The organism is Borreliella carolinensis, from assembly GCF_032595855.2.
GTDB lineage: Bacteria > Spirochaetota > Spirochaetia > Borreliales > Borreliaceae > Borreliella > Borreliella carolinensis.
This window is the reverse complement of record NZ_CP179457.1, coordinates 1-57,671: the sequence shown is the minus strand read 5'-3', so window position 1 is coordinate 57,671 and position 57,671 is coordinate 1. Positions and strand designations below refer to the sequence as shown.

General features: G+C 26.9%; 52 protein-coding genes and 18 pseudogenes. 18 read left to right on the top strand and 52 right to left on the bottom strand.

Annotated features, from left to right (window positions below; translation table 11 throughout):
• Nucleotides 1-271 precede the first annotated feature (271 nt).
• Nucleotides 272-1,406, bottom strand: a pseudogene (locus QIA46_RS05435) (RNA-guided endonuclease TnpB family protein).
• Between the two features lie 24 nt (nt 1,407-1,430).
• Between QIA46_RS05435 and QIA46_RS06790 the strand changes: the two are divergent.
• A complete protein-coding gene (locus tag QIA46_RS06790; protein ID WP_472843363.1) occupies nt 1,431-1,589 on the top strand; it encodes a hypothetical protein in 159 nt (52 codons plus the stop codon).
• Nucleotides 1,590-1,999: 410 nt separating this feature from the next.
• On the opposite strand, the gene QIA46_RS05430 is transcribed toward QIA46_RS06790, so the two are convergent.
• The 4 genes and pseudogenes from QIA46_RS05430 to QIA46_RS05415 all read right to left on the bottom strand — a co-directional run bounded on the left by QIA46_RS05430 (nt 2,000) and on the right by QIA46_RS05415 (nt 7,698).
• Complete coding sequence (locus tag QIA46_RS05430; RefSeq protein WP_418905943.1) at nt 2,000-2,143, bottom strand: hypothetical protein; 144 nt, start codon at nt 2,141-2,143, stop codon at nt 2,000-2,002.
• Between the two features lie 175 nt (nt 2,144-2,318).
• Nucleotides 2,319-6,133: pseudogene (locus QIA46_RS05425) on the bottom strand (Eco57I restriction-modification methylase domain-containing protein).
• A gap of 290 nt (nt 6,134-6,423) precedes the next feature.
• Nucleotides 6,424-6,627, bottom strand: a complete 204-nt coding sequence (locus tag QIA46_RS05420) for a hypothetical protein (RefSeq protein ID WP_418905942.1) — start codon at nt 6,625-6,627, stop codon at nt 6,424-6,426.
• A gap of 459 nt (nt 6,628-7,086) precedes the next feature.
• A pseudogene (locus QIA46_RS05415) lies at nt 7,087-7,698 on the bottom strand (chromosome replication/partitioning protein).
• Between the two features lie 512 nt (nt 7,699-8,210).
• Between QIA46_RS05415 and QIA46_RS05410 the strand changes: the two are divergent.
• Genes QIA46_RS05410 through QIA46_RS05400 form a run of 3 tightly spaced genes read left to right on the top strand, consistent with a single transcriptional unit; the run spans nt 8,211 to nt 10,385 of the window.
• A complete protein-coding gene (locus QIA46_RS05410; protein WP_418905941.1) occupies nt 8,211-9,128 on the top strand; it encodes a plasmid maintenance protein in 918 nt (305 codons plus the stop codon).
• Nucleotides 9,121-9,660, top strand: a complete 540-nt coding sequence (locus QIA46_RS05405) for a DUF226 domain-containing protein (protein WP_418905940.1) — start codon at nt 9,121-9,123, stop codon at nt 9,658-9,660. The genes QIA46_RS05410 and QIA46_RS05405 overlap by 8 nt, the downstream gene beginning before the upstream one ends.
• On the top strand, nt 9,636-10,385 hold the full coding sequence (locus QIA46_RS05400) for a ParA family protein (protein WP_418905939.1): 750 nt from the start codon (nt 9,636-9,638) through the stop codon (nt 10,383-10,385). The genes QIA46_RS05405 and QIA46_RS05400 overlap by 25 nt, the downstream gene beginning before the upstream one ends.
• A 156-nt stretch (nt 10,386-10,541) precedes the next feature.
• On the opposite strand, the gene QIA46_RS05395 is transcribed toward QIA46_RS05400, so the two are convergent.
• The 3 genes from QIA46_RS05395 to QIA46_RS05385 form a co-directional block, all read right to left on the bottom strand.
• Nucleotides 10,542-11,177, bottom strand: coding sequence for a hypothetical protein (locus tag QIA46_RS05395; RefSeq protein ID WP_418905938.1), 636 nt, complete (start codon nt 11,175-11,177; stop codon nt 10,542-10,544).
• A gap of 1,657 nt (nt 11,178-12,834) precedes the next feature.
• Nucleotides 12,835-14,481, bottom strand: a complete 1,647-nt coding sequence (ade, locus tag QIA46_RS05390) for an adenine deaminase (RefSeq protein ID WP_418905937.1) — start codon at nt 14,479-14,481, stop codon at nt 12,835-12,837.
• A 300-nt stretch (nt 14,482-14,781) separates the two neighbouring features.
• Entirely contained in the window at nt 14,782-15,531 is a 750-nt protein-coding gene (locus QIA46_RS05385; protein WP_418905936.1) for a complement regulator-acquiring protein, read from the bottom strand.
• 398 nt (nt 15,532-15,929) lie between these two features.
• On the opposite strand from QIA46_RS05385, the gene QIA46_RS05380 reads away from it, so the two are divergent.
• Together QIA46_RS05380 and QIA46_RS05375 are read left to right on the top strand one after the other, a co-directional pair.
• The gene (locus QIA46_RS05380) at nt 15,930-16,625 is read left to right on the top strand and encodes an SIMPL domain-containing protein (protein ID WP_418905935.1); all 696 of its coding nucleotides are present in this window, start codon (nt 15,930-15,932) and stop codon (nt 16,623-16,625) included.
• Nucleotides 16,626-16,633: 8 nt separating this feature from the next.
• Nucleotides 16,634-17,550, top strand: a pseudogene (locus QIA46_RS05375) (class I SAM-dependent DNA methyltransferase); the annotation flags it as partial.
• On the opposite strand, the pseudogene QIA46_RS05370 reads toward QIA46_RS05375, so the two are convergent.
• From QIA46_RS05370 to QIA46_RS05305, 14 genes and pseudogenes are all read right to left on the bottom strand, one after another.
• Nucleotides 17,550-17,747 (bottom strand): annotated as a pseudogene (locus tag QIA46_RS05370) (hypothetical protein); the annotation flags it as partial. The pseudogenes QIA46_RS05375 and QIA46_RS05370 overlap by 1 nt on opposite strands.
• Nucleotides 17,735-18,118 carry a DUF1506 family protein gene (locus tag QIA46_RS05365; protein WP_418905934.1) on the bottom strand — a complete coding sequence of 128 codons (384 nt, stop codon included), beginning with the start codon at nt 18,116-18,118 and terminating at the stop codon, nt 17,735-17,737. The pseudogene QIA46_RS05370 and the gene QIA46_RS05365, both read right to left, overlap by 13 nt.
• Nucleotides 18,118-18,573, bottom strand: coding sequence for a DUF3890 domain-containing protein (locus QIA46_RS05360; protein WP_418905933.1), 456 nt, complete (start codon nt 18,571-18,573; stop codon nt 18,118-18,120). Before QIA46_RS05360 ends, QIA46_RS05365 begins: the two co-directional genes overlap by 1 nt.
• A 19-nt stretch (nt 18,574-18,592) precedes the next feature.
• A complete protein-coding gene (locus QIA46_RS05355) occupies nt 18,593-19,552 on the bottom strand; it encodes a hypothetical protein (protein WP_418905932.1) in 960 nt (319 codons plus the stop codon).
• A gap of 21 nt (nt 19,553-19,573) precedes the next feature.
• The gene (locus tag QIA46_RS05350) at nt 19,574-20,146 is read right to left on the bottom strand and encodes a DUF228 domain-containing protein (protein WP_418905931.1); all 573 of its coding nucleotides are present in this window, start codon (nt 20,144-20,146) and stop codon (nt 19,574-19,576) included.
• 29 nt (nt 20,147-20,175) lie between these two features.
• Nucleotides 20,176-20,940, bottom strand: a complete 765-nt coding sequence (locus QIA46_RS05345) for a DUF228 domain-containing protein (protein ID WP_418905930.1) — start codon at nt 20,938-20,940, stop codon at nt 20,176-20,178.
• A 6-nt stretch (nt 20,941-20,946) separates the two neighbouring features.
• Nucleotides 20,947-21,504: a DUF228 domain-containing protein gene (locus tag QIA46_RS05340; RefSeq protein WP_418905929.1), complete on the bottom strand. Its 558-nt coding sequence runs from the start codon at nt 21,502-21,504 to the stop codon at nt 20,947-20,949.
• An 11-nt stretch (nt 21,505-21,515) separates the two neighbouring features.
• The gene (locus QIA46_RS05335) at nt 21,516-22,208 is read right to left on the bottom strand and encodes a DUF1357 domain-containing protein (RefSeq protein WP_418885258.1); all 693 of its coding nucleotides are present in this window, start codon (nt 22,206-22,208) and stop codon (nt 21,516-21,518) included.
• 16 nt (nt 22,209-22,224) lie between these two features.
• Nucleotides 22,225-23,448 (bottom strand): phage portal protein, encoded by a 1,224-nt coding sequence (locus QIA46_RS05330; protein ID WP_418905928.1) that lies wholly within the window; start codon nt 23,446-23,448, stop codon nt 22,225-22,227.
• A 65-nt stretch (nt 23,449-23,513) separates the two neighbouring features.
• Nucleotides 23,514-24,866, bottom strand: coding sequence for a PBSX family phage terminase large subunit (locus QIA46_RS05325; protein WP_418905927.1), 1,353 nt, complete (start codon nt 24,864-24,866; stop codon nt 23,514-23,516).
• The gene (locus QIA46_RS05320) at nt 24,863-25,429 is read right to left on the bottom strand and encodes a DUF603 domain-containing protein (RefSeq protein ID WP_418905926.1); all 567 of its coding nucleotides are present in this window, start codon (nt 25,427-25,429) and stop codon (nt 24,863-24,865) included. Before QIA46_RS05320 ends, QIA46_RS05325 begins: the two co-directional genes overlap by 4 nt.
• Nucleotides 25,430-25,608: 179 nt before the next feature.
• Nucleotides 25,609-26,148, bottom strand: coding sequence for a DUF643 domain-containing protein (locus QIA46_RS05315; RefSeq protein ID WP_418905925.1), 540 nt, complete (start codon nt 26,146-26,148; stop codon nt 25,609-25,611).
• Between the two features lie 185 nt (nt 26,149-26,333).
• On the bottom strand, nt 26,334-27,326 hold the full coding sequence (locus QIA46_RS05310; protein ID WP_418905924.1) for an ErpC protein: 993 nt from the start codon (nt 27,324-27,326) through the stop codon (nt 26,334-26,336).
• A gap of 27 nt (nt 27,327-27,353) precedes the next feature.
• A complete protein-coding gene (locus QIA46_RS05305) occupies nt 27,354-27,890 on the bottom strand; it encodes an Erp family outer-surface lipoprotein (RefSeq protein WP_418905923.1) in 537 nt (178 codons plus the stop codon).
• A gap of 431 nt (nt 27,891-28,321) precedes the next feature.
• Between QIA46_RS05305 and QIA46_RS05300 the strand changes: the two are divergent.
• A pseudogene (locus QIA46_RS05300) lies at nt 28,322-29,097 on the top strand (site-specific integrase).
• Nucleotides 29,098-29,102: 5 nt separating this feature from the next.
• Here the strand turns inward: QIA46_RS05300 and QIA46_RS05295 are convergent.
• From QIA46_RS05295 to QIA46_RS05265, 7 genes and pseudogenes are all read right to left on the bottom strand, one after another.
• Nucleotides 29,103-29,528: a DUF261 domain-containing protein gene (locus QIA46_RS05295; protein WP_418905922.1), complete on the bottom strand. Its 426-nt coding sequence runs from the start codon at nt 29,526-29,528 to the stop codon at nt 29,103-29,105.
• A gap of 51 nt (nt 29,529-29,579) precedes the next feature.
• Nucleotides 29,580-30,908, bottom strand: a pseudogene (locus QIA46_RS05290) (DUF244 domain-containing protein).
• Between the two features lie 629 nt (nt 30,909-31,537).
• Complete coding sequence (gene bdr, locus QIA46_RS05285) at nt 31,538-32,056, bottom strand: Bdr family repetitive protein (protein ID WP_418905921.1); 519 nt, start codon at nt 32,054-32,056, stop codon at nt 31,538-31,540.
• A 3-nt stretch (nt 32,057-32,059) separates the two neighbouring features.
• Nucleotides 32,060-32,604, bottom strand: a pseudogene (locus QIA46_RS05280) (chromosome replication/partitioning protein).
• Between the two features lie 51 nt (nt 32,605-32,655).
• On the bottom strand, nt 32,656-33,411 hold the full coding sequence (locus QIA46_RS05275; RefSeq protein WP_418905920.1) for a ParA family protein: 756 nt from the start codon (nt 33,409-33,411) through the stop codon (nt 32,656-32,658).
• Nucleotides 33,387-33,953 (bottom strand): DUF226 domain-containing protein, encoded by a 567-nt coding sequence (locus tag QIA46_RS05270; protein ID WP_418905919.1) that lies wholly within the window; start codon nt 33,951-33,953, stop codon nt 33,387-33,389. Before QIA46_RS05270 ends, QIA46_RS05275 begins: the two co-directional genes overlap by 25 nt.
• 9 nt (nt 33,954-33,962) lie before the next feature.
• Nucleotides 33,963-35,060 (bottom strand): plasmid maintenance protein, encoded by a 1,098-nt coding sequence (locus QIA46_RS05265; RefSeq protein ID WP_418905918.1) that lies wholly within the window; start codon nt 35,058-35,060, stop codon nt 33,963-33,965.
• A gap of 375 nt (nt 35,061-35,435) precedes the next feature.
• On the opposite strand from QIA46_RS05265, the pseudogene QIA46_RS05260 reads away from it, so the two are divergent.
• A pseudogene (locus QIA46_RS05260) lies at nt 35,436-36,452 on the top strand (ERF family protein).
• A gap of 39 nt (nt 36,453-36,491) precedes the next feature.
• Here QIA46_RS05260 and QIA46_RS05255 read toward each other — a convergent pair.
• From QIA46_RS05255 to QIA46_RS05160, 20 genes and pseudogenes are all read right to left on the bottom strand, one after another.
• Nucleotides 36,492-36,935, bottom strand: coding sequence for an Mlp family lipoprotein (locus QIA46_RS05255; protein WP_418885279.1), 444 nt, complete (start codon nt 36,933-36,935; stop codon nt 36,492-36,494).
• Between the two features lie 105 nt (nt 36,936-37,040).
• A complete protein-coding gene (locus tag QIA46_RS05250; RefSeq protein ID WP_418905917.1) occupies nt 37,041-37,562 on the bottom strand; it encodes a hypothetical protein in 522 nt (173 codons plus the stop codon).
• Between the two features lie 92 nt (nt 37,563-37,654).
• Nucleotides 37,655-38,122, bottom strand: coding sequence for a Bdr family repetitive protein (gene bdr, locus QIA46_RS05245; RefSeq protein ID WP_418905916.1), 468 nt, complete (start codon nt 38,120-38,122; stop codon nt 37,655-37,657).
• A 103-nt stretch (nt 38,123-38,225) separates the two neighbouring features.
• Entirely contained in the window at nt 38,226-38,579 is a 354-nt protein-coding gene (locus QIA46_RS05240) for a BBA14 family lipoprotein (RefSeq protein WP_418905915.1), read from the bottom strand.
• Complete coding sequence (locus tag QIA46_RS05235) at nt 38,572-38,907, bottom strand: BlyB family putative holin accessory protein (protein ID WP_418905914.1); 336 nt, start codon at nt 38,905-38,907, stop codon at nt 38,572-38,574. Before QIA46_RS05235 ends, QIA46_RS05240 begins: the two co-directional genes overlap by 8 nt.
• On the bottom strand, nt 38,888-39,244 hold the full coding sequence (locus tag QIA46_RS05230; protein WP_418905913.1) for a BlyB family putative holin accessory protein: 357 nt from the start codon (nt 39,242-39,244) through the stop codon (nt 38,888-38,890). Before QIA46_RS05230 ends, QIA46_RS05235 begins: the two co-directional genes overlap by 20 nt.
• Nucleotides 39,245-39,247: 3 nt before the next feature.
• Nucleotides 39,248-39,452 (bottom strand): annotated as a pseudogene (locus QIA46_RS05225) (BlyA family holin).
• A 77-nt stretch (nt 39,453-39,529) separates the two neighbouring features.
• On the bottom strand, nt 39,530-40,348 hold the full coding sequence (locus QIA46_RS05220; protein ID WP_418905912.1) for a DUF685 domain-containing protein: 819 nt from the start codon (nt 40,346-40,348) through the stop codon (nt 39,530-39,532).
• Between the two features lie 9 nt (nt 40,349-40,357).
• A pseudogene (locus QIA46_RS05215) lies at nt 40,358-40,964 on the bottom strand (DUF735 family protein).
• A 5-nt stretch (nt 40,965-40,969) separates the two neighbouring features.
• A pseudogene (locus tag QIA46_RS05210) lies at nt 40,970-41,849 on the bottom strand (DUF276 domain-containing protein).
• Nucleotides 41,846-42,178, bottom strand: a complete 333-nt coding sequence (locus QIA46_RS05205) for a DUF2634 domain-containing protein (RefSeq protein WP_418905911.1) — start codon at nt 42,176-42,178, stop codon at nt 41,846-41,848. The pseudogene QIA46_RS05210 and the gene QIA46_RS05205 overlap by 4 nt, the downstream one beginning before the upstream one ends.
• 29 nt (nt 42,179-42,207) lie before the next feature.
• Nucleotides 42,208-42,753 (bottom strand): annotated as a pseudogene (locus QIA46_RS05200) (DUF777 family protein).
• Between the two features lie 24 nt (nt 42,754-42,777).
• Nucleotides 42,778-43,719, bottom strand: coding sequence for a DUF693 family protein (locus tag QIA46_RS05195; protein ID WP_418905910.1), 942 nt, complete (start codon nt 43,717-43,719; stop codon nt 42,778-42,780).
• A gap of 3 nt (nt 43,720-43,722) precedes the next feature.
• Nucleotides 43,723-44,364: a DUF792 family protein gene (locus QIA46_RS05190; RefSeq protein ID WP_418905909.1), complete on the bottom strand. Its 642-nt coding sequence runs from the start codon at nt 44,362-44,364 to the stop codon at nt 43,723-43,725.
• 12 nt (nt 44,365-44,376) lie between these two features.
• On the bottom strand, nt 44,377-45,711 hold the full coding sequence (locus tag QIA46_RS05185; protein WP_418905908.1) for a DUF759 family protein: 1,335 nt from the start codon (nt 45,709-45,711) through the stop codon (nt 44,377-44,379).
• A 7-nt stretch (nt 45,712-45,718) separates the two neighbouring features.
• Nucleotides 45,719-45,955 (bottom strand): annotated as a pseudogene (locus tag QIA46_RS05180) (DUF1322 family protein).
• Complete coding sequence (locus QIA46_RS05175) at nt 45,952-46,407, bottom strand: DUF1473 family protein (protein ID WP_418905907.1); 456 nt, start codon at nt 46,405-46,407, stop codon at nt 45,952-45,954. Before QIA46_RS05175 ends, QIA46_RS05180 begins: the two are co-directional and overlap by 4 nt.
• A gap of 15 nt (nt 46,408-46,422) precedes the next feature.
• Nucleotides 46,423-46,851, bottom strand: a complete 429-nt coding sequence (locus tag QIA46_RS05170; RefSeq protein WP_418905906.1) for a DUF1463 domain-containing protein — start codon at nt 46,849-46,851, stop codon at nt 46,423-46,425.
• Between the two features lie 12 nt (nt 46,852-46,863).
• Nucleotides 46,864-47,976 carry a DUF787 family protein gene (locus QIA46_RS05165; protein WP_418905905.1) on the bottom strand — a complete coding sequence of 371 codons (1,113 nt, stop codon included), beginning with the start codon at nt 47,974-47,976 and terminating at the stop codon, nt 46,864-46,866.
• Nucleotides 47,957-48,211, bottom strand: a pseudogene (locus QIA46_RS05160) (DUF764 family protein); the annotation flags it as partial. The gene QIA46_RS05165 and the pseudogene QIA46_RS05160, both read right to left, overlap by 20 nt.
• A gap of 29 nt (nt 48,212-48,240) precedes the next feature.
• Between QIA46_RS05160 and QIA46_RS05155 the strand changes: the two are divergent.
• The 3 genes from QIA46_RS05155 (at nt 48,241) to QIA46_RS05145 (ending at nt 49,812) form a co-directional block, all read left to right on the top strand.
• A complete protein-coding gene (locus QIA46_RS05155; protein WP_418905904.1) occupies nt 48,241-48,468 on the top strand; it encodes a hypothetical protein in 228 nt (75 codons plus the stop codon).
• 35 nt (nt 48,469-48,503) lie between these two features.
• On the top strand, nt 48,504-48,776 hold the full coding sequence (locus tag QIA46_RS05150; RefSeq protein ID WP_418905903.1) for an Eco57I restriction-modification methylase domain-containing protein: 273 nt from the start codon (nt 48,504-48,506) through the stop codon (nt 48,774-48,776).
• A 613-nt stretch (nt 48,777-49,389) separates the two neighbouring features.
• Nucleotides 49,390-49,812, top strand: a complete 423-nt coding sequence (locus tag QIA46_RS05145; protein ID WP_418905902.1) for a hypothetical protein — start codon at nt 49,390-49,392, stop codon at nt 49,810-49,812.
• A 193-nt stretch (nt 49,813-50,005) separates the two neighbouring features.
• On the opposite strand, the gene tnpA is transcribed toward QIA46_RS05145, so the two are convergent.
• Complete coding sequence (tnpA, locus tag QIA46_RS05140; RefSeq protein WP_418905901.1) at nt 50,006-50,329, bottom strand: IS200/IS605 family transposase; 324 nt, start codon at nt 50,327-50,329, stop codon at nt 50,006-50,008.
• Between the two features lie 38 nt (nt 50,330-50,367).
• Here tnpA and QIA46_RS05135 point away from each other — a divergent pair.
• The 3 genes and pseudogenes from QIA46_RS05135 (at nt 50,368) to QIA46_RS05125 (ending at nt 53,041) form a co-directional block, all read left to right on the top strand.
• Nucleotides 50,368-51,507, top strand: a pseudogene (locus QIA46_RS05135) (RNA-guided endonuclease InsQ/TnpB family protein).
• Between the two features lie 601 nt (nt 51,508-52,108).
• On the top strand, nt 52,109-52,570 hold the full coding sequence (locus QIA46_RS05130; protein WP_418905900.1) for a type I restriction endonuclease: 462 nt from the start codon (nt 52,109-52,111) through the stop codon (nt 52,568-52,570).
• Between the two features lie 51 nt (nt 52,571-52,621).
• Entirely contained in the window at nt 52,622-53,041 is a 420-nt protein-coding gene (locus tag QIA46_RS05125; protein WP_418905899.1) for a hypothetical protein, read from the top strand.
• A 766-nt stretch (nt 53,042-53,807) separates the two neighbouring features.
• Here the strand turns inward: QIA46_RS05125 and QIA46_RS05120 are convergent.
• Entirely contained in the window at nt 53,808-53,912 is a 105-nt protein-coding gene (locus QIA46_RS05120) for a plasmid partition family protein (protein WP_418905898.1), read from the bottom strand.
• A 34-nt stretch (nt 53,913-53,946) separates the two neighbouring features.
• Between QIA46_RS05120 and QIA46_RS05115 the strand changes: the two genes are divergently transcribed.
• From QIA46_RS05115 to QIA46_RS05110, 3 genes are all read left to right on the top strand, one after another.
• Nucleotides 53,947-54,366 carry a chromosome replication/partitioning protein gene (locus QIA46_RS05115; RefSeq protein ID WP_472843361.1) on the top strand — a complete coding sequence of 140 codons (420 nt, stop codon included), beginning with the start codon at nt 53,947-53,949 and terminating at the stop codon, nt 54,364-54,366.
• Nucleotides 54,291-54,458: a hypothetical protein gene (locus QIA46_RS06785; RefSeq protein WP_472843362.1), complete on the top strand. Its 168-nt coding sequence runs from the start codon at nt 54,291-54,293 to the stop codon at nt 54,456-54,458. Before QIA46_RS05115 ends, QIA46_RS06785 begins: the two co-directional genes overlap by 76 nt.
• 146 nt (nt 54,459-54,604) lie before the next feature.
• The gene (locus QIA46_RS05110) at nt 54,605-55,192 is read left to right on the top strand and encodes a chromosome replication/partitioning protein (protein ID WP_418905897.1); all 588 of its coding nucleotides are present in this window, start codon (nt 54,605-54,607) and stop codon (nt 55,190-55,192) included.
• Between the two features lie 158 nt (nt 55,193-55,350).
• Here QIA46_RS05110 and QIA46_RS05105 read toward each other — a convergent pair.
• A pseudogene (locus QIA46_RS05105) lies at nt 55,351-55,737 on the bottom strand (BlyB family putative holin accessory protein).
• Nucleotides 55,738-55,952: 215 nt separating this feature from the next.
• On the opposite strand from QIA46_RS05105, the pseudogene QIA46_RS05100 reads away from it, so the two are divergent.
• A pseudogene (locus QIA46_RS05100) lies at nt 55,953-57,087 on the top strand (RNA-guided endonuclease TnpB family protein).
• Nucleotides 57,088-57,671 lie beyond the last annotated feature (584 nt).

Genomic DNA, 57,671 nt, shown 5'->3' with positions numbered 1-57,671 from the left:
TTACCGCAACATACAAAACGTGAATCTTGTATATTGCTAATAATAGATAATATTATTACAACAATCCTAAATTTACAAATACAGAATATGTTAATAGCCCCATACTTTATAAAATTTTGATAGATAAAAATATAAGAAAATCTACAAATATATGAACTGCTATTTCTAAATCAAAGATTATAGAAATAGCTTCTTGTTTCATACCATGATAACTTTTTAGGCTCTAAAAGGAGAACGGTCATCCACTAGAGCATGGTCCACAAGCTTTACTTCAGGCAGTTCCTGCCTTAGTTTTTATTTCTTTATAATAATAAGCTTTAAGATTCAGAGCAGCATTTATATCTCTATCATGCAAAGTGTTACAACTACTACAAGTCCACCTAGTATCACTTAATCTTAGAGTCGTATTTTTAATGTGACAACTACTGCATAGTTTACTTGATGGAAAATATCTATCCACTTTATACAAAGCAGATCCATACCACTCTGATTTGTATGATAATTGTCTTACAAACTCAGATCATCCTAAATCATTAATACTTTTTCCAAACATTCCTTTTTGCATGCCTTTAATTGATAAATTTTCTATTACTATGTTTTTATAATTGGATACAAAGTAATAAGATAATTTATGCAAAAAGTCTTTTCTTTGATTTGAAATTTTCTTATGCAGCTTGGCAACTCTTAATCTAGATTTAGCCCTATTAATAGAACCTTTTTGCTTTTTTGATAGTTTTCTTTGATATTTTTAAAGTTTATTTTCATTTTTTAATAAATATTTAGGATGATTGATTTTCTAACCTTCACTACTTACTAAAAAATGTCTCATACTCATATCAATACCAACTATTTCTTTTTTATCGCCTTTAGCTTCATTTATATTTTTAGTATCTAAGCACTCAAATATTATTGAAATATAATATTTATCATCAATATCTTTTTCTACTACTACATTTTTAATAAGCTCATTATCTTTAATGTACCTATTGTAAACACAACTTTACAAACCCTATTTTAGGTAGTTTTATATAACCATTTTCTATTCTTATTTAGTTTTTTTGATTATTAGTTCTATAAGTTTGCCTATTTTTCTTACTTTTATATTTAGAAAATCCTTGCATTCTATTTCCTTTTTTAATTTCTCTAAAAAAATTACTATACGCAAAATTTAAGTCGATCCACGCGCTACAAAGAGCCAAACTATCAACTTCCTTTAAGAATGGAAATTCATCTTTATATTTACTTGGATTAACACTAAGACTTTTCTTATTTTTTTCATAATAATCTTTCTTATCACTTAACATTTTGTTATACAAAAATCTTACACATCCAAATACTTTTGAAAAATATTTTTTTTGATTGGTGTTGGGATATATTCTGCACTTATAAGCTTTATTAGCACGCATTATTTTTTTTAATTATAATATTTTATTAAAAGATTAGAGGGTAAGAAGAAAAATTCTAATGCATCACGGTTATCTAGACAAGCTTTAATTAATGCAGAGAATGCTTTAAAAAATTTAGAATCTTATTCTTCCAAAAAAGTTTATGCAATAGTTACAATGAAAGAGTTACAAGAATTTATTTAACATTCAAAAACTATTTTAGCAAACATTAATGGATAATATAGTCTAAGAACTAAAATAAAAAGTTTAGTATTTCATGTATTTAAGGATATTGCCCTAAAATGCTAATTTAAATATTAAACACTTAGGTTCAGAGTTTCTAAGGAATCAACCAAACCTTCAGGTACAAGCTGGTTCTTTAGAATCTGTTAATACAAAGAGAATTCAATGATTTTAAATTCTCCATATTATCTTAATCAAAAAGAACTATGGATAAATAAAGAAAATTTAGCTCCAACACTGATGAAGAAAAAAAGCAAAAAAAGCAATTGGTGAGGGAAATCTCAAACTTGCTCAATTATTTGATGACTAACATGAACTTAACAATGAGTATGAGCAATTAGAATCTATTTTTTATTATGTTTATAAAGCAATTATGCTCGAAAGTGAACACTATTTCTATAATCTTTGATATAGAAATAGTATTCACTTAAAGGATTGAGATTTTCAATACTTGTGCCATTTTTTTTGTTGAATATAGAAAGAATCAATGCAAAAGAAGATAATTTGGCTTTCATAAAAACAACAACCATGATACATATTGAATTTTTAAATCTATAAACATTATTTTCTTAAATTTCTAAAAGTTTTTTAGGCTCTGTATTTAAAAAATCACTTCACTAAGAATAACCTTTTCACCATTTAATAATAATGTTTTCTTACTAAAAAAATTCATAAATCTCTTTAAAATGCTTAATTAATCTTATTTGTTTTTAAATAATTCTCATATCCTTTTATTAAAAATAAAATATATTCTTCTCCCTTTTTATTTTTTAGCACCTCAAAGTCATTAAGCAAAACCTCAAAATCTTCTTTGGTTAGTGAATAAAGACTGGCTACAATAAAGTTATTTTCATTTTCTTTCTTTTTGAAAAATTCATCTTCCACATTTAGATTTAGTATTTTATTAACTTTTTCTTCACTAAGCTCGAAATGTTCTAAATGAAGCAAATATTTAAAGTTTTCAGGATCATTTTTGGCTATTAGCAAGGAAGTATTTTTTATAAGATTTAAATATAAAGAATTACTTAAAATTTCTTTTTCTTCGGGTTGGGGTATAGGACATTGATATAAACACGATTTTAGCACATTTAAGTCAACAAATCTTCTAATCATAAAGTCAAATACAAATGAATTAAAAATAGATATAACAAATAATTTTTTATAAAGTGATATTAATGTTTTCTCATAATTTATATATATTGAATTTACGCAATAACAATTTTTAGGAGAAAGTGTGCTAATCATCGTTCTTTCATTTGTGTTACTCGCAATTGCCCTATAGAATACTCTTTCGGTTTGAAATTGGCTATCTCTGGTTAATACTTTTTCCAAGTCTTTTTTATCTATCCAAAGCAATTTAGAACTTTCTTTTGCATCTTTACCTTCAAAAAATCTTGAATTAAACTGATGAATATTGGCCCCAGAATAAAGAAATACAAAATCCTTATTATCATATTCTTTATACAATGCTTTATAATTTGTTAAATTTAGTCCTTGTTTGAAATCAATATACTCTTGACTAAGAACACTGAATTTACGAAACATTTTGTTAATTAAGCTAAATTCTTCATTGTCTTTAAATTCTATAATTGATTCTTGAATAGGAGATAGTTTTTTAATTTGGTTTATATTTAATTCAATCCCTTGATAAGGATCATCTTTGCTATCTTTTAAATCACCAGTTATTTCTTTAATAATATTATCATCACGTTGAATCATAAATTTTGCTTTAAAACTTGATGTGGGAGTTTTAGTATTACTAAGTTGAAATATTGCAAATTTAAAGCTTGAATGCACATCTTTAAATCTTTTTTTATTTTCAAATTGATAAATATAATTAAGTTTATAATTAGCAAATATATGTTTTCTTAATGAACTAGAACTAGACTCACCCCAAAGGCTTGAAGGAACCAAATAAGTTAAATTGCCCTTTTCTTTTATTAGCTTTAAATTAAATGCTAAAAAATATCTAAAAATATTCGGATCACCACCACTAGTAAAATCTTTAAAATCAAATTTATAAATATTGTTAATAGCACTTATACTGTTTTTTTCTTCATTGTATTCAATGCTCAAAGGATGATTATCTTTAATAAGTATTTCTTGCTTTATTTTATTTTGTTCTTTTATGCTTAGTTTTCTGTAACTAGGAATATGTTTTGAGAAAAACTCTGATTCATTATACTTAGTTTTCTCCCATGGGGGATTCCCAATTACAATATCAAATCCTTCCTGAATATCTGGAAACTCAATTCCATAGTGGAAAAATTTATAGTGGCCACTTAATTTTCTAATTTTCTTCATTCTTTCTTTATCTTCACTAGAGGTTTTATTGCCCAAAATATTTTCAATTAAACTGATTACATCTACAATATTGCCAAATTCAATATTTAAAGATTTGTCAAAAGATAATGAATAAAGTTTAATTAAAGAAAATATTATTCTTAAATTATCTATATATTCACTTTCCTCATATTCTTTGTATATCTTTTTAGATTTTTCTATATCTTCTTTAGTAGTATCGTTAATGCCTTTAATTTTTTGATAAATATTTTCTAAAATAGTTGTAATTTCTTTAATCCTTTTCTTAAATAAAGAAAATCCACACTCAAATTTCTTTTTTGTAATATCAAAAAATTCATCTTTGGTATATCCTAAGAGAGCATTTCCTACTTTTATGTGATGTTCAATAAAGCTTAGTGGTGTTCCAAAAATAAATGTATTAATCCACAAACTTAGCATAGTAATTTCAACCGAAATAGTATTAATATCAACACCATAAATGCATCTCTTTAGTAACATCCTTTTAAGTACTAACTCTTTACTTATACTATCCTGAACATCATACTCTTCACTTTCTTTTAAAATAGATCTATATTCTTTATCAAGCTCTTTTTTTACATCTTCAAATTTATCTAACTCATACCATACTTTTTCTGTTAAGTAATCTAGACAAGAAATCAAAAAATGCCCTGATCCACAAGAATTGTCAATGATTTTAATATCTAAAGGAGATTTAGTTTTAAGCTGTTCTTCTATTGAAGATATAACCATAAAATCAGTTAGGTCATCGGGGGTATAATATGCTCCACTTTTTTTCCTATCAAGTGATCTAGATGTAAGATAAATATTGCCTTTATAGTAAGTAGCAACTTTGTTTACTTTCTTGTTTTCAAGCTCTTCTTCGGTACGAATGAGATAAACTCCATCTTCAATAATACGATGAACAGTAGTATCTGCAATTCTTAGGTCATATTCAAGCAAAGTCTCGTATAATTCTCCAAACTTTTGGGATCTAACTTTGAATACTCTACAAATTTTTCATCTTTAATATTTTTTTCTTCAAAAAAGAGTATTTTAACTAATATCTCTTCAAGCTCACTAACACTGAGCAAACTTTCATTATTTAAATATTTAACCTTATCTTCTGCAAATAATCCTCCATTAAAAATGGGGAACTTTATTGCATCACTTCCCTTATCAAGTAAATTAAAAATTGTTATTATTTTTTTATATCCTAATTTTTTTTTTGTATTTTCATCATAAAAAAAATATCTAAAAGATATAGAAGATCTGTATAGCTTGTTTTCTTCTAAAATTTTCTTAAATATGTCGTTGTCTTCAATATATGCAATAAAAAATATTCTTAAAATAAAAATAATTGCCTCTTCAAGTATACTATCCAAAATATAACGAGTAATTTCTTTGTCTGATACTTTAAATTCTTTGTCATATATATTTTTTGCAATTTTAAATACTATAGAGTCATCAGGCCTCTCATAAAGTATCTCTCTAAGAGTTTTTTGAATCATCTCTTTTTCTTTGGATATTTGTTCTTTTTCAACTGTTATTACATTGCTTGTTTTTAGGTATCTTTCTTTCCTTATAAGATAGCTAAATAAAATAAACCATTCTTGCTCTTTGTATTCTTCTTTGTCTTCAATTTTAGAAAAATCAAATTCAATATACCTTTTTTCTCCATAAAGTACTTTAGATTTATCATATAATCTCCATACCTTTCCATTTGAAAGTATTCCATAATGTTTTTGATATTGATTTAGATATCTGTATAGCTGACCTTCTACTTCTCTTACTTTATCTTTAGCATCAAAACTAAATGTTGGACGCTTAACTTCTGCTATAAGCAAGATATCTTCGGTTGGAATAGACTCATTATTTTTTTTAGCTTTTTCTAATTTTTTATTAAAATCTACTTTGTCTTTATCATTTTCAAAAAGTAGTATATCTACTCTGGATTTCACTCCTTCTATTTGCCCACCTTTTTGTTGTTCTACTGAATAATTTAATTTCTCAAATATAGATTTTAGTAAAGACTCTATATTTGCTTCTGTTGAATTGTCATCTATTGAAAAAAGTTTATTTTTTATAAAAATAAAAAAATCTTTTTGCTTATTGATATTTTCTTTTTTTATAAAGCCTTTTGACAGTTCTTTATAAAGAGATACATTTGGATCATTTGTTTTTATAATGTAATCGGCTTTCATTGTTTATATTTACAACCATTATGTTATTTATAAATCCTTTTTAGCCCTTCTTAATACTCAGAATGTACTCTAAGATTAGTTTTTTTAAATTTAAAAAAACTAATCTTAGAGTAAGTCGGCCAAAACTTGTTTTAATATTTATTTGACTATAAATACTCTATCTTTAGAGTAAGCTTGTTCAAAATTATTTTTCACTTTTTCTCAATTAATTAGAGTTATTAATTTATTTTTCATAAGGCATCCTTAATTAAAGAGCATCTAAAAAACACTTTTTTAAAACCGAATTTTTCTTAAACATTCCCCAATTTGTGAAGCATAAACAAACAAATGTTTTTATCCTTTTCATTTTCAAAATTGAAATTATAGAGACTTTTGTTAATTTCTTCTTTAAGAACATCTCGGCCAGAATCATGCAAGCAACAAAGATTTGAAAAATTTTTAAAAGAACTTATCAGGTCAAAAACAACACAAATAATAACCCTGTTTTTATTCATAATAATCCTCTCTCAAAATTAAAAAATAAATCAAAGTCTTTGATTTTCAATTTTTTAGTAAGCAGTGAGGATGAAAAAACAAATCACCCCAAATATTTAACAAAAAATTAAAATAAACTTAATAAATATCAAATAAAATTATCAAAAAACAAAAAGGTTCTATTAATATTGCCAAATCTAGATTAAGAGTTTCTAAGCTATATAAGAAAAGACTTTTACAGAAATTATTTATTTGCTTTGTAGTAATTATAAAAATATGGTGACAGAGGGCTTATCAATTAAGGGGATTCAAAGTTAAGAACAACTAGTATTCAATGTCTAATTCCAAATTTAGATTTTAAAATAAAAAACCCTTTTCGGGGCATCTTTTCGACATTAAACTAGGCAAAACAAACTTAAGCCTATTTGAAATAATAGATTACCATTAATCAAGCATTAAAGTCAATAAACCTTGAAAATTTATTTATTCCTTTTCTTTTTAGAATTATCATATTTAATTATGATCTCCGATAAAAGATCTTTTTTATTTTTAAAAATCTCCTTTAAAATAAAATAAACCCTTTTAGTATCTTTTTTACAAAAATAATATAATTCATTATCTTTTATTAAAATTCTAATTGGGATATTTTCTTTGTTGCTTTTATTAATATCTTCTTGATTTATTTCTAATAAACCTTGTTTTTGTATGGCGTGATATATGCTATTAAACCCTGCTTCTTTAATTTTATCAATGGAAATAACACCTTCCAAAACCTTTTAATAAACTTTTAAATATGTATAGGCTTGCGTTTTTGCAATTATAAAAGATTTTATAAATTGTTCAAAGCTTTTAAAACCATCATATTTGTAAAGTTTTTTTTGTTTAATTTCATATAGAATTTTCATTCTTTGAATTTTATTATCAATATCATCTTTTAAATTAAGCTTTAATTAGTCTTTTAGGTTATTATAAATTATTAAATTTACATCTTGATTATTACTTAAATTTTGACTTTTGTCAATAAAATCTTCAAATCTGTCATTTAAAATGATCTCCTTTTTATTTTTCTTTTTATTTTCTTTTCCTACCATTTTGCACTCCTATTGCTTTAAAAGCAGATATTTCCATGTATTTAACATTAACTTGCATCTAAAAAATAAGTTTAGACTAATGACATGAGACAAAAATCACATAATAAATCTAACATCACTAATATATGAATAATTATTGACACAAAGTTTAACTTGTGTCAATAATTATTGACACATAAAATCGTTCGGTTCTGAACAATACAAGAAGATATTTCTAAATCAAAAATTATAGAAATAGTGGTTCAAGAAAATCTATTTTTTTAGATTGTTTTGATTTTTAACACCCTGGTTGTTATTTATTATTCTATTCTTAATTGAGCTTATCAAAAAGCTTCTTCCTAGTTATTGGACAATAATAAGACGCTTTTTGTCAAAAAATCAATCCTCCTCTTGATTTAAATATTCTTAAAATGGTTTTTGGTTTTAATTTTAAAAGAGGGTTGAAATTTATTATTTTATATACTATAATTCTTAACTGTAAATTAAATACACATTAAGCTGGGGGACAAAAAATGAAAGCCACTACACCTAATCATAGGTACCAAATTAATACTAATAAATTACTTTCAAAAGACTGTAAACTTAAAAAAATAATTTCAGTTATTATTTACTTAAATAAAGAATTTGAAAAAAAATATAATGAATCAATACATAGAATTCATTTTGACTCTAAAAAACTAAAAAATATTCGGGGCCATCATCAAGGAGACATACTTCGAGTACTAAACTCAAACATACATAAAGAAAATAAAAAAGAAACGACAATTAATACTCTAAGAATAGATTTGAGATTTTTAGTTAAGCTAAAGGCATTAGAAAAAAGAACACTAACATTTTCAAATAACTTTGGAGAATTTAAAGGAAAACTCTGTATATATAAGGTGTCATCTATTGCATATAAATTGATCGACACATATTTTAGCAACACCAAATCAGACTTAATTAAAAAAGTAAAGGAAGAAAAAGATACTTTAAGAGAAAATAAAGGGTATTTTAAATCTCAAAATATCACTGAAAATATCACTGTATATAATAAACAGTATATAAATAAATATAATAAAAATTCTATAAAAAACTCTTTTTTAAAAAAAATTAAATCCATAGTTTCTACTACAAAAAAGCCAATTAAAACGCTAAAAAATACTTTATTAAACTATAAAGACTTTGAAAATTATTTAAAATATGATTATGAGGTAAAAGATATTAAAGAGTTTTTCCTGTCCAAATTAAACTTTTATAAGCACAAAATCCATTTTATGAGAAAAATTGCACCCTATAAAACCGATTTTTACACCCTTGCAGGAGAATTTAAAGATATTTATACTACTAAATGGAAAGGAAATAAAATAAATAGCTTTTCAGGACATGCTGGTATAATAGCCAATAATATTTTATCTAAAATTTTTTCAAAGGGATTGAAATTTGAGTAGTTTGCTTGAAAAACTCAGAAATAAAAAAAATGACATAGAAAAAAGAATTATATTCAATAGAATTGAAGAAATAGATAGTAGAAAAATATACTGTACAAAAATATTTAAACATCTGGTTGGTTTTAAAATTACAAACAAAGGGGAAAGGCTAAGACTTACTTTCCAAGAATTTAATAACAATGAAGATTTTCTTTTCTTCAATTTATTCCCTTTAAGAGAAAATGATAAATTCTTAGAAATAAAATATAAGCATGATAAACTCGATAAACCCTTTTTTCTTAAAAAAGAAAACAATAAAACTTATGCAATAAAAAAACTATATTATATAGAATTTGTCTTTAAAAATGGCTCTGTTAAAGCCTATGTGCAATCTTTAAGAACACTTTTAAGAAAAAATAAAGAAACCACCGGGTATTATCAATTCAATTTATCACATTTGAAAAAAATGGAAAAAAAAGTATATGAATTTTATAATAAAAAACTAAAAGATGGGGGAGTTATAAATAAATGGATCAAAAAAAACCAATTATAATTACACTTGCAAGTTTAAAAGGAGGAGTGGGCAAAAGCTCACTTTCTATACTTTTTTCTTATGTTTTAAAAGAATTGGGGAAAAAAGTGTTACTGATTGATTTAGATCCACAAAATTCTTTAACTTCTTATTTTAATAAATATATTTCTAATATTAAAAAGCATAACATTTATGAATTTTTAAAAGGAAATGCTTATTTTGATAAATGTGAAAATAAAATTAATGAATTTATTTCTATAATTCCTTCTCATCCTGTTTTAGAAAAATTTAACACGGATGACATAGATTATAAAGAGATTATTTTAGAATTTAGATTAAATAAGAGCACTAAAAGTTTTGATTTTGATTATATTATAATAGATACTTCTCCTAGTCGGAATTTTCTTTTAAAGAATGCTTTAAATGTTACAGACCATATTATAATCCCAGTTCAAGTAGAAAGATGGTCAATAGAAAACTTTTCTATTTTAACAGAAACAATAAATAATATTCAGAATATTAAGAATAAAAAATATAATATTTCTATTATAGAAAACCAATTTATTAAAAATAGGAATACCTTAAAAGAGGTAGAGGAGGTTCTTTATGATAAATATGGCAAATATATAAAAGGTAAAATTCACTTTTCAAATAGTGTGAAAGTTTTTATAAATGACCTTTTAGAGCCTTCTTTGAAAGAAATTTATTATAGGGAAGCTGAAAACGCCTTAAAAGATATACTGTAATTAGAAGCGTATCAATTGTATTATTGAAAATAAAACTTTAAAATTAAGTGATACTATGTAGATTTATAGTGGCTTTAGCAAGTTACATTTCAATAAAATAAAGAAGCCCCTATTTTTAGGGGCTTCTTTATTTTATTGAAATGTAACTTGCTATTTTCAATTGTTAGGTTTTTCTTTCCCAAATATTTCTTCTTCTAATTCTTCGTCTTCTTCGTCTCCAAATTCTTCTCTATCTAACATCTCTTGCTCTTTTTCTGCCTCTAATTCTGCTTCTATTCTGCCATCAGGATCATCTACAAATTCTGCATCTCCACCGCCCGGCACCGGACTTCCCAAAAGTGGTTTTTTCTTGCTTTTTAGTAAATGTCTTTTAAGTTCAGATAATCGAATTATATATATCTTATTATCTTTAAATTCTAATAAAATATGATCTTTATGTTTTTTTATGGAATTTAATTTTTTATTATTATTGCCAATATTTATAACTTTTAAAGTTGTTTTAACGCCAAGAAGCATGGCTTTTTTAAAATCATATCTTCTTTTAGATTTCACTTTAAAAAGCTCTTGATTATTAATACAATCTTTAATTATAATTCTGCTATCTTCTTCTTTTATGCAAAGTGTAGTGTTGGTCCCTTTTTCAGTGTCTATATTTTCTTTATTGGTAGAATGTGAAACCGATTTGGCGGGTACTTTAAAATTGTATTTTTGGCGTGATCGAGAATCTTTTGAAAAAAGATCACATGAAAACAATAATAAACATAAACTTAAATTGATAATATATTTTTTCAATTTACAACTCCTTAATTTAATATTTACTTTATTTAAAAGCATATGTTAAATTTTTTATTAACTATTTTCTAATAATATTGATATTATAATTAATAAATATCTTTTTTAAAAATAAAATTTTTATAGAGGTAATAAAAAATATAATCTCATAAGAAAACTTTTATTTTGTTTTTAGCAAAATAAATTACAACTTCGACTCAAATGAATGAAAAATTAGTGTGACAATATTTCATTGTATTTAAAAATAAACCAATGAAAAATTACTTTTGTTTTTACTCTCCCTTTAATATTTTCCCGTGTGCCTTATTCTAAGGATAAAAGAAATTATTAAGGGAATCATTAAGATAGCAAAGAAGAAGTTAAAGAGCTTTTAGAAATTATAGAAAATAATGTTTGTAGATTCGCAAATGCAATATGCATCAAGGCAAACTTTTGCCTTGTGCTGTCTTGGTAAATACTAGCCAACGCAGTCTTTTTCTTTATATTTTTCAAAAATAGTAATTGTAACTCCGGGTTAAACATTGAATGTGTTTTCTTTTTTATATCCTTAATTTAACACAGTAACTTTAAAAAAATACAAACTCAATACCAGCAATGAATTCCATCAAAAGTTTTAAGAATTTTATTTTCTTAATAAATAGTATCAATTGTAATTTATTTAATACAGGCAATGGTTTGGAGCATATTAATACTTTTGATTATTGTTAAAAGTAGGCTTTCATATTCTTTAAGGATTCAATTAAAGAAACAGTATTCAAAAGATGTAGAGTTGAAAGTTATTTGAAGGGGTAGAGAAAGACAATGAAAATTCTGAACTACAAAATAAGCTTGATCAAAGGTGTAGTTGCGATTATGATAACAAGTAAACTGTAGGAAGTAAGTCGAATATACTAATATTAAGCAAAGTGTTCTTAAGTTGCACCTTGTCAGTAAGCTTATTTTATCTATTAGTTTTGCTTTTCTTAAATCACGCAACTTTTTATTTCTCTCTGTTAAATTGCATATATGATAGTAAAAACCAATATTTTTGTCAAAAAATTTACAAAAAGCTTGGCCTGCCAAAATGGTTACTTTCCTCTTTATATCCTAAAGACAATATCAAATGTGCAGATAGATATTTCATCAAGAGTATCATCTTGGGAGGCTTTTTATTGCCTTTATGGATATATAAATATTATTAAATACAGAGGAGCTATTATAATTTAATGATGTAAAGCTTTTTATAAATAAGTGGCATAATAAAAGTTGCTATTATGAGGGGTATATAGTTTCTCTTGAGTTTGAATGAAATTTGCTGAATTTAAAGGGCCATCATATCTTGTAAAATTATATTTCTTAAAAGTTGCTGTATTATCAATATAATTTTACGTATTGAGAAACGCATCAATATTTAAGCATGTGGTTTCCATAAATTTAATTAATAGTAACGTTTTGTGTTATTACAGGATATTATTTATGGTGCTTGTGCCTTCAAACAGTAATCAAAAACTACTTTTTACCTAAGGATTTAATGCATAAAATTTTTAAAATAAAAAACTGCAAGACACACAATTAATAATCCTTAATAGATAATAACAGATAAAAAACTTTTGAGCTCTTTCTATAATTTGTCATTTTATTTTTTAATCCTTTTTTGCCTTTTTATAATAATTTGAAGTTAATAATCTACAAAACAAAAAGAATCAACATCAAACAGTCCTTTATCATTTATCTTTAAATGGGGAATCACCGTTAAAGACATAAAAGACAAAGTCATTAGAGGATCATCAAGCCGAGAACCTAAAACATTTTTACAAAAATCATTTAATTTTATATATTGTGGGGCTATTTCTTCGGCTGAAAGCGTACTCATTAATCCAGAAATGGGAAGTTCCATTATTATGGTTTTTTCATTGTTTAGTGCACATAAACCCCCCTTGTTCTGGATGATTGTATTTGCCGCTTTACACAAGTATTCATCATTACTTCCAACAAGTATAATGTTGTGAGAATCATGAGCAACCGTACTTCCTATTGCGCCGTTTCTTATCCCAAAATTTTTTATAAATCCTATAGAAATTTTACTATTGTCTTTATATCGATTTATTATAGCTATTTTTAAAATATCTTCTTCAATATTAGATTGAAAATCTGGGGCCAATAAATTACTATCAATCATAGTTTTATGAGTAATAATTTGGTTGCTGATGCAGTTGATTACTGGGATCATCTTATTTTTAGTGGAAAATTTAAAATCCGAAATAGATTTTTTGCTACAATTAAAATTGTTTATAGGAATTTCATTTATTAATGGAATAAGTGAAATTCCATCACTAAAAACCAATTTACCATTAATGTAGGTTTTATCTATTTTGAATGTTTTGACATCTTTTGTAATTATAAAATCAGCAGGATCTCCTATTCTTAACAACCCCACGGGGATTTTATAGTGTAAAACCGGATTAATACATGCTATTTTCAAAACATCAAAAAAGTCATGCCCATGTTCTATTGCACGAGCTACTATTAAATTAATATGCCCATTTAGAATGTCATTTGGGTGCGCATCATCAAAACAAAACATTAAAGAATCACAATATTTTTTAGAACATTCACTAATCAAGGGATGCAAAGATTCAAAATTTTTAGCGGCACTTCCTTCTCTAATTATTATTTTCATGCCCAAAGATAATTTATATCTTGCATCTTCTATTGTTAAACATTCATGATCAGTACTAATACCCGAAGATGCATACTTTAAAGTTAAATTGGGGGACAAACCAGGAGCATGTCCATCAACAACCTTATTGCGCTTTAATGCAGAATTTATTTTATTTATAATTTCAACATCTTTGTTAATCACGCCTTTAAAATCCATTACTTCAGCCAAGTAGTAAATATCATCTAATTTCATCAATTCATCTATGTCTTTATCATTTAATACATATCCCGAAGTTTCAAATTCTTGTGACAACGCTGGCACACAAGAAGGAGCTCCAAAAAAAAATTTAAACTCGGTTTTTTTAGAATTATTTATCATAAAATTAATGCCATCAATACCATTAACATTGGCTATTTCATGAGGATCGCTTATTGTAGCCACAGTACCGTGTGCAACTACTAAATGAGCAAAGTTTGATGGAATAAGAAAAGAACTCTCTATATGTATATGCGCATCAATAAATCCTGGCAACACATATTCATCCAATGTCGCATTAATTTTTTCTATGCTCGCAATATGACCGTTTACAATCGCTATGCTAGCTGGATAAATTTCTTTATTAAAGATGTCAATATAATTAGCTTCAATTTTAAATAAATCCATTATTTATCCTCTTCTAAAAACTTTTTGTTCATAATATACTCTACCTTAAAATCTTTAAACTTAAATTATAGTGCAAAGTGCTAGTATATTTAATTGCAACTTTATTTAGAAAAAATAAAAATCGTCGATATTTGTTATATACGATAAAAATCGAAGATAATTTTTTGAATAAAATAAACGAAGAAATTTAAATAAAAAATAGCTAGCAATTCTAATTTTGATACCATCAAAGATTATATGGTAAAGTATCAAACAATTTTTAATTGATTTTTATAAAAAGGTTTTACATTAAATTTAAAATTAAATAACAATAATATTTCTAATCTCTTGTTCTAGATTTATAGGATTTTTATCCATGCTTAAAACAATATCTGAAAAAGCTTTATTTAAATAATCTCCCAATTTACTATTTTCAGACTTTATGGACCCTTTATTACTGCTATAATCATTTAATAATTGTTTAACAAGCTTTCTAAAGGTTGTTCTTAAAGTTAAAAAATTTTCAAGACAAATTTTAATCCTTTTGAGATTAGGAATATCTAATAACATTAGGTTACTTTTTTTATCAAGTAACAATTTCATTATTGCCTCAAATCTAAATTGGAATTCTATGCCCACATTTTGCATAATTTTATTAGCAATCTTCTTAATGCTATGTACATTTGAATTTAAAATTAATCCCAATTCTTTCAATTCGCTTTCATTGTAATCTAAAACCGCATACAAACATCTTCTAGCCTTTTTAGATTCTTCTACATCATCAGCAAGTGTTTTCTTTAGCACATACCAACTAACATTTTTAAATGGAATATTATATTGATTAGATGGCTCACTTTTGAATTTTTCAAAAGAATTATCTATGGCTTTATTATTAACTTCTACAAAATTATTTATCCAAGATAAAAGTTTATCCCTTTCTCCCCGCACATATTTTTTCCCAAGTTGTTTTTTATAATTATGATTTTTGCTAACCTTATTTTTATTTAAACCATCGTTTTGACATGAAATAAATAAAAAAATATTGATTAATAATATTAATTTTTTTTTCATAAATAAAGCCCTTAAAATGGTTTTACATAATATCTGCAAAGCCATAATACAAACTTAATAAGTATTAAATAGTAATCATTATAAAATAAAATATATTTTAAAAATGATTTTTTTGCAATATTTTGAAATGTCAAATAATTTTATATTTTTTATAAACACAAGATTATAAAAATAACTTCTTGCTTTAATATCATGATGACTTTTAATTGCTTCAATTAATTTAAATTATGCAGCTATCTTGGCTTTTATTTTTTATAAAACATTGTTTTTGACAAGGTCATAAAATCCTGATCTGCTAAAATGTATTAGGATTTATTAATATTAAGCAATATGTTAAAATGAATTTAAATACAGTAATTTTAATATATTATTTATTATTGATTTTAGGAGGCCAATCTATGTTTAGAGGAAAAGAAATATCTTTCTTGTTATTTTCGTTACTTTTGTTTATGTCATCAATTATAATTTCTCACGGAATAAAAAACATTGGCACCAAAAATGAAAATTATATTACGGTCAAGGGTCTTAGCGAAAGAGAAATTTTATCAACGTCTTCTAGTTGGGAGTTTAGATACAGCTTAACTGGTGACACTATCAATGATATTAATAAAGCAAATAATTTAAGCTTGTCGAAGATTAAAAGTTTTTTTTTAAAACATGGATTTAGCGAAGACCATATAAAAATGGGATTTATGGAATTTAATGAAGAGAATTACAAAGACTCTCTTTATAAGTATAGAGCATATATATCGTTAACTGTTCATACAAAAAATATTGAGAAAATGGAAGCAGCAGAAAAAAATATTGCTGAGCTTTATAATCAAGGTATATTAATTAGTAATAGTGGGGGACCAAGATATTACTTTGACAATATTAATGATATAAAGCCCGAAATGTTAGCAGATTCAATTAGAAATGCGAAATTAGCGGCTTTGGAATTTGCAAAACATTCAAGTTCAAAATTAGGAAAAATTAAAAACGCAAATCAAGGATATTTTGAATTTCTTCCAATTGATAGGAGTTTGGGCGCTCAAGAACGTTATCCAAAAAAAATATTAAGAATCGTTACAACTGTTTCTTATTATTTGGATTGATCTTTGATGGAGAAAAAAGATATATTGAATTTGATTTTTCTAAAATTGAAGAACAAGAATAGTTTATTTTATTTAGCTTTCTTATAAGAAAAGAAAGATACCTAAAAACAAGCAATGTAATAGCAGTTGAAAAAGAACAAATATCCAAAAGAAAAAGAGATGATTCAAAAAACTCTTAGAGAGATACTTTATAAGAGACTTGATGGCTCTATAGTATTTAAAATTGCAAAAAATATATATGATAAAGAATTTAAAGTATCAGACACAGAAATTGCTTGTCATATTTTGGCTAGCATACTTAAAGAGTCAATTCTTTTTATTTTAAGAATATTTTTTATTGCATATATTGAAGATAATGACATATTTAAGAAAATTTTAGAAGAAAACAAGCTATACAGATTTTCTATATCTTTTAGATATTTTTTTATGATAAAATACAAAAAAGAAATTAGGATATAAAAAAATAATAACAATTTTTAATTTACTTGATAAAGGAAGTGATGCAATAAAGTTCCCCATTTTTAATGGAGGATTATTTGCAGAAGATAAGGTTAAATATTTAAATAATGAAAGTTTATTCAGTATTAGTGAACTTGAAGAAATATTAGTTAAAATACTTTTTTTTGAAGAAAAAAATATTAAAGATTAAAAATTTGTAGAGTATTCAAGGCTAGATTCTAAAAGTTTTGGAGAATGATGCGAGACTTTGCTTGAATATGACCTGAGAATTACAGATACTACCGTTCATCATATTATTGAAGGCGGGGGGGGTATCTCATTCGCATAGAAGAAGAGCTTGAAAACAAACAAGTAAATAAGGTTGCTCATACTATAAAGGCAATATTTATTTTACATCTAGATTAATTGATAGAAAAAAAGTGGAGCATATTATACCCCCGATGATTTAACTGATTTTATGGTTGTCGATTTAGGGTAAAGATTAAACTTGGAATTTATATAACTATTGTTGATATATTCTCTAAACTCATTACTACTAGCAATTTTGGTTAAATGTTTTCTTGCAGGTAAATTGCTGCTCCCTTTTTCATGCATTCTAGCAATCCCTGCACGACCACCAAACCACCCAATTTCCAATTCCAGTTTAAATTCTAGCTTGTCCATATAAACTCCTTTAAAACTAATGTGAAGTATCCGATTGAAGAGTCAATACTAAATATTTCAAAGTAAACTAAATCTGCAATTGATATTCGGTCTTTAAGCTCAAAGTTAAGGTCTTGATATGTGTAAAGTTTGGAATACCCTTGAATATCAGACATATCCGAATCATAAAGCATTGCAAGTTCTTGTGGCCTTATGTCAATAATAACCCCCGCAAATTCAGTGTATTTATTTTTATCAAATACTCTCTGATAAGAAGAATCATTTTCAAGCTTTACAACATCACCTTTATAAAACTTTAAGGGTTGTGGGTCTTTAAATACGTTGATCATGCGGAAAGACATATCTGAAAGTCTTTTTCTAACACCATTCATTAGACAACCCCCACACAAGATGGCGTTGAAGTTTCTCTTTTTAGTTTTTCTAAAAATGCATCAAGTTGTGAACAAAAATTCTTGTTTGAGCCACAACCTCCTTCACCACCTTCTTCGCTTCCACCACTACTAGGATAATAATCAAGCTCAAGTTCATTGAATTTCTCTTTTTTGATCCTATCAAATTCAAATTCTCGAACAACTCCTTGTTTTCTTAATTGACAACCCATATGGTAGAAAGTAAGTAAAAATATTTGTTCATATGTCAGTGAACTTGCATCAATACCACGTGTTACTAGAATAGCTTGAAGTAAGGATAAATGAAATAGAAAATCTTGCCGGCTTAGTGCAAATTTGTCTATTCCTAATAACAACACCACTTCTGAATGAAGTTTTGTTACTAAAAGTTCTTCTTCTCCCTCAGCTTGTGCTTGTAAGTTTTCTTGTTCACTCATTTTCACTTACCTTATACTTTTAACTTTGCTTTATGTTGACTTGCAAAATAGTTTTTCTAGTAGCAAGTAACCCGCCTAAAACAAAATCAATGTATGAATGAGCTATATCAGTTGAGTCTTTATCAACTTGTTCATTTGGTGTAGGTAGCATATACTTGCTAGGTTTAAATTTAATAAGTTCTGAATTTAGTGGATAAATGAGTATTTTATGTTTTAGCAAGTTTGAAGTTTCAATGTAAACATCTTCTCTATTATTAATAGCCTTAATAGTTTGAATTAAAACATCTTCCCATTTTTCACAACTACTTGCTGCACCCTGTGCTGCTGCGTATGGTTTTACTAGTTTAAGTGACGTTGCTGGGTCAACTATTACCATCATCGGTGTGGAAAATTCGTCGCCCAGTTCCAACTTTAAAAGTCCAGCTTCAATTTTTTCAAAGATTTTATCCATTTTATCTTTATCACCACTTTGAACTTCTTCTTTTATCTGCTCGGGCATATTAAGTAGTCCATACATATTGGGAAGTAGGCGTTTTTGATTTTTCCCGTCTTTTTGAATCGAAACAGTCCCAGTTAGTACAAAGTGATTAATAAGTTTGATAATTTCACTACTTGCAAGCTTATACGCTTGAGCAAAAGGAAGTAAATTATTATTAATGTCTCCAATGTATGAGTCTGAAGTATAAAATTTCTCAGAAGTCTGCTTTAAATGTCTAAATTTGTATTGTAATTTCAAATAATTAAGCCTTACCACTTCAGAACTAAATCCAATAGTTGAAATAGTATTAACCTCATTGGCAATTGTTGTAGGATTAGCATTTAAAAACGCGTCCCATTTTACGGTTTTTTGATATCCCATTTGTAGATCAACATCTTCAATTTGATCAGGTGAAAACCATTTATACATAATAGGATCTTTAACTTCTCCTATAATATTCGCAACAGCTTTTGCATAATAATTTTCATCAAATAATTCCATATTAAATCCTCCTAAATATTATTAATTTCTACTCATAGCTTTATTTCCAAATACAGCTACTTTTACTAAATAAACCTCATTACTAATTTGCTTTGCATCAGACAATGCTGTTGCATTAATAGCCGTTTTATTTGCCGCTCCAGTAACCTTTTCAAGGGCACCGTCTTTATTAAAAATAAGTTTGTCTTTTATTTTAACCGTAGAATCTTTTGCCACTAAGTAGCCCTCAAAATTATTGGCAATTGGCACAATAGTAGCTGTTTTACTAAACTCATCTATATCAATGCATATTCCATATAAGTCCTCACCTCCACCAGCCTCAACATGAGGTTCGTAGTGACTATGATTATCTTGTGCTTCTTGAATAACTCTTTTTACTCCACGCTTGTATGGATATCCTAAAAATGGATGATTTTCCAATTTATCAAACTTACTAGTTCTAGTGCCTCCAGAAGCAAAAAATTTCACATTTTTGTCTCTAAATTCATTAGAATTGCTAATAAAACCAGCGTCATGTTGGGGATTTTTCATAAACTTTTCCAGTTTACTTCTTTTCTCTTGATACTCTTTTACTAATTGCGTTGTATCTCCCATTTATTTACCTCCTTTTATTCGATTAAGATTTAACCACCATCAGGTATTACTATTTTCTCAAGGCCTCTATTTCCAAAAATTGCAACTTTTATAAAATTAATAGAATACTCTTGCCTAGGATATCTATTTTGATCTTGATTTTTATCTTCGGGTGCAAAATTGATTGTAAATGAATCAGATAGAGCATATATATTAATTGCGGTTGGTGGCCCACCTCCAGCCTTGATAATAACTCCGTTATTATTTATGTCTAGTATTTCTCCTATTTTTATACTTGGATTTCTTGTAACAAGATACCCTTCAAAATTGTTAGTAATTGGCAATACATACGCAGTACAACTAAACTCACATACATCTACACATATCCCATACATATCAGTATCAGCTCCAACTTCTACATATATAGAGTTCTCTTTTGGAACAAGTTTAACCCCACGCTTGTATGGAAAACTATTCGCTGGGTCGTAAAGGTATTCCTCTATCTTGTCTGTATAACTTGAACATGCAAATGAATATGCATCAACTCGCTCATTCTTGGATTTAAAACAACTACTTAAACCGCCAAAAACTTTATTTTCAATTGAACTCATCGATTTTACATATTTCTTGAATTTCAAAAGGACATCATCAAGCTCGTTAATTGCCTCCAAATATGGATCTTCCCCTTGTGCATCCTCAGCTTGTCTTGCTTGCCGTTTAGCTCTAGGAGCAGCGGAAACTTGTGCCCCTAAATCTAACTGCGGGTTATCAACAGCCTCAAGATTTTCTACTTGCACGTTACCTTTTAACGCCATATTTTATTACCCTTTTATTGCTCTATTCCCAAATACACTAGCAAGCACTATAAATAATTCCTCGGTTAATTTATGTGCTTTTGAAAGTGCTATTGCATTAACAGTCTTTTGACCCCCTGTAGCCTTTTCCAGTTCTCCATGTTGGTTAAAATTTAATTTATCTCCTGGATTTACACTATTTTGTCCATCCTTCTTAAGTGTTAAATATCCTGTAAAGTTATTCGTAATTGGTATTACAGTTGCCATACCACTAAACTCATCTATATCTGAACACACCCCATATAAATCATCTCCACCACCAGCCTCAACTTCTAGTTCGGTTGTTCCGTCTCCAAAACTAAGTTTTACTCCTCGCTTGTACGGATACCCTTTAGCAGGATAATTTTCTATTTTGTCCTTACTGCTGGTACACACTCCACCAGAATTAGAAAAAATTAGATTTTGGTCTCTAAATTCAATAGAATTACTAAGTAGCCCCGCGTCTTGTTGGGGATTTTTCATTAATGCTTGAATTTCTGCAACTTTTTTATCAAACTCTTGTTTGATTTTTGTTATATCACTCATTAAAAACTCCTTTAAGCAATACTTGTTCTTTTATGTCTTTTTAGATTTTCATAAAATTGAATTCGTCTTTGCTTGTATGTATTACTTATCGCTTGTACAAATTCTGTAAAATTAATTGGTACAAAATTAGAATCAAGCAAACTTGCTCTTTCTTCTGATTTGGCAATAATATTCCCCTTAATAGAGTCAACAGAAGAAGAATTACTACTCGCATTTTTTCTTAATTTAATATTCACTTTTGCTAAAGAAACAAGTTGTTCTAGTATTTCACCATCGATATGACTTATATCTGACGCTTTAGCAATAGCTTTAATTTGCTCAATTGGAACAAACTTGCGCACAAGCTCTCTACGTTGTGCCTGCATAATATCTTTTAGTGTGTATCCTTTTGCAAGTAACACTTCCTTGTTAAAATGGTTGCTAAGATGCGCTTTTGCAAGTGTATCAATTTCATTAATTCTCTCTGCCTCTAGTAACAATTGCTTTTCAATACGCTCTCGTTCTTCAACTTCTGCAAGTTCTTTTGTTATTCGCTCATTTATACTTAAATCTCGGCTTGTCTCTTTAGATTTACTATTTGCTTGTTCTTTAAAGCGCATGTACTCTTCAAATTCCTGCGCACTGATAACTTTAGTATCAGCCTTATTTTGCTGTTCTTCTTTATCTTGTGCTTGCAGGTCTTCTTTTTCCTCTTTCTCTGTCATCTTTTAACTCCTTTTCTCAAAATGAGAATAATTTCTCTTTTAAAATCGCTAGCTCCTCATTATTAAATGAGCTACTCTGTATAAGCTGGTTATATTTACTGTAAAGCTCAATTAGCTTTATATCTCTTTCTACTTTTTCTTCTTCACTTAACATAATCAGTGAATTAAACTTCATATCAAGCCCGAAATACTTTGTAAGCTTTAAATTACAAGAATTCTCAACTTGTTCTTGTACACCTTTTAGAAAATCGTAATAATTGCTCCTATCTCCTTTACCATCATTCCCTAGTCCTTTAGCCTGCTCATTAAAACTTCTAGTTAGGGGTTCTTTAGTATCTGCACCAATTTTTGCCTTAATTAATGCTAAAGCCTCCTTTAAATAGCTAAGATCGTATTTAATAACCTCTAAACTAGCACTCGGAGTAGCTGTATAAAACATTCCCTCATTATTTAGATTGCTTTTTAACCTAGCAAGTTCCTGCGCCAATGAGTCATTAAGACTACGTAAATTAGAAATATCTTTACTATGATTGTTTGAATTTTGTTTTCTTAAAAAAGAAGATAAAATGCCACTTCCTCTATCATTATTGCCTTGAGTAAGTGCACTTAAAGAAGTTGTTGCACTAGAGAGTGCGTCTTGTAGCTGCACTAAAGATTCATCTTTGTAAAACAAAAAATTGTGGTTTTCAATACGTTTTTCTATTTCAACGTATATCTTTTCAAATAAATAAATATCTAACAAAAAGCTTTCTGTATAACACGGAACATATCTTTTTAAGATATAATCAAAGTTTTCATATATGATAAGTCGACTTTTATGTATTTTAACTGCGTCTAAAGAATTGTTCTTATTGCTGGATTTTACTCTGTAGGTTATATGATCAAAATCAACTCCCAAATCTCTTACATATTCATAATCAAGGTATTCAAAACCAATAGGTAATTCTATATTAACGGGTTGTTCGAGGTCTATTAGGGTATCTTTGGTTTTTACTAAAACATATCCAATCCCATGGAAACGGTAGCTTATTATACAATTAAGTAGAGCATTTTTAAGCTGTACTTTTAACCTATCAAGCTCAAATTCACTAACATTGCGGCCAGAACTCTCAAGAACAAGTCCGTTCTTGAGACAATCCTCTGCTACATTTTCTATATAATTCCTAAAAAATATTGAGTATTTATATAGTTCTAGTGAACTTATCTTATCTATTAATTTTGTTTTTCTTAAATCACACACCGTTTTACTTCTCTTTATTAAATTAGGTGTATGATAGCAAAAACTATTATTTTTGTCAATAAAATTTACAAAAATCTTTGATTGCCAAAGTGAACACTTCTCTCTCTATATCCTAAAGACAACATCAAATATGCTGCGGATATTGCATCAAGAGCGTCATCATGGGTTTTGTTATCCCCCTTATACGAATAAATATCATTAAATACAGAAGAACTGCTGTATTTCGTAATGTAAAGTTTTTTGTAAGTAAACGGCGTAATTAACGTTGTTATTCTGCTAAATTTATTAGACTTTGGTTTAACTGGGGTAATTCTAAAATAATGACTCATATTTTTCCTAAGTAGCACGTATTCACGGGTCAATGCACCAGCACCTTTTGTATTGTCTCTATCCTCTAAATACAGTGTATGTACATTGAAATTTTCTAAAACGGTCTTAACCATATTCATAATATACGGGTCATTGGCTGGTCGTTGATCTTGAAATACAAAAGCATAATACTTATCATCAACTCGCTCCATAACACATAATGCTGTGTTATCCCCATCAACACTAAATGCTGGGTCTAAGTATGCTATTGGGCTAGTAAACACATAATCATCAGTAATATTTATTTGTGTAAAAATTGAATCTGTGCTTGCTATCCATGCTCCTAGCAAAACTCTTGCTTTATATGATGGTATATCTTTATATAGCTTTTCTTGTGTTTCTATAAATCCTTTACTAAGTAGAACATTGTCATAAGTTGTAAAATTATATGTCTTAAAAGTTGCTATATTGTCAATATAATCGGTTTTAAAATAGTGCTCTGGATGATCAGGATTAGTATCAAAAATAATGGTTTCTTGTCCACAACGTAGTCTTTTTAAGACTTCCTCTAAAGTTTTCTTATGCAAAGTTGTAGCCTCATTCACAAAAATGAGTGCCGAATTACTTCCTCTAAATCTTTCAAAATCACTTGCCTTATCTCCACCGTATAGATTAATTCGCAGTGAATCAATCAGAATATATGAATTATTTGTATGTCTTGGAATATAAGGAATTTTAAGAAGTTTGCATAGCTTTTCAAATTGTCCCAAAACATTAACTTCAACTGAACGTTGTGAATTCCCAATAATGAAATTATTCGTATCACTTGAGTATAACTTTTTATTTTTAATTAAACTTTTGAGAAAAAGATAACATGCAAGATACGTTTTACCGCTAGCTATACCGCCGCTGAGTATAATCTTTTTTTCATTATTCTTTTGAATACTTTTTATCACATTTTTTTGTTTTAAAGTTAACTGTTTTTCTTCAAACTTATCAAAATCAATTGAAGAGTTTGTTAGCTTTATAAATTGTGATATATCAACCCCATATTTATTTTTGTATTCTTTTTGTAGTGTTGTAAAAAGTTTCGTTTGATATAAGTTCACTTGTGCCCTTTACTATTTTTGTAGTTACTTTTACTTTCAGTTCCGTGAAGCCTAGCAAGTTTTTTCATACATTCATAATAAAGCTCCATTTCTCTTATTGAATATTCCTTTACATATTCATTAAGTTCATTTTTCAAAGAATTAATTTCTTCATTATCAACTAACTTATTTTTTTTATTACTTGCTTTATTTAAAGTGTCAATTTCGTTTCTTAAATTTTCTATTTTAGTACGTATGCTAACAAGCTCAACACCAAAATATTGTTTAAATGAACGTATAAACCCTAATTCTAAATTAGCACGTTCTAAATCTAATTCGCTTATAACTTTCCTAGCGTTAACTTCTGATTTAAAAGTTTGTGATAAAAGGTGCTCAAAAGTATCTTCACTAATTGATAATCTAAATTCCTCGTTAACAGAACTTTCTCCACTTTCCCATTTTCGCCTCATCCTCCACACATTTACCCTAGAAACTCCCAACTTAGCAGCTATTTCTCTATCATCTAACGATCCTTCTCTAAAGTATGCAACATAATCATCAAAAGACCTTTTAACTTTTTTCAAAAAAATCCTCTAAAATAACAAAATTAACAAATTGTTACTTTAAATAGTAATTCAATTAGTTAATTGTTAACATAACCTGATAACTTCTTGATATTTAACGGGGAATATTTGTTGGCTTTTATTGACTTAGTTCGTTGCTATTTCTATAATTTTTGATTTAGAAATAGCAGTTCACTAATTTATTGCATATTACTATAAATTAACTCTACTTTTTCGGAAAAATATTTCATTTCATTCATAAGATTTCTACTTGTGAAAAGTCCTTTATCATAATAGTGTATACTCAAAAATAAAATACCTCTAAATTCTTCAATCGCATCTATTTGAAAGTCTAATTCTGATACTTTTTCTCTTATCCCATTAAGAATTTGACAAACAAAAATCAAAAATTCGATGGATTTATCTTCTCCCAATCTTTCTAAACATTTTTCTAGCATTCCTTTCTTGTAGCTAAAATCAACTTTGAAACTTTTAAATTTTTTTACTAGATTTTTTCTTTTCAAAGTGTCTTTAACAAATTCTTTTTCCGATTCTAAAAAAACACTTTTTCCGGTTTTTATTACGTACTTTTGCATTTTTTCAACAGCACTGTATATTTGTCTTTTTTGCTTTAGAGTTATTCGGCTAGTTAAATAGAGCTTGTTTATAAGTTTATCTATTTCTTTTTTTGTTTTCTTATATAAATTATCATAAAAATCTGAAATCTCATTTATATTCATCATAACTCTAGAGAGTATATAAATAAACAATATTTTAAACAATAGTTTTTGGCACTTTTTGAATGAAAATTTTGATAAAAAACATTTCTATATTCATAACAATAAAATCTACAAAAAAAATAACAGCTGGTTATTTTTAAAACTAGCTGTTATTTTGTGTATACAAAATTTATTTATATCTAAAACTATTCATAATCATCATTACTATCAGTGATATATTCTTTAATTGTTTCAAAATTGAATTGATTTTCAAGATATTCTTTAACCTTTTCTAATCCTAATTTTACTTTTTCTAAATTTTCTATAATTTCGCTAACATTCACACTTTCTTTTAATTCAGGATCATTCTTGACACCAGTATTTGACTCATTACCTACATTTAATTTAGTTCTTAACTCGCTTCTAACATCGCTCAATTCTTTCAATAACTTACCTAATCCTTCGTTTTCTTGTGATACTAAATCTCCTTCCTCCCCCCAAGTATAGTATATAGCTTTTTGTTCATTATTAGTGAAGTAATCATATATGGACCCTGTAATTTTATCTTTAACTTCTTGTGATTTGACAACCGTTTGATCTTTTATATTCCCAATATCCTTATTTATCTCATCTATTTTATCTGTAAGTGTTCTAATTTGTTTTTTAACTTTTTCATCTTCATCTTCTTCTATTTTTATTTCTTTTTTTACCATAACTTTAGCCTCTTCTTTGGTTTTTGTTGCTACTTTGGCTTTAACTTCTTCTTTAATTTCTTTTTTTTCTTCAGCCTTAGCGAGTTCTTCTTTTTCTTGTTCTTCTACTCTTTCTACTTTAATATCTTTTTCTTTACCCCCTTGTTCTTCTGTTTTATCCCCTTTGTCCCCCAACTCTATTTTTTTTTCTTCAACTTTATTAGCTTCAACTTCTTGTTCTTTCCCTTCTTCTCCTAAATTAACAACTTGCTTATTTTCTTCTCTTTCCCCATCATTTACTTTTTTTTCTTCTTCTTGTAATTTTTTTGCTAATTCATCTTTTATTGTACTACTTGAAGTAATTTCATCTTTTGTTGGATCTAAGATCTTATCTAAAAATCCATTAACCTGCCCTTTTGTTTTTTGTTCTAAATCTTTAATTGCATAATTTTTACAAGAAATTATCAGTGCAAAACCTGCACAAATAATCAACATTTTTTTATTCATATACGCTCTCTCCTATATTTCTAACTTCTATTTTAAATTTTTCTTAAACTCTTCTAGAGGTATTGCATATTCAGCAACTTTATCTTCTGAATTATTCCCTGAATTATTAATTTTATCTCCTAAAAATGTAATATATTCAGACTCATCAATTTTTTCTATCTTTGTTTTTATCTCTTTATTTTGGATACCACTTGAAGCACTTTGTTCATCCTTATATCCATAATACACATCGACTTTAAATACCCCCCCCTCAGTCATTGCTTTTACAAAGTTATTAACTTCTGATTCTTCTAATGAAAAGAATGTAGCAGTATATCCCGGACCAACATTTAACCCCGTTGCAATACCCTCTTCTTCTTTTCTTACAACTAAATCTCCCAAGTCTTTCCAGTTACTACTACTATCTTTATTTTTAATTTTTACAGTAAATTCGGAAAATTCTATCTTTTTAGCTTTTGACTCATCGCTACTTTGCTCATCATATATAGATAAAGCATGCTTTTTGCAAGAGCTTATTAGAACAAAAAAGACACAAATAATTAAAATTTTTATTATCTTATTCATAAGTTACTCCATAAAGTACTAATATTACCATAACACCAAATAATTGCAATATTTTAAAGATTTAAATATATAATTTTGTTACATTCCTCTGTTACATATTAACAAAACGCAAATGTAATTTTAACCAACTCGCCAAAATCTCTCCATTGCAAATGGGCTATTCGTTACAAGAGATTACAAAACACATACAAATTAAATTTCAGAGTCTTTGCTATATATTACACAAAGTATTGTATCTTTCTTGTGTACCACCCTCAAAAATCACTACTTCTGTTTATCCCACCCACTCTACAACCCAAATTTCGCACGCAATGAGAACACACATAATTTGACTAAAATTTTTTGTTTTTGGTAAAATATAAATTACATTTTTTATCTATTTTTATTACTTTTACTTAATTTAAAAGTAACACTTCAAAGGAGAGGATTTCATGAACAATAATAATTATTTTAATTTAAATAATTTCAATATGGATTTTACACTCAAACTATTTCAAGAATATCAAAAACTAATAAATGAAAACAAAATTCTTAAAAATTCACTAAAAAATTCATCTAAAAGTAAAAAAGAAAATTCAAAACCAACTCCTAAGTTTTATTTAACCCCAAAAAGTATTAAATTAATTCTAAAATGTGCCAAAAAATTAAAACAAATTGACCCAATTTCTGGTTGGTTTGTGCACTTACTCTTAATAAGTGGGTGTAGGGGCACTGAAATGCAAAAAGTAAAAATGCAAGATATTACTCCAATATTAAGCAAAACTGGAAAAACTTTATATACTATTAAAGTAAATGTGGCAAAAAAAAGAAATACCTCTTGTATTAGAGAAATTGTCATCAATTCTGAAGAGTTCGAGGCTATCCAAACAGCACATAAAAATCATTTCAAAGAAAAAACTATTGACTCGCGACGTACTTATCTTTTTCAAAAATCCAAACATAAGTTTAAAGATAACCAAATTGATATTGTCCATATTTCTAAAAATTCAAAAATCTTCTTAAAAAATCGGGATTCCGTGTAAATAAATCTCTCCATCTATGTCGAAATTTATTTATTTCAAATTTAAAATCTAACGGTTACAATTCTTTTCAAATTAAAGAACTTATGAAATATTCTTCAACTAATGAAATTGATAATATCTACGGCCTATCTTCTGCTAATAAAATTCAAGCTTATGAATGTGCTAAAAAGTGCCTTAAACTTTAGTAAAATTATTTTAATTTAAATATACGTTTTGAAGTTACTTTAAATATTTTCCCACGAGGCTTTAAGTCAAGTGAATCATATAATATTTCTTTATTTTTTGTTGCTATAAAGTGATACCCATTAACCTTATCGATTTTAACTTCACTTATTTCAAATTCATTAGCTGCACCCAAATAATTCGAAGTTTCATATCTCACACTACTTCTAATTCCATAGTAATTAAGTATCATACATGGATTCATAATAAAACAATTACTCTTAATATATCCAAGTCCTATAAATCTATAATACGCTGTATTTATTTCATATGCATTAAATTCACGTTTCTTAAATAGACTTTTATAATAATGCAGACACAAAAAGTAACAGCCCCATCTTCGTATCTCTGGTCTTAAAGTTCTATTGTCTTGTTTTATTTTATTAATAATCATTGATTTCCTCTCCTATATTAAATTATTTCTTTAATTTTTTAGTGCTCCCATTCACATGGGGACACTAACATTATTTGCAAATGCTATATTGCTTGGGAAAAGCAATGTTTCGCTTGTTGGCAATAACCCACTTAATCTATCTGATATTGCCCTTTTCTTAGAGTCAAAAGTGAATACAAATTCTCTAAACCTATAATTTACATGCTCAATTAGTGGACATATATTCGTAATATTGTAGGTTTTCATTTTGATTATATCTTTAAGATACTTTTCTCTTTTTTTGTGTTCGTTTTGCATTTTACTTAATTCTTTTTTTGCACTATCAACTTCCATTAAATCACACGCAACATTTTCAGCAACTTGCCTATCCGTAATTTCAAGCTCTACACAATCAACATATTCTACAAATTCTCTTGCCCAATCAAACTCAACTCCAGAGCTATAAAATTCACTTCTTTCTACTAAATCTTCAACTAGTTTTATCACTTCATTATTATCATTATTTAATGTTTGTAAGTTGATATTATTATTTTTAAATATTTGAGTTCTTATGTTAAAAACTTCCCTCTCTCATTTGTGAACATGTTCAAGCACTTTTGCTATTAAGCCAGCATTTCTCTTAATCTTACAGTTAACTGGTGCTGCATCTATTAAAAAGAATAAATTACAATACTCAAGTCCAGTACATGCTAACTGCATTTGTGCTTGCACATAGTATTTGAAAAAATATTTACTGCTTAAAAAATTGCCATTTTTATTATACTCAGCAATTGCACTGCTCATATAATTAGAATCACTACTTTTAATCTCTAAAAGCTCTACTGTGCCATTACTATTTATAAACCAACCATCAATTGTTGATCCAACAAACATTTCTGATTTAACAGTTTTCTTGAAATAATTATACTTATCAACACCGTTAGCATATTTGTTCTTATACAAAATATCAATATTATCACCATGTGCTTTAACAAATTCTCTAAATCCTAAATTTTCTAATTCTTTGCCCTTGAGCATATACAAATTCTCTTCAAAAGGTAGGCTCATTCCAAAATATTTAAGCACTCTGTTAATCATCAAATCTTTAAGTCCTGCACCTCCAATCAAAACATTACCTACTTCACTAGCTCCGTACCTATCAAGTTCATTTCTTTGTGTGCTAAAATCAATATTTCGATTAAATTTAAAACATTCTTGACTACTTATTCCTGGTAATTTCTTACCTATCTTGCTTAATTTGCTTTTTTCTTTAATGGGAGAAGTTTTTTCCTCAATTATTTCACATCCAGTAAAACTTTTTTGATTAGTATTTGTCATTTTGAGCTCTCCTTTATTTAAATTTTGTATTTCTTGATTATTTTTGTTTGAAAGATTTTCCATCTTTTTCCTCCTGTTTACAATAACTAAGTATATAGCAAAAACTATTTTTGCCAACTTTTTTACAAAAAATTTTACAAAAAAATAAAGTTTGGCTAGTTTTTTGTTCTAACCAAACCTTATTCTTAGTTTTTAAGGTTGTCTCATTATGATAAAGTTAATCTTATTATACATAAATATAGTAACAAAACCAATTTTTGACAATTTTTTATAACCATTTTCACAAAAAAAGGCTTAACTATATCCTTAAATAAAAGAACATGGTTAAGCCCAAGCTAAATCGGATTTATAATAACATAAATGGTTTAAGTTTCCTCCTGTAATTTTTATTATAATATTATAAATATTAAAAACTATTTTTGCCAACTTTTTACAGAAATTATTATAATTAATAAAAGCCTTATTATATTCTTTTGTTAAAGAACTTAATAAAATTAGAATTTAACCAAATTTGCTTATTAAAATTATTTTAATAAGCTTTTTAACAATTGAGTATAGTCCAATTTAGAATTAAAATCAATTTATATTTGTTAAAATAAAAGAACGTATTTAAATTCTCTTGTTAAAAATTCAAATACGTTCTACTTTAAAGCTATATACTAACTTATTACTTTATAAAATTTTAATCATTCTTAATTTAAAAAATACTTATTGAATATAGAATAGATAATTGGAGCAAGCGTTATTCCCATTATTAGAATTACTTGTATTGTTCTATTACTTGTATTAAGTTCGTTTTTTAAACTAGATATATCCTTTTGTAACGTTTTTTCTACACTATCTATTTTGGAATTTAAACTTTTTTCTACATTATCTATTTTAGTAGATAAACTAGATATATCTTTTTGCAAGGCTTTTTCTACATTATCTATTTTGATATCTAAACTATCTATTTTGGAATTTAAACTTTTTTCTACAAAGTCTATTTTTAGATTTAAATTCTTTTCTACAGTATCAATCTTAGAGTCTAAATTATCTATTTTTAGATTTAAATTCTTTTCTATATCAATTATTTTCTCTTTTAAAAACTCAAAGTTGTAATTATCATTATTTAGAAAAACAAAATCTATTGCTTCTTTACTAAACCCTATATTTAAAAATTCATTTTTTATACTTTCTATGTTATATGTTCTGTATGCTAAATTGTTCATAGACTATCCTTTTAATTGTTTATATTCTTTCATAATTCTTTTAATTATATCTTTTTCATCACTAAATAATTTGTCCAACAAAAATCCTGTAAATTTAGCATTGCTTTTGTAAAAATCATAACTTTCTTGCTTTTTAAGTTGAAATCTTAATGGTTTTATTGGATTTTGCTTTGATTTGTCCTCTTTAATTTCTATGTTCAATATATTTCTATAAACACCTTTTAATCCTTTTTCTTTAATATCATTTATTGATACGCTCCCCTCTAATACCTTTTTATAAATTTTAAGGTATAGAAATGCTTGACTTCTAGATATTATAAATTCTGACAAAAAGTCCTCAAATTTTTATAACCATCAATCAAATAAAGCTTTTTTTCTCTTATCTTATATAAGATTTTCATTGTTTTAATTTTATTTTCAATATCATCAACCGTAATTCTACGAAGTTGATCCTTATAGCTTTTATATTCAAGTTCTTCATTTTCAAATTCTTGAACATCCCCAATTCTATTATTTAATAATATTTTTCTTTCTTTTAACTTTGACACTTAATCCTCCTAAGTTTCTGCTTTATCTTAAAAAGTCTTTCGGCGGACTTTTTAAAACATATTGTTTAATATTTTTTTTATTTCTTGATAATAAGTTTCCTTATTGTTAGGCTCTTTTAATTCATTTATAAAAACCTTAATTGAATTATAAAAGTGCACTCTTCCTTTAATAAGCTCTTTGTATTCTGACTGCAAAACACTCTCAATGTCTTTATACGTATTTCTATTTTTTATAAATTGATTTTCTATTATTAACACATCAATATTTTTCTTTCTTATTATTTCAACTTCTTTTATTTCATTCATTAATATTGGCAGAGACTCTACAGACCACCTTTCTGCTTGAATAGGTATTATAACTTTATGTGTAATGTTTAACGCATTAAATAACAAAGAACTTAAGCTGGGAGGTGTGTCAATTATTACATAATCAAAATTATAATAATGTAAATTTTTATCAAAAATATATTCCAACATAAGTTCTTTATAAGGAATATCTCCCTTTTCAAATTTACACAAAATTGGATGAGCCGGAATAATATACATATTATTATTTATTGAATTTATATATTCATCAAAATCAATGTTTTGATCTCTTTTTAAAAGATAATAAACATTATTTAATTCAATATTTTTGATATATTGTAAAAAATAACTTGTTAAACTATTTTGCGGATCTAAATCTACAATCAACACTTTATTGTTCATTTCTCTTAGAATATATGAAAATATAATTGACAACATGCTTTTCCCAACACCGCCCTTAATTGACGCTATTGTTATTATTTTAGGTTTTTTATTATCCATTTGATTAACGGTCCTTGTTCTGGGTATTTTTTCCCATAAAATTTATATACTTGTTGTTCTAAATCCGTAAACATACTGAATAAAACTTTGTTGTAGTGATTGTTTGTTCTTGTTTTATCTAATAATCGATATAGTCCCTTGAAATAGCAAAAAACACTTCCTGCTTTAAATCTAAATTCCATATAATATGCCCTTGCTAATGCATATGCTTTTCTAGTTCCGTTTATTTGATACTTTATTAAAGGTTTTTTAATTGGCTTTCTGTAGCCATAAAAAATGCCAATAAACTTGTCTCCTTCTTTAATTGGATATAAGTGAGTTTCTTCAACAATTCTTTCCCCATTAAATAGAGCCCGCAATGATAATCTAAATTCGTGTTTTTTCTCATAAACTCCAAATTTGTAAATGTCCATCATTATTTTTGTATGGTACATTGCTTTCCCATTTTCTTTTTCAATCAAAATAAAGCGTTCTTTATTTTGGCATTCTACTTTACACTTTCCCTTTTTTATAGTTTCAATAGGTTCTGATGCATTTTCCATATTAAATCCTCATACGGCCTTTACATTAAATTCTTCTTTCGTTATAGAATTTTTTCGTTTTTTTATTAGTTCTAATAATTCAAGATAATATGTACCAAATACTTTATTGTATTCTATTTTCTTTTGTTTATTCAAATATTCTTTTACAATGGGCTTTAGAATTTCAATATTTGTATATTTTTTTAGTTGTTCAATAAGAATATTGAAAATGTTTGCCTTTAAATTCTGATAATTTTGTTGAGAATTTTGTTTTTTTCTTTCAATCAACTTTTCTAGTTTGCGTTTTATGTTGTTTAAATCGTTATATTTATGGCTTTCAATGATAAAATGCGGCTTAAATTTATAGTTTTCGTATACTTTTTGTAAATTTGCCCCTAATTGTTCAGGATTATATCCATTTTGTTCGAATTCTTTCTGAATGTTATCTAGGACATTCTTTAATGTATTTTGCTTTTCTTTCATGCAAGATTTTTTTACAGTAAACCTTTTTATTAGATCAATTTCATTTTGTTTTAAAATTTGCATTGCTTTAATCTTGGTATTTTTATCTGTATCTAAATTCAAAATAGAAAGAGATTTTGGAGATTTAAAGTTAAATCTATTGTAGTAGGCTTTTAATTGATATTTTTCTATTTCTTTAATTTTTCTTTCTTCTTTTATATTATTTTTATTACTTAAACACTCCACTAAATTTACACTACTATTTTTAGAAATATCGTCTTTAAAATGGTTATTAACTCTAGATTTAAATCTAGAGTTTTTTTGCTCTCGAAAGTACATGTTGATTTTCTGGTAACATTCTGTTTTAGGATACTTTAGTTTATAGTAAATTTCAGTCCCACAATTTACACCCATATGTTGATAGTAATTTGTTGTGACTTTTAGCACTTTTTCTAATTTATAAAGATAATTTTGCATCGTTCTTAAAGTAGTGGGAGCCAAACCATTTCTTTTTAGATTTTCATTAAAGTAGTGGAGTATGTTTTGTTGTGTGTATTTCTTATCTTTTTTGTTTAGAAAATCTAGTGTTGAAGTAAGAGATATTAATTTGTGTTGGTGTTTGTTGTGGCAAGTTGGACTTTTTGTATTATTGGAAAACCCTTTCATATTTTTTCTCCTGTTTACAAGTAATAATTAATATTATAATGCAAAATTTTGATTTAAAAGTAAACCCTTTTCTAAAAAAAATATTTAATTAAATTATTAATCTCATTAAATTAATATGCTTTATGTAATTTGGTAAAAATACAAATTGATTTTAATTTTAAATTGAGCTAAACTACAAACAGCGTAGTTATTTGAACATTTTTCAGTTTTGACTACCTGTTTACAATTTGAAAAAATAATAGTGGGAGCTTAACTAAGTTCTTTAACAGAAGGATTTAGCTAAGTCCCACTTCTTTTTTAAAAAAAATTTTTGTAAAAAAGTTGGCAAAAATAGTTTTTGCTATATACTTAGTTATTGTAAACAGGAGGAAAAAGATGGAAAATCTTTCAAACAAAAATAATCAAGAAATACAAAATAATATTCAAGCAGAAATAAAATTCAGAAAAGATATGAGCACCCTAATCAGAAACTTGCCGCGTATTGACAAAAGTCTTAAAGGGTATGGGTACAAGTATCAAGATTTCAATGACATAGTAGAAGTAATTTATAGCGTTATTGATAATCATAATTTGGATCTTTTTTTTACGCAAGATCCAATTTCTGTAGAGGGTCAATATGGTATAGTTGATTATATTAGGACTACATTCTAAAGTACAAGCACTGTATACAAATATTCATTTGATACGCGAATTCATACAGATAAATTACAATGGAACAGTGAAAATGGGTCTAAAAATATTAATACAATGCCACAATTTGTTGGATCAGCTATTACTTATTTCAAAAGATACGCTTTAGTAGGGCATCTTTGCATAAAAAGTGAAGTTGATACTGATGCAGCACCTATTTACAATAATTATGAAAACAGAAATTCTATGCCGAGCAAGCAAGTTAGTGTTAATCAAAAGCAAGAACAAAAAAGAGAACAAAAACAAGAGATTAATCAAGTTCAAAAAAACAACACTATTCAAAACCAGAAAAGAGATATAAAGCAAGAACAAAAAAAAGATAGGCTTTATTATTACGGTGTTTTTAAAGAAGCGTTGTCTAATATAAAAGATTGGGTAAATAGCCCTACAATAAAAGATAATATAAACTCAATTATTCAAAAAATAGGGTTTATCCAGAATATAGACCCCAATAATTTTGATGATATCAAGAAAATTGAATCTGACTTAATCTCGTATTTTGAGAAAAATAGTGATTTTAAAAGTGTAAACTATTGGGCGGAAATTATAAAAAACCATTTCAAGAAAAATAATAGATTAAAGGATTTACAAGATTTTGAAAAGTTTGTGTCGTTTAAGAGGACTATTTATGGCCCTAGTCCATTAATATTCTTTAGTGTCTTAAAAGAATATGAACGGTTTGATGAAATATTTGCAGCATAGCAAGATTAAAGCCCCCAAATAGGGGGCTACTCTAAGCTATTAGCCACCAATATTGCATGTAGTAGTTGCATTGCTTGCAAAATTATCTATGTCTGTACCCTTGTTAAGGGCCCCTTGAACCACCTGTTTGAAGTTATTTTTTCCCTCATCATTTCCATTGCATTTATCAAGTTCACTTTTTATATGATCAAGCGCAGCTTTTATTTTGTTTTCATCATGTTGTAAAAATGCATCAAATTCGCCATCAGCAGTTAAAGCAGTTTTCAACCAGTCAAGGTGTGTTTTTTGGTCATCATTTAGCTTTTCTCTAAGTAGTTCTTCTTTAGATTTAGGTTTTTCTTGTGTTACTTCTTTTTGGGTTAAATCACGCTTTCTCCGGTTTTTTGTTTGTTGGGCATTGTTTTTTAAGGTGTCATTATCATTAGAATTACAGCCGTTTAGCATTAGTAAAAATAAACAAAATAATATGTTGATGATTTTCATTGTTATTTCCTTTCCTTATCTCTAGTTCAATATTTTGAGTAAAAATAAAATTTATTCTTGTAATTATAGAGCGTTTTCTTAAAACAGTATTGTCAATTATATGTGTCAAAAAGAAGCGTGTAGAAGGAGCATTGTATAGAAAATATCATCAAAAATTGAAGCATTTAAGTTTTTTATAATTTCATGACTGAAATTAATTAACAATAAAGTATTATCAAAAAATTCATCAGTTTTGGGTCTTAATTGTTTATAGATGTTGGAAAGTATTGCCAAAATTGAAATATTCTGGAGAGTTTGGTATTTTTTTTCATCTTGTATGTTTTTTCCTTTGAGTGGATTTGCCATAACTTTGTTTATTGCGTTAAGATATATTTTGGTTTTTTGTTCTCCAAGGTCAATAAATAATTTGTTAAATTGTTCTTCATTATATTCGATTTTTATGTAATGATCAATAAATAGCTTGTCAGGATTGTTTATTGTGGGATTTTTTAAAAGATTTTTTCCTTCTTTAAAGACCCGTTTTATATTTTCAAGAACCGATTTTTCTTCTTTTGTCAAATTATTTAAAAAGTTGGCGAAAAGATTAATGTTTGTAAAAATTAGCAAACTATATAATATATATTTCATTATTGTCTCCAAATAAATAGTATTTAATTATTGTACTAAATATTGGAGAAAAAAATAGTATTTGAATTGATATGTTTTAAGTGGGGTGGTAACTATTTAGAAATGAAAGCAAATATTAGCCCTGCTATCATTGTTATAGACATTGCTCCCATAATTCCCAATACCCATTTAAGCATTTCTGAAAGAGACATTAAATTCTTTTCTACATTGTCGATTTTGGCAGTAAGTTCATTTTTAACGCTATCTATTTTGGCATTTAAATTCTTTTCTACAGTATCTATTTTTGTATCTAAATTATCTATTTTTAGATTTAAATTTTTCTCTACATTGTCAATTTTAGTATTAAGCTCGCTTTTTACATTATCTATTTTAGAAACAAGATTGTCGAATTTTATATCAAATTGTTTTTCTAAATTTTCTAAATCCCTATATGTAAGCTCATTGTGATAATATCTTTTAGATAAATCTTGTGCTATTAGTTGTTCCATACCCAGTCTAAGAAATTCTTTATATATTTGTTCTTGACTAATACCCCTAACGCTTGTTGACAATGTTTCCATAATATTTTCCCTTAAACTATATTATACACTATTTTAGATTGATTGGCTTTAGAGATTTTTATATGTAAAGTAGAATTTCTTGCAAGAAAAACCTTTTTGTAATTTACATTTTTAATTGAGAATATTGATGATAGACTTTTTCCGCTATTGGTTTTGTTTTTTTAATGTACTCTAAATATATGTTGATATTATGTTTTACCGCAGGTATAGAGTGTTCGTCTTTTAGTGTTGATAAATCTGGATAAGGATATTCTGGATAATTTGGGTCATTAACTTTCACTTTTGTTTTAGCTAAAAATGTTACAAGATACATAACATATTCTGAAAGTTGTGTTTCATATTTAGCTAAAGATTTTAGCGTTGGAATAATTGGAGGTTTTGGCTCTTCTGGTAGGTTAGCAATAGTGGTGCAACATAACAACAAAACAATTAGTAAACAATGTAATCTTTTAAGCATTTTCACTCCTTTTAAGCATTTTGATATATTCTTTCATAATTTTGTTACGTGTTGCTTTAAGAGAAGTGATAATTTTTTTATTTTTGTCAGAAGAGATAGCCTCTATTACCTCAATGTTGTATTTTAAAATATCTTTTATTTCTTCAAATATTTTAGTTGACTCAGCTGTTTCCATAGATTTTAGTGTGCTTATATATGTTTTGTAGAAAAAATCTATTACTTTACTAAAAGTATTAATGTAATTATGATCTATGTTTGTATCAGTTTTAGCTATGTTGGTTAAGCTAAATATTAAATTAAGTCCTAATTCAATAGTGTTCTTTTGCATTATTTGTTCTCTCTTTGTAGATAGGTTTTCCGTCTTTATTGAATTTTAGATCCTTAGATATTTTGAGATTTTTATCATTAGAATTAACTAAATCAATAACCGTATTGATTTTTTCATTTAATGGAGCGAGTGCTGCATTTATTGCTGGAGTCAATGCACTTTCAAGTCTTTCCATATTTGCTGTATAGATTAATTTATAATGAGAATACAGCTCATAAGCCAAAAAGAATCCTTTATGTGCAATTTTATCAAATTCATCTTCAAATTTAGAAAATATATCAATAAGGTTTGATATAGACGCAAGTCCAATTTCAAGATTATCTTTAGATAATTTCATAATTTAATCTCTTTTTTTGATATGAGTATTGCCATTTCCATTGCCATTTCTAAAAAGCTTGCCTATTAATATAGTTAATATATCTTTTAGTAAGGGCTTTAGAAGAATTAGCACTCCAAGAATTAGTACTGTAGGCAAAAATCATTACTGCTATAAGCTTAATTTCGTTTAAATTGATAAGAAGTTCGGTTATTTTAATACTATCCATTTTTTCAATCCTCGATTTTAATTTTTTATTTTGATATGTATATTATATACCAAAATCATAATTTTTGCTAAAAAAATTTACAGTTTAAAAAGAGCTGGGACAGGATTTCCTGATATGTAGGCTCTTTTTTGGATATACCATCCTTTATACATGGGAACTCTAATAGATATTGAAGAGGCCCCCTCATGCTTATAAACTAGTTTTTTTTGACTTTCGTCGGAATACCTTAGATATAATGATTTACTTCCATTTTTACTATGTTCTATGTCAATATCAATATCAAAGTAAGATGGTACATCGTCAAGATCTTTATTACAAACAAGAGTTACATCATTATATCTTTTCATATTAATAGCTATTGAGTTACCCTCGTATTCCCTCGGATAAAGCGTAGTGCCACTAGTATTATAGAGATAATCAGAGTAAGTAAAGCGCGACGGTAAGCCTAGTAATTGTTTGGGAACGGGTGTTTTTTCAATAGTGCCGAAAGGGCGAAGTGTTAAAAGATAGTCATCTTTAGATAGAGTGGTAGATGATATGCCACTTTCAAGGAATGATCTTATTTTTCTATAAAGACTAGAAAGATTGGTAGAGTCATTATTAATTAGTTTGTTTATTATTTTAGTGTAAATTGTTTCTACAAAATCTGTATTGGCTGCAAGCTCTTCTGCGATTGTAGACTTAATTATCTCTTTAAAATAACTTAATCCTTCCCCTTTAAATGTTTTGTCTTTAGTGGTTTCTAAAAAATCTTTAAAGGTAATAGCGTTGCTACTTGCAACCCCATCATCAAGCAGTAAAAGATCATTGTTTTTAACGATTTTAACCCTGTTCAAATCTTTTATTTGAACAGTTTCTTCTTCATCAATTAGTAATTTATCTTGATCATCAGCCATAAAGCCCCCCTAGTTGTTAAAAGTTATAATATTGTTACCATCTGTATTATTAATTTTGAGAACTCTACCAATAGGAATAATTCTCTTAATAAAAGCATAAATTGAATGGTCATATCCTTTAGGAAGCGAATTAAATACCAAAGCTTTTTTAGATGCAGCGTATCCTGGTTTCTTTTCTCTAAGAATTATCTTTTTTAGTCGTTTTCCCTTTTTAGTACTAGGCGAAATAAACGTGGTAAAGTTTGTTTTTATTACCCCTTTTAGTGAGATATCAATAACTCCCAGCTTCAGGAGTAGTAACTTCAATGTCTACATTTAAAAAGGCCCTGAAAATCAGTCTAAATGACTCATCAGTACCAATGTGCCGTAAAGCAAAAATAACACTATTAATATTGCTTGTAATACTTTGTAAAGTTTGAGTTTTTGAATAAAAAATAGATAAAACTTGAGATATCCATATTGCGATATATCGTGATTTTACATTTTCTTTTGCATTAATGGATATGAAATTAGAATTAAGAAACTTAAGTTCATTAAGTAGCGCTTGTGCATACTCGGTTTCTGTAATTATAAATTCATGAACTTCAGTGCCATTGAATAAATTAGGTATTTTCATATTTGTTAACTATCAATGTCAATAAGCAATCGATCTGTAGTATTGAAAAGTAGTATTGTATCATCATTAATGGCAATATCCTGATTTTTATTAAAGTCGCTATCAGTAATTTTTGAAATACTTTCAGTGTCTGTGTCTTTAATACAAACGCTTATTTCCATAAATTTAATTCCTTTAACTTCATTAACTGGAGCAAAAAAGTCTTGATATTCAAAGCTAATTCCCATATCAGAATAGTTATTCGAAATAATCCTAGAATAAATGTCCCTAATTTGAGAGTCTATGTTTAAGTAAAGATAGTTTTTAAGGTCAAGTTTATACTTTACTTTCATATAAACATATTTTCTTTTTCCTAGCGATATTTTGTAGGATTTGCGTTGTCCAGTTGAATTGAGTCCATCAATTTCTATGTCTCCCTCAAGTAAAGTCCCACTAGGAGTTGTTAGATATAATGTTTCCCAAAGTTTTGCTTTAAATTCAGAACTGTTAATGTTGGATTTGCTATCGTCTAGTAAAGTTTCCTTTAAAATTAGATATATGTTGGCTTTACCAGCTGCACTTTTAATATTATTGTACTCAATTCCCTCAAGATTAAGTAAGGCATTGCGAACAGCACTGTAAGTTGTGCTTTTAGAAGAAATGTGTTCTTCAATAGCAGCCCAATAGGTGCCGCCCGGTTTCATTTTAGAAAAAAAGAGATTAAGCTCATTAATTATTTCTTCTTCAATTAATGCTAAAGAAGACGCAATAATGTTATAAATTGAGCTTTGATTATCGTCAATATTAATACCATAATTTACGCGTAAATATTCTCTTTTCGATCTTACAATATCCTTAATTGTCCGTTTTAAAATGCCAAAAATCAGAATCGAAAACTATGCTCATAAATTAAACTCCATATTCAAAACATCGCCTGAGAAAAAAAAGGATATATGTGCTTTGTTGTCTTGTATAGTAGTTGAAATGTCTGTTAAATCTAAATTAAGTTCTTTAGATATTTCATGAAAATAATTTTTTACAGCGTGAAGATTGTTAATTTTTAACAGTTTTAAAAGTAAGAAGTAATCCAGTCCCCAATGAGGAGCATAGCTTAAACTACCCCTTAAGGTTTTTAAAAATATCAAAAATCTTTGTTTTTGTTCATCAATCCCATCAACAAGCGATAAATCGTTATTAAATACCAATTCAAAATTATTGCCTAATCTTAAATCCATACTAGTAATTATACCATATTTAGCAAAAATTACTTAAATAAACTATTAATATTATTGCTAATTCTAGATGTTGCTATTTGTAAGCTTGCATAGTCAACGACCGCTTTTCCTTTTACAGTAATTCCATTAATAGCACTTACAATACTCTCTAGAATTGATTTTAAGGAAGTTATTTCATTGGCTATTTCAATTTTATTGTTTGCTTTAATTTTAACAGTATCAGAGATAAGATTTAAAGTCTTTGGGCTAATTGCACTAAGTATATAAAAATGATGTTTGTCAAAGTGGATATCGTTATTTTTATCAAAAATATTAACGCTTGATTGAAGTAGCAATACGGTATCACCTTTTGATAGTTCTAAACTGATATTAGAGATATTTTTTGTGTGAATTTCTAAATCTTCAAATTCGGGTATTGTAACAATAGCCTCTTGAGTTTGTTGTTTAAACTCCTTTACAGTGCCAATTTTAATTATGAAAATGTTTTAATAAATCCAATTTTTAACGTCCTCTTGTGCTAATGCATGACCATAAAGGCGCTGGTTCATTCTATAAATTTTATAGTCTTTAGTCATTTTAATCCCCTTTACTTTCTACATTTAATCAGAACCATCAGAGTCATCCTTTAATTTAAGTATTAATGAACACTCTCCTGCGTTGCTAAGTCTTGCGCTGGTTTCTTTTATGGTGGTTTTTATCATTTTCCCTAATCCATCAATAAATGAAACTTTATCGCCAATTTTTAGTTTATGTGTGTAAAATGTTTGCGCGTTCCAATATACACGTCTTATATGGTATTCACCCTCAATAGCAATTTCTTGTTGTGGTATGAATTCAAGTCCATAATCTTCTAAAGCCTTGTAATTTTCATCTGCTTCAATTGTTCTATCATTAGTAAATATAAAATTACATTCAACATCAAAACTGTCACCACCAACATCAGCTATTACGTCATGAATATATATTCCTTTTATTTTGTCAACAAATTCTTTTGGTGTTGTGGCATAAATATCTTTTTCAATGATTTTAAGACGATCTTCTTTTCCCATATTAATAATATTGCGATTAGGAAATACAGATTCTATGGCCTCTTGCACCGTTTTTCCCTTAAAGTTTTTGTTCTCTAATTTTCGATCAAAGAAGTTGCTACTAACCGCTAACCGAACGTCAAGCTCAACACTAAAATCACCACCAGGATAATCAGTACTCATAGGAGTTCCCAAATAACCCGACATTATGAAATCAAAATTTTTTTCATGAGCAAATTTTTTATAGCGTATTTTTACTATATCTCCTACTTCAATGTCGTTGGTGAAGTCTAGGGGCAAATTCCAAAGTACAATTTTTGTTCGTTTAGATTTTACAAAATTATAATTTGAAAACTCATTAGATATGGTAATATCAATATGAATTCCATGTTGCGTATTTATTATAATTTTAGGAGTTTCTTCAATTAAAGAATCTCCAGAACTTGTATCCTTTTCTAAGGATTGTTTTGCTTTGTAAAATTCAATTTTAAAATCATATTGTAGTAGCAGCATTTTTTATCCTTTATATTTTTCCAATTCAAATGTTTTTACTACTTCCATTGATAGACCAACTTCAACCTCATCAATGAAAGGAGTATCCTTAAACGAAAGACTTGTAATTACAGCTAATTCTTTAAGGCCAAAAGTTGGACTGTAGATACTAAAGGGAACTTGAGCTTGTATTCTATTGGCCAGTTGTTCTTTTGCAAGATTAGCGTCAAAACGTAACATAGTATTGCCAAAAACAGTCATTTTGAGTAGAGAAAGCATATCCTTATATAAGGAGGTTAGTATTCCACCGTTTAATGATATATTTTCACCAGTCATTACTGGATTGTAGCTTACATATTCTGCTTTTCTATCATAATAGTTAATAACCGGTCTTTTAGAACAACTAGTATTATAAGTGCGTGTTATGAGTTCGGTTTTTGGTTTTATAAAAAACAATTGAGGAATATATCCAAAACCTTTTAAATCCATTCTTGGGAATAACACTAAAAAATTATCTGCTCCGAAAAGAGCAAATATTTGGGTTATTACATCTCTTATTATTCGAGTAATTTCCCTGAATTCTTTCTTTTCAAAATCTTTGATTTTTTCTTCGAATTTTTTCTTTGCAATATTATTATTGATAATATTTTCATTTTTAATATCCATAGAATTTCCTTTTTAGTTAAAATTGCCTAAATCATCGCCCCCGGTGTTATTATTGTTATTTGTCAAATATGAATACAAATTTAAAGGATTTACGTAGTATAAAGCATTACCAACTAAATTACTCCCGGCATTATATAATGAGCTGCCAATGTTTTTTATTCCGTCAAAAGCACCCTTTATACCGCCTGTTATGGCATCAACGATATCTTTTAAGATTTGTTTAAAATTAAGGTTCATAATCTTTTCAAGAATACCAGAAATTTTGCCAATTACTGGCATCAAAACATTATTAGTTACGTCTTCAAGATTTTGCTCTATTTTAGCTAAATTGCTTTTAGCTCTAGCAACTTCATCAGAATGACCCATTATATTTAAAGATGATATATCTTTTAATAAGTCTGCAATTATCTCTGGCCTTAGCTTTTTTTTCCCTCCCTCTTGAGTTAGAAACTCTAACCTGTTTTTCATGGTTTCTAGATATTTTTTTCCAAATTTGTCTATGGGTTTCAATATATTAAAAGCTTCTGTAAGTTTCCCTTTAAGTATTTTTGAAATAACTTCAACAGCACTTTCGTTATCACCAACAAGCCCTGTGCTTCTAAACATAGCTGCTAGTTTTGTTGCATTTAATACATTCTCTCCCTCTTCATCATTAAGTTTTAATTCTCTGATATGGCCTTTAAGCACACTTGCTGTTCGCAGAAAATCTTGTTGTTCTAATTTCCGCTCAAATCCTTTCATTCCCTTAATAGCACCCAAAATATTTTCACGTTCTTTTTCACTGTAAAACACTTTATTAAGTTGTTTTAGTTGTTCTTCTTTAGATTTATTTTCAACTGCTTTTTTAGCAAATCCATACATAAATCCAATAAGCCCGCCACCAACTTTACTTACAGCGTTGCCAATGACATTTCCCAGAGCACTACCTATTGCAATTTTGGCAACAAGTCCTTTTCCTTGAGAGGCTGCTAGCATTTTACTTTTTGCTTTTGATTCTTTTGCAAGTTCTTTATATTCAAGACGTCTTTTGTCTCTATCAGACATTAAAGATCTTTTGAAAGCTTCTTTTCTTGCTTTCTCAAAACCCATGCCCTGTTTCATAAGCTTTTTAGTTTGTGTAAGTCTATATTTCTCAACACGTTCTCTTAAGCTTTCAAATTTAGATTGTCTGTTAAGTTCTTTTTTCTTGTCCGACAAATTATTCTTTACAATATCTTTAGTACTCCCCAAACTAGATTTTTTGGGTTTAAGATATTTCTCCATTTTGGAAATATCTTGTTCGATAGCCTTTTTTGTTGCAGCATGATCAAGAATACCCTTAAATTTAATAGTGAATTTGTCGCTCATTGAGCCCTCACTTCCCTAGAATTAACTCATACAATTCTTTTTCTAATTTAATATCAGCAAGTCTATTTACCTCTAAAAGCTAGTCATAAGGCAATTTCTTTACATCATCATATGAGCAAATATTCATAATTACTGGAAAATAGTATTTATCGTTCTTAATCTCGTCAAGCAAGTTAAAATACTTTTTTCTAGTCTCATTAAGACTTGCAATAGCTTTATCAATATCTCTATTTCTTTTGCTCATTTAGCAACCAGCTCATTAGAATTTGATGTACTTGATGAAAGCGAAGTGGCTACTTTTTCATAATCAAAGTTTTCATTGATATAGTCAAAAGTAACAAAATCACCAACATTATTTTCATATTCACTTAGAAAAACCAAAGCGGGGGTTTTTAGATCATTGTCTAAATGAAAAGTATTAAATTGTGCAGTGTAAATTATTGCAACAAGATAATCTTTATAATAAGAGATAAATTCTCTATTTTGATCCAAAATCACATAGAATTCGTCTAAAAATTTTGGACTTATCATTAAGCTTGTAATTTCTCTTAAGTATTTAACTTCATTAAGCTTTAAAACAGCGTCACTTTGATTAAATCCCAGTACTCTATCCCATTCATAGACCGGAAGTACTCTCAATGGATATTCATAAGTTTTGTTTTTAGTTAAAATTTTCATTTTATATCTCATTATCATAATAAGAATCTCCTTTTAAGTGTTGTTTGGTTTAGTTTTTTGGCAATTAGTAGCCCTAATTTCAAAAGATACTTTTTCAGCCTCAGCAGAATAACTTCTTGAAGGCTCTTCAGTAAAAATTGCATAGTTAGAAATAATTTTGGTAGCAATTCTGTCATTGAATGCTAAATCAAGCATTTTATCCTCTTTTCTCACATCCATGTTGTAAAACTGTTCATCAGAAAGTTCAGTTAACAAAATGTAATCATGACTACCCAGTGTCACTTCAATGTTGAAAACATAAGTTATCGTTTTGGGATCTCTTAAGCTTATTACAGGCATACCTTTATCTTCACTACTAATCACTGCTCTTGTTGTGGGTTCGCTTGTAAGCTCTAGTTTGCCACTATGTAACTGCGTACCACCAATTGAAAAATAAACTTCTCTTAAATCATAAAATTGCATTTTAACCCCCTTTTAAGCACTTAAACTATTTTGATAATCAACTATATCTTGAGTAGTAATTACTAAAGCAACAGCATTAATGCTAAAGTTATAAGTAATATTCACACTAAGTTCTAATTTAAGTTGTGGTGTAGGAGAAAGAGTAAGACTTAAATTTTTATACTGTATAATCAGCCCCCTATCTATAAACCTTTTAAGTAAACACTCAATTGCTGAAGTATATGCATTATCTCTAGCCCCACTAAGTTGTAGTGCAGATAGTTTGCTGTTTTGTCTATTGTTTTTATTCCAAATTCTAATAAGCTCAATAATCGCTTCATTTTTTATATAATGATATGTAAACTGTTCATCTATTGCACTTCCAGCTAGATCGACACCCTCTTTAAAGGCGGGCATACCATCAAGTCCAGTTTCATTAAGAAGTGAATAAAAGTTAATTTTTGCAGTTCGCAACTTTCCAATTACAGTGTCGTCAACAAGCGGTTTAGCAGCTAGTGACATACCATAAGGATTTACAGAATGAAAAATACTTGCTTGATTCAAATATTGACTTATAAATTTAAGGTGTAGGTTGTCTTTATTGTTACTGTAAACAACGATATTTCTTTCTTTTTCAGTATTGCTTTTATCTTTAAATAGTTCTTTTATTTCTTGTTCTTTAGTTGAGAATACAAAAAAAGTTGAAGGCATTTTGAATTTAGCATAGTCATCTTTGTAAATTTTAAGTCCATCATCTGACGCATCCCCCTCAGTGTTAATAAGTACAACAAAAGTGTGCCTATGTACTTTAAGACAATTTTTTAGCTCTTCAGGCTTATCTTTATAAATGAAAAGATCGGTTGCTTTTAATGATTCTTCGTTTGAATTGAAAAAATTAGACATTGCGGTTTTAAGCAGTGTTTTTTCTTTTCCAAACTGATCTTGTCCATTCCCATTATCTTTTTCCAAAGTTTCAATTTGTTTTTCATAGTTATTAACGGTTAAATTCAATGTTATAAAGTTAGCAGCATCTTTATTAACTTTGATTTTAGCTGTTTTGTAAACCAAAAGTGGATTATAATAATTGGGCCTACTAGCTTGAATTCTAGAATCAATAAAACTTACACTAATTGTATCTTGCGGCAATTTCGTATTCCTCCTTTAAAATTTCAATTGCTTTTACACTAGCATTAAATGCTATAGATGCACTGTATGCATGGTTGCTATATTTTGTGCCTAAATTAATTAGCCCAACTGTTTGCATATTAGATGTTGGGTAAATGTAGAAATTAATTTTACTAATATATTCGGGTTGTGATTGACTTTCCAAAGTATACTTATGGGCTTTATTATGTAGAAAATTACTAAGCATACCATAGAAAATTAAGTGGCTACTATAAATTTTTCACTATGGAATTGAGTTTCCAGATATTCAGGGAAGGATTTGACATTGTAATAGGAAATCCGCCATGGGAAAACCCCAAGTATGATGAAACAGAGTTTTTATCAAAACATATTTCTAGCTACAGAAAGCTAGGCATAAAAGAACAAAATAAAATAAAGCAAGAAATGCTTAGTAAAGATAATCATCCTTTGAGCATTGAATACAATGAAGAAAAAAAGTATAAGTGCTATTAACAATATTTATAAATTTGATTTTAAAGATTTTACTAGTGGTGGGTGATCCGAATATTTTTAGATATTTTTTAGCATTTAATTTAAATCTAATAAAAGAAAAGGGCAATTTAACTTATTTGGTTCCTTCAAGCCTTTGGGGTGAGTCTAGTTCTAGTTCATTAAGAAAACATATATTTGCTAATTATAAACTTAATTATATTTATCAATTTGAAAATAAAAAAAGATTTAAAGATGTGCATTCAAGCTTTAAATTTGCAATATTTCAACTTAGTAATACTACCCCCCCCCACACACACATTAAATTTTAAAGCAAGATTTATGATTCAACGTGATGATAATATTATTAAAGAAATAACTGGTGATTTAAAAGATAGCAAAGATGATCCTTATAAAGGAATTGAATTAAATATATAGCAAATTAAAAAACCATCTCCTATTCAAGAATCAATAATAGAATTTAAAGACAATGAAGAATTTGGCCTAATTAACAAAATGTTTAATCAATTTAGTGTTCTTCGTCAAGAGTATATTGATTTTGGAGTAGGACTAAATTTAACAAATTATAAAGCATTGTATAAAGAATAATACTAAGGATTTGTATTTCTTTATTCTGGGGCCAATATTCATCAGTTTAATTCAAGATTTTTTGAAGGTAAAGATGCAAAAGAAAGTTCTAAATTGCTTTGGATAGATAAAAAAGACTTGGAAAAAGTATTAACCAGAGATAGCCAATTTCAAACCGAAAGAGTATTCTATAGGGCAATTGCGAGTAACACAAATGAAAGAACGATGATTAGCACACTTTCTCCTAAAAATTGTTATTGCGTAAATTCAATATATATAAATTATGAGAAAACATTAATATCACTTTATAAAAAATTATTTGTTATATCTATTTTTAATTCATTTGTATTTGACTTTATGATTAGAAGATTTGTTGACTTAAATGTGCTAAAATCGTGTTTATATCAATGTCCTATACCCCAACCCGAAGAAAAAGAAATTTTAAGTAATTCTTTATATTTAAATCTTATAAAAAATACTTCCTTGCTAATAGCCAAAAATGATCCTGAAAACTTTAAATATTTGCTTCATTTAGAACATTTCGAGCTTAGTGAAGAAAAAGTTAATAAAATACTAAATCTAAATGTGGAAGATGAATTTTTCAAAAAGAAAGAAAATGAAAATAACTTTATTGTAGTCAGTCTTTATTCACTAACCAAAGAAGATTTTGAGGTTTTGCTTAATGACTTTGAGGTGCTAAAAAATAAAAAGGGAGAAGAATATATTTTATTTTTAATAAAAGGATATGAAAATTATTTGTTAAATAATAAAATTTTTTAGTATAAAAAATGCAAGAAAAAAATAAAAAATAAGATTTTAACTAAAAATAACAAAGAATTCTCCACCTATAATTTCTATGAAATTTGGGTGGAGATGAATTTGCTAATAAATAGATTTATTTTGATTTTGAATATACTTTTTGATGATATCAATAGAGGCTCTCTTCCAATAAAGATAAGAAATAACTTTTAGATCAAAAATAAGGCTTCCAGCAATATTTGTCTAAATAAGTAGAATATTTTTTTCTTATAAGCCTTGAAGATACTGTTTTTAGATTGTTGATGAATTTAGAAGGTTGAATATTGGGGGTAAATTCTAGTAATAAATAAATATGATCTTTGCCATGTTTGAATTCATTAAGGGTTATTTTCCATGAATAACATATATTAAGTATTATTTGGTAAAGGGAAGATGAAGGCTTGTCATTTATGCATTTATGCCTATATTTAGTAACTAATATTAGGTGATAATTAATTGAATAAACGCAGTGATTGTTAAAAGTTAGCTTCTGTGACATATACACTAAGTATAAAATATTATAAAATAATAGAATATATGGGTACTAATAAAGCTTATAAGCATAGAATATATCCTAACGATAATCAAAAAAAATATTTTTCAAAAGTATTTGGATTTGCAAGATTTTTGTATAACAAAATGTTAAGCGATAAGAAAAATTATTATGAAAAAATAAACAAAATCTTATTACCTGTCCACCAATCCAAGTAAATATAAAGAAGAATTTCTATCCTTAAAGGAAGTTGATAATTTAGCCCTTTATAATGTTTAACTTGACTTAAACTCTGAGTATGATAATTTTTTTAGAGAAATTAAAAAGGAAAATAGAATACAAGGATTTTCTAAATATAAAAGTAAGGAAAATAGGCAAACTTTTAGAGCTAATAATCAAAAAAACCCAATAAGAATAGGAAATGGTTATATAAAGCTACCTAAAATAGGGTTTATAAAGTTATGTCTATATAGGCGCATTAAAGACAATGAGCTTATTAAAAATGTAGTAGTAGAAAAAGATACTGATGATAAATATTATATTTCAATAACAGTTGGGTGCTTAGATACTAAAAATAACAATGAAACTAAAGGTGATAAAAAAGAGGTATTTGGCATTGATATGAGTATGAAACATTTTTTAGTAAGTAGTGAAGGTGAGAAAATCAATTGCCCTAAATATTTATTAAAAAATGAAAATAAACTTAAAAAATACCAAAGAAAACTATCAAAAAAGCAAAAGGTTTTTATTAATAGAGATAAATCTAGATTAAGAGTTTCCAAGTTACATAAGAAAATTTTAAATCAAAGAAAAGACTTTTTGCATAAATTATCTTATTACTTTGTATCCAATTATAAAAACATAGTAATAGAAAATTTGTCAATTAAAGGCATGCAGAAAGGAATGTTTGGGGAAAATATTAATGATTTAGGGTGGTCTGAGTTTGCAAGACAATTATCATATAAATCAGAATGTTATGGATCCGCTTTGTATAAAGTGGATAAATATTTTCCATCAAGTAAACTATGCAGTAGTTGCCACATTAAAAATACGGCTCTAAAATTAAGTGATACCAGGTGGACTTGTAGTAGTTGTAACACTTTGCATAATAGAGATATAAATGCAAGTCTAAACCTTAGATTTCTTATTATAAAGAAGTCAAGACTAAGGTAGGAACTGCCTAAAGTAAAGCTTGTGGATCATGCTCTAGTGGATGATATGACCATTCTTGCAAAAAGCCTAAAAAGCTATTATGAGAAGATACAAGAAGCTATTTCTATAATATTTGATTTAGAAATAGCAGATCACGCCAAAAAATGATGTAAAAAAATTGAGATGATATTTAAAGGTTTTGAAATGCATGATTTAGATAAAAAAGCTTTACTATTTAAAAGTATAAACTAAAAATTTAGTTACCGAGGTTAGTGAAGTTAAGGTTGGATTAGACAGAGTTTAAACAAGATTAGATAAAGTGATAATAGCTTAAATAAATCAAGCGATAATGCTGCATTTTTTACTAATAAAGTACTAGATATATTTAAAATATAGGGAATAGGCAATAAAGAAGTGTGTTTTAAAAATTAAAGTTATTAAATGCGAATTGACATTTTGAAAATTTATTTTTTAATTTTATTGTTAATATATAAACATGTTGTATAAAGATAAAAATATAAATTTTATAAAATCAATAAAAAAGATATAAGTAGAAAAATACAAAATAATAAGGATCTTATTGAAAATGAAGCACAAACAAGACTCAATCTTATTGATCCATTTTTAGATGCGATGGGATATGATCACACTGATATTTCAATTGTTAAAGTTGAATATAAGGCAGATATTCCTAAACTTAATGGGCTAAAAAAAGTTGATTATATTATTTATCCAACAAGAAAAGATGAAGAGCCTACTATTTTAATAGAAGCTAAATATCATAATAGTAAGGAAAAGCTTGAAAACCATCTAAAGCAATTAAAACCTTATTTTGAAAATATTCGTTCTCAAGAAAAGAGAGTTGAATTTGGTATATTAACAGATGGTATAGAATATAGATTTTATACTGACTTAGATAAAGATAATTTGCTAGATAATGAGCCTTTTATGGTTATTAATTTAGAAAAATTAACATCTAAAGATTTTGCATTAGAAAAAAAGTATACAGACAAGTTTTTATCATATTTGAGAAAAGAAATAAAAAATCCAGGTGATGATTTTCTTAAATTTTTTAAAACTAAAATTGATTTTTAAAAAACATGTTCAGACGAAATATTTAATAATTTTATAAAAAATACTTTTAGTATGCTTAATGAAAAAAACGATATGCTGGTAAACAATAAAAAAAGTAACATAGAATATGGTATGGATTTTAGCGCAAAAGATAATAATATTAAAACCGAAAATTTAAAAAAATTTGAAAAATTAAATTTCGATATGAAGTCAATATACAAGAAATTAGAAAATTTTATTTTTGCTTTAAATCCTAATGAAATTGAGAAAATTGAAACAAAGTGCTATACAGGATTTAAGGTGCAGGGGAAGTATTTTGTAGATTTTAGCTTTACGTCCAGGGTAAATAAAATAAACATTACTGTTACTGTTGCTCTAAATCAAATAACTTTAAAAGAAGGTTTTACCAGATATGTTAAGAATATTGGCAAATGGGGTAACGGGGGTATTCAGATTCTATGTACACTGAATTCTCAAGTTGAAGAAATTTAATATCTTATTAAATTAAGCTATAACAATATTTTTTCAAAAAATAAAAAAATGCATTAAATAATGTGTAAGAAGCATTTTAAACGTATTAAATAATTACTATTTTTATAATCAAAGATTATAAAAATAGTAATTATTTACATTTTATACTTTTTTACTATAAAAATATTTTTTATTTATTAATTTTTTGTAAAATGCCTGATAAGCTGTAAATTTTATTATAATTCAAACAAAAAGATAATTGATCTTTAATAAGATTTATTGCATTGCCCCCGGGTGTCTTCAGGATCATTGAATAATAAGTTTGGTATAGCATCAAATATTTCAATTAGGTGTACTCAAAAAAATAAAAAGGTTCTATTAATATGACCAAATTTAGATTAAGAGTTGCTAAGCTATATAAGAAAATTTAAATAAAGGACTTTTACATAAATTGTTTTTTTACTTTGTAGTAATTATAAAAATATGGTGATAGAGGGCTTATCAATTAAGGATATTATATAACAGGGATTTAAAGTTAAGAAGGCCTAGCATTCAATATTTAATCCCAAAATTTAGATTTTAAAATGAAAAAACCCTTTTCGGGGCATCTTTTCGACATTAAACTAGGCAAAACAAACTTAAGCCTATTTGAAATAATAGATTACCATTAATCAAGCATTAAAGTCAATAAACCTTGAAAATTTATTTATTCCTTTTCTTTTTAGAATTATCATAATTTAATTATGACATCCGATAAAATATCTTTTTTATTTTTAAAAATCTCCTTTTAAATAAAATAAACCCTTTTAGTATCTTTATTACAGAAATCATATAATTCATTTTTTTTTATTAAAATTCTAATTGGGATATCTTTTTGATTTATTTTTGACAACCTTTGTTTTTGTATAGTGTGATAAGAAGGATTGATGGGTATTTTTGAGGAGGAAGATGAGTGTAAAAACTATAAGCATGCTTTAAAAAAGAGTATGGTTAATGATATTGAAAATAAAATTAAAATCATGGAGATATTGTACGACATAAAAAACAAAAAACTTTATCGTATCGATGGGCATGTGAGTTTCAAGTCTTTTATTGAAGAATTTTTAATTGCGAGAACCCAAGCTTATTTATATTTAAAAATATATGAACAGATTTTAAAGGGAGACATAAGTATAAAAGAAATTAGAGACAAGGAGATGATAGAAATTTATAGAAATATAAAATCAAAAGAGGTGGTAGATAAAAAGCCAATTCAAAATTCAATAAAACCATTAAGTTCCATCTTAAAAGACAAGATAGTTACGATTTCTATAAAAGCAATGCTAAGTTTACGGGGTATTTATTAGATAAGATTTTTTCTAGTGATAAAGATTATTTAAACAAGATATTTAAAGAATATTATGATTTAAATATAAAAAGAACAAAGCAAAACACATAAGCAAGTACTCGTAAAATTTAAACAATTTTTGTATTATTTGGAGTATATAAATCATATAAAATAACTATTTTATAAAGAATAAGTAAAAGTGGTTTAGTTTACTGGAGTATATAATTATGACATAATTAAGTATATGGAGGATATATATGAGCAAAAAAAATAAAAAAATATTATTTCTTAATGATAGAATTGAACATTATATTATTGATAATTTATCAAATTTAGATACTAATATAGATAAAAATTTAATGGTGGTTTACAAAGATTTAAAAGAACAATTAAAGTTGAATTTAGCAAATGAAATTGACACTAAAATTCAAAGAATGAGAATTCTATATGAAATTAAAACAAGAAAACTTTATAAATACGATGGTTTTAAAAGTTTTTCACAATATTTAAAGACTTTTGTAGTTGCTAAAACTCAAGCGTTTTTTTATTTAAAGCTTTACTCAAAAATTTTAGAGGGTAGTATATCTATAGATATGGTTAAAGAATTAGGATTTGAAAATATAAAAAAACATATTTTTTTAAAAAAATCATTTGATTTTAATAATAATAAAAGCAAATTAGATAATAAAAATATTTCTATCAGAATTTTTATGAGAGATAAAGAATTATATGAATTTGTAAAGCAAGATATAAAAAGAGCAAGTTATATTTTTAAAGAACTTTTTCAGAATAGAAAAGATGTTTTGGCTGATATTGTAACTAAATATGATAATGAAAAAAAGTAAATTAAAAGTAAAGCAGTGTTGTAAAAATTCTGCTTTTTTTTGTTTTAAATGTTCTTATGGGAAATATTGTTTCTTATTTATAATTAAATGTAATTTAAATTGGTAATATAATCTGTATTTGTAATTTTAGATTATTGTAGTAATATTGGTTTTCATATTCAATTTATGTTATACATTGATGATGTGAGATTTTTAAATTTTGATATTTTTTGGTTTTTATAAATAGGTGTTTCTGATTCATCAAATTTTAGACCATTATCTATTTTTAGATTTTTATCATTAAAATTAACTAAATCAATACGGTTATTGATTTAGTTAATTAATGGAGCTAGTTTTTTAGTTATTGTTGAAGTCAATGCACTTTCAAGTCTTTCCATATTTGATTTGTAGATTGATGTGTAATAGGAATACAAATCATAAACCAAAGAAAATCCTTTATGTGCAACCTCTCCAAATTCATCTTCAAATTTAGAAAGTATTTTAATAAGATTCGATATAGACGTAAGTCCGAGCTCAAGATTATCTTTAAATAGGTTTTTTGATATTTCTTTAATTATTTCTGATTCTTGTTTTATATTTTCTTGTTTCTTTTCCGATCTATCTTTAATTTTTTCTAATTTGTGTCCAAATTGTTATTTATCTTTTTCATTTATTTTATCTAAAAATAACAAAGAATACTCCACCTATAATTTCTATGAAATTTAGGTGGAGATGAATTTGTAACGCAAGTTAAAATATAATATTATAGTTATAAAAAATAATGCGTGCTAATAAAGCTTATAAGTGCAGAATATATCCCAACACCAATCAAAAAAAATATTTTTCAAAAGTATTTGGATGTGTAAGATTTTTGTATAACAAAATGTTAAGTGATAAGAAAGATTATTATGAAAAAAATAAGAAAAGTCTTAGTGTTAATCCAAGTAAATATAAAGATGAATTTCCATTCTTAAAGGAAGTTGATAGTTTGGCTCTTTGTAGCGCGTGGATCGACTTAAATTTTGCGTATAGTAATTTTTTTAGAGAAATTAAAAAAGGAAATAGAATACAAGGATTTTCTAAATATAAAAGTAAGAAAAATAGGCAAACTTATAGAACTAATAATCAAAAAAACTCAATAAGAATAGAAAATGGTTATATAAAACTACCTAAAATAGGGTTTGTAAAGTTGTGTTTACAATAGGTATATTAAAGATAATGAGCTTATTAAAAATGTAGTAGTAGAAAAAGATATTGATGATAAATATTATATTTCAATAATATTTGAGTGCTTAGATACTAAAAATATAAATGAAGCTAAAGGCGATAAAAAAGAAATAGTTGGTATTGATATGAGTATGAGACATTTTTTAGTAAGTAGTGAAGGTTAGAAAATCAATCATCCTAAATATTTATTAAAAAATGAAAATAAACTTTAAAAATATCAAAGAAAACTATCAAAAAAGCAAAAAGGTTCTATTAATAGGGCTAAATCTAGATTAAGAGTTGCCAAGCTGCATAAGAAAATTTCAAATCAAAGAAAAGACTTTTTGCATAAATTATCTTATTACTTTGTATCCAATTATAAAAACATAGTAATAGAAAATTTATCAATTAAAGGCATGCAAAAAGGAATGTTTGGAAAAAGTATTAATGATTTAGGATGATCTGAGTTTGTAAGACAATTATCATACAAATCAGAGTGGTATGGATCTGCTTTGTATAAAGTGGATAGATATTTTCCATCAAGTAAACTATGCAGTAGTTGTCACATTAAAAATACGACTCTAAGATTAAGTGATACTAGGTGGACTTGTAGTAGTTGTAACACTTTGCATGATAGAGATATAAATGCTGCTCTGAATCTTAAAGCTTATTATTATAAAGAAATAAAAACTAAGGCAGGAACTGCCTGAAGTAAAGCTTGTGGACCATGCTCTAGTGGATGACCGTTCTCCTTTTAGAGCCTAAAAAGTTATCATGGTATGAAACAAGAAGCTATTTCTATAATCTTTGATTTAGAAATAGCAGTTCATATATTTGTAGATTTTCTTATATTTTTATCTATCAAAATTTTATAAAGTATGGGGCTATTAACATATTCTGTATTTGTAAATTTAGGATTGTTGTAATAATATTATCTATTATTAGCAATATACAAGATTCACGTTTTGTATGTTGCGGTAAAGGGTCAGTTTTTGGATAAATTTTTGTGTAGAAAAATTTCATTAATTTTTGGATACTCTAGAATAGAGTAATCTCCTTTTTATTAATTTTTGACTTTATTTTTTGCACTTATGATATAAAAAACTGTCCTTTATATATGATTTTAGAATACAAGAATATTATTGATAATGAGTTCATATATTATCCCTTTCAATTTATAGAGTGGTATTTGTTCCTAAAAAGAAAAAATTTCAAGTTTAATATTAGATAAGATATAATAATTAAATAGGGGCAAATATCGGCTATACAGCTTTATACTAAAAAAAACTAATTA

Bases quoted from the DNA above. Each gene is read 5' to 3' on its own strand.
- QIA46_RS05430 (WP_418905943.1), bottom strand. From the start codon at position 2,143: ATGAAAGCCAAATTATCTTCTTTTGCATTGATTCTTTCTATATTCAAC.
- QIA46_RS05420 (WP_418905942.1), bottom strand. From the start codon at position 6,627: ATGAATAAAAACAGGGTTATTATTTGTGTTGTTTTTGACCTGATAAGT.
- QIA46_RS05410 (WP_418905941.1), top strand. From the start codon at position 8,211: ATGAAAGCCACTACACCTAATCATAGGTACCAAATTAATACTAATAAA.
- QIA46_RS05400 (WP_418905939.1), top strand. From the start codon at position 9,636: ATGGATCAAAAAAAACCAATTATAATTACACTTGCAAGTTTAAAAGGA.
- ade (WP_418905937.1), bottom strand. From the start codon at position 14,481: ATGGATTTATTTAAAATTGAAGCTAATTATATTGACATCTTTAATAAA.
- QIA46_RS05385 (WP_418905936.1), bottom strand. From the start codon at position 15,531: ATGAAAAAAAAATTAATATTATTAATCAATATTTTTTTATTTATTTCA.
- QIA46_RS05380 (WP_418905935.1), top strand. From the start codon at position 15,930: ATGTTTAGAGGAAAAGAAATATCTTTCTTGTTATTTTCGTTACTTTTG.
- QIA46_RS05365 (WP_418905934.1), bottom strand. From the start codon at position 18,118: ATGAATGGTGTTAGAAAAAGACTTTCAGATATGTCTTTCCGCATGATC.
- QIA46_RS05360 (WP_418905933.1), bottom strand. From the start codon at position 18,573: ATGAGTGAACAAGAAAACTTACAAGCACAAGCTGAGGGAGAAGAAGAA.
- QIA46_RS05355 (WP_418905932.1), bottom strand. From the start codon at position 19,552: ATGGAATTATTTGATGAAAATTATTATGCAAAAGCTGTTGCGAATATT.
- QIA46_RS05350 (WP_418905931.1), bottom strand. From the start codon at position 20,146: ATGGGAGATACAACGCAATTAGTAAAAGAGTATCAAGAGAAAAGAAGT.
- QIA46_RS05345 (WP_418905930.1), bottom strand. From the start codon at position 20,940: ATGGCGTTAAAAGGTAACGTGCAAGTAGAAAATCTTGAGGCTGTTGAT.
- QIA46_RS05340 (WP_418905929.1), bottom strand. From the start codon at position 21,504: ATGAGTGATATAACAAAAATCAAACAAGAGTTTGATAAAAAAGTTGCA.
- QIA46_RS05335 (WP_418885258.1), bottom strand. From the start codon at position 22,208: ATGACAGAGAAAGAGGAAAAAGAAGACCTGCAAGCACAAGATAAAGAA.
- QIA46_RS05315 (WP_418905925.1), bottom strand. From the start codon at position 26,148: ATGAATATAAATGAGATTTCAGATTTTTATGATAATTTATATAAGAAA.
- QIA46_RS05310 (WP_418905924.1), bottom strand. From the start codon at position 27,326: ATGAATAAAAAAATGTTGATTATTTGTGCAGGTTTTGCACTGATAATT.
- QIA46_RS05305 (WP_418905923.1), bottom strand. From the start codon at position 27,890: ATGAATAAGATAATAAAAATTTTAATTATTTGTGTCTTTTTTGTTCTA.
- QIA46_RS05295 (WP_418905922.1), bottom strand. From the start codon at position 29,528: ATGATTATTAATAAAATAAAACAAGACAATAGAACTTTAAGACCAGAG.
- bdr (WP_418905921.1), bottom strand. From the start codon at position 32,056: ATGAACAATTTAGCATACAGAACATATAACATAGAAAGTATAAAAAAT.
- QIA46_RS05275 (WP_418905920.1), bottom strand. From the start codon at position 33,411: ATGGATAATAAAAAACCTAAAATAATAACAATAGCGTCAATTAAGGGC.
- QIA46_RS05270 (WP_418905919.1), bottom strand. From the start codon at position 33,953: ATGGAAAATGCATCAGAACCTATTGAAACTATAAAAAAGGGAAAGTGT.
- QIA46_RS05265 (WP_418905918.1), bottom strand. From the start codon at position 35,060: ATGAAAGGGTTTTCCAATAATACAAAAAGTCCAACTTGCCACAACAAA.
- QIA46_RS05255 (WP_418885279.1), bottom strand. From the start codon at position 36,935: ATGAAAATCATCAACATATTATTTTGTTTATTTTTACTAATGCTAAAC.
- QIA46_RS05250 (WP_418905917.1), bottom strand. From the start codon at position 37,562: ATGAAATATATATTATATAGTTTGCTAATTTTTACAAACATTAATCTT.
- bdr (WP_418905916.1), bottom strand. From the start codon at position 38,122: ATGGAAACATTGTCAACAAGCGTTAGGGGTATTAGTCAAGAACAAATA.
- QIA46_RS05240 (WP_418905915.1), bottom strand. From the start codon at position 38,579: ATGCTTAAAAGATTACATTGTTTACTAATTGTTTTGTTGTTATGTTGC.
- QIA46_RS05235 (WP_418905914.1), bottom strand. From the start codon at position 38,907: ATGCAAAAGAACACTATTGAATTAGGACTTAATTTAATATTTAGCTTA.
- QIA46_RS05230 (WP_418905913.1), bottom strand. From the start codon at position 39,244: ATGAAATTATCTAAAGATAATCTTGAAATTGGACTTGCGTCTATATCA.
- QIA46_RS05220 (WP_418905912.1), bottom strand. From the start codon at position 40,348: ATGGCTGATGATCAAGATAAATTACTAATTGATGAAGAAGAAACTGTT.
- QIA46_RS05205 (WP_418905911.1), bottom strand. From the start codon at position 42,178: ATGGATTTAAGATTAGGCAATAATTTTGAATTGGTATTTAATAACGAT.
- QIA46_RS05195 (WP_418905910.1), bottom strand. From the start codon at position 43,719: ATGCTGCTACTACAATATGATTTTAAAATTGAATTTTACAAAGCAAAA.
- QIA46_RS05190 (WP_418905909.1), bottom strand. From the start codon at position 44,364: ATGGATATTAAAAATGAAAATATTATCAATAATAATATTGCAAAGAAA.
- QIA46_RS05185 (WP_418905908.1), bottom strand. From the start codon at position 45,711: ATGAGCGACAAATTCACTATTAAATTTAAGGGTATTCTTGATCATGCT.
- QIA46_RS05175 (WP_418905907.1), bottom strand. From the start codon at position 46,407: ATGATAATGAGATATAAAATGAAAATTTTAACTAAAAACAAAACTTAT.
- QIA46_RS05170 (WP_418905906.1), bottom strand. From the start codon at position 46,851: ATGCAATTTTATGATTTAAGAGAAGTTTATTTTTCAATTGGTGGTACG.
- QIA46_RS05155 (WP_418905904.1), top strand. From the start codon at position 48,241: ATGGAATTGAGTTTCCAGATATTCAGGGAAGGATTTGACATTGTAATA.
- QIA46_RS05145 (WP_418905902.1), top strand. From the start codon at position 49,390: ATGATTAGAAGATTTGTTGACTTAAATGTGCTAAAATCGTGTTTATAT.
- tnpA (WP_418905901.1), bottom strand. From the start codon at position 50,329: ATGTCACAGAAGCTAACTTTTAACAATCACTGCGTTTATTCAATTAAT.
- QIA46_RS05130 (WP_418905900.1), top strand. From the start codon at position 52,109: ATGGGATATGATCACACTGATATTTCAATTGTTAAAGTTGAATATAAG.
- QIA46_RS05125 (WP_418905899.1), top strand. From the start codon at position 52,622: ATGCTTAATGAAAAAAACGATATGCTGGTAAACAATAAAAAAAGTAAC.
- QIA46_RS05115 (WP_472843361.1), top strand. From the start codon at position 53,947: ATGGGTATTTTTGAGGAGGAAGATGAGTGTAAAAACTATAAGCATGCT.
- QIA46_RS05110 (WP_418905897.1), top strand. From the start codon at position 54,605: ATGAGCAAAAAAAATAAAAAAATATTATTTCTTAATGATAGAATTGAA.